General features: G+C 72.4%; 59 protein-coding genes (2 of these 59 only partly in view). 30 read left to right on the forward strand and 29 right to left on the reverse strand.

Annotation, left to right across the window (positions count from 1 at the left end; genetic code table 11):
• Positions 1 to 896 carry the 5' portion of an NtaA/DmoA family FMN-dependent monooxygenase gene (locus tag ACIPYW_RS06205; protein ID WP_400411793.1) on the reverse strand. Its footprint begins 454 nt before the window's first position, so only the first 896 of its 1,350 coding nucleotides appear in the window; its start codon is at positions 894 to 896; its stop codon lies beyond the left edge, outside the window.
• Positions 897 to 1,384: 488 nt separating this feature from the next.
• On the reverse strand, positions 1,385 to 2,077 hold the full coding sequence (locus ACIPYW_RS06210) for a FadR/GntR family transcriptional regulator (RefSeq protein ID WP_400411795.1): 693 nt from the start codon (positions 2,075 to 2,077) through the stop codon (positions 1,385 to 1,387).
• 144 nt (positions 2,078 to 2,221) lie between these two features.
• Between ACIPYW_RS06210 and ACIPYW_RS06215 the strand changes: the two genes are divergently transcribed.
• From ACIPYW_RS06215 to ACIPYW_RS06250, 8 genes are all read left to right on the forward strand, one after another.
• Positions 2,222 to 3,736, forward strand: a complete 1,515-nt coding sequence (locus ACIPYW_RS06215) for a sialate:H+ symport family MFS transporter (RefSeq protein WP_400411797.1) — start codon at positions 2,222 to 2,224, stop codon at positions 3,734 to 3,736.
• A gap of 43 nt (positions 3,737 to 3,779) precedes the next feature.
• Entirely contained in the window at positions 3,780 to 4,715 is a 936-nt protein-coding gene (locus ACIPYW_RS06220; RefSeq protein ID WP_400411800.1) for a dihydrodipicolinate synthase family protein, read from the forward strand.
• An 8-nt stretch (positions 4,716 to 4,723) separates the two neighbouring features.
• On the forward strand, positions 4,724 to 5,446 hold the full coding sequence (locus ACIPYW_RS06225; protein ID WP_400411802.1) for a fumarylacetoacetate hydrolase family protein: 723 nt from the start codon (positions 4,724 to 4,726) through the stop codon (positions 5,444 to 5,446).
• The gene (locus ACIPYW_RS06230; RefSeq protein WP_400411804.1) at positions 5,443 to 6,366 is read left to right on the forward strand and encodes an ROK family protein; all 924 of its coding nucleotides are present in this window, start codon (positions 5,443 to 5,445) and stop codon (positions 6,364 to 6,366) included. The genes ACIPYW_RS06225 and ACIPYW_RS06230 overlap by 4 nt, the downstream gene beginning before the upstream one ends.
• Positions 6,363 to 7,061 (forward strand): N-acetylmannosamine-6-phosphate 2-epimerase, encoded by a 699-nt coding sequence (locus ACIPYW_RS06235; RefSeq protein WP_400411807.1) that lies wholly within the window; start codon positions 6,363 to 6,365, stop codon positions 7,059 to 7,061. Before ACIPYW_RS06230 ends, ACIPYW_RS06235 begins: the two co-directional genes overlap by 4 nt.
• Before the next feature lie 65 nt (positions 7,062 to 7,126).
• On the forward strand, positions 7,127 to 8,473 hold the full coding sequence (locus ACIPYW_RS06240; protein ID WP_400411808.1) for a PQQ-dependent sugar dehydrogenase: 1,347 nt from the start codon (positions 7,127 to 7,129) through the stop codon (positions 8,471 to 8,473).
• Positions 8,474 to 8,627: 154 nt separating this feature from the next.
• A complete protein-coding gene (locus ACIPYW_RS06245; RefSeq protein WP_400411810.1) occupies positions 8,628 to 9,500 on the forward strand; it encodes an alpha/beta hydrolase in 873 nt (290 codons plus the stop codon).
• A gap of 40 nt (positions 9,501 to 9,540) precedes the next feature.
• Positions 9,541 to 10,143: a GNAT family N-acetyltransferase gene (locus ACIPYW_RS06250; protein WP_400411811.1), complete on the forward strand. Its 603-nt coding sequence runs from the start codon at positions 9,541 to 9,543 to the stop codon at positions 10,141 to 10,143.
• On the opposite strand, the gene ACIPYW_RS06255 is transcribed toward ACIPYW_RS06250, so the two are convergent.
• Positions 10,140 to 10,511 (reverse strand): hypothetical protein, encoded by a 372-nt coding sequence (locus tag ACIPYW_RS06255; RefSeq protein WP_400411812.1) that lies wholly within the window; start codon positions 10,509 to 10,511, stop codon positions 10,140 to 10,142. The two genes, ACIPYW_RS06250 and ACIPYW_RS06255, sit on opposite strands and share 4 nt — an antisense overlap.
• A gap of 16 nt (positions 10,512 to 10,527) precedes the next feature.
• The gene (locus tag ACIPYW_RS06260) at positions 10,528 to 11,058 is read right to left on the reverse strand and encodes a hypothetical protein (RefSeq protein ID WP_400411813.1); all 531 of its coding nucleotides are present in this window, start codon (positions 11,056 to 11,058) and stop codon (positions 10,528 to 10,530) included.
• A 90-nt stretch (positions 11,059 to 11,148) separates the two neighbouring features.
• Here ACIPYW_RS06260 and ACIPYW_RS06265 point away from each other — a divergent pair, with 90 nt between their 5' ends.
• Together ACIPYW_RS06265 and ACIPYW_RS06270 are read left to right on the forward strand one after the other, a co-directional pair.
• Positions 11,149 to 11,694 carry a DinB family protein gene (locus tag ACIPYW_RS06265; protein WP_400411815.1) on the forward strand — a complete coding sequence of 182 codons (546 nt, stop codon included), beginning with the start codon at positions 11,149 to 11,151 and terminating at the stop codon, positions 11,692 to 11,694.
• Positions 11,694 to 12,437 carry a 3-keto-5-aminohexanoate cleavage protein gene (locus ACIPYW_RS06270; RefSeq protein ID WP_400411817.1) on the forward strand — a complete coding sequence of 248 codons (744 nt, stop codon included), beginning with the start codon at positions 11,694 to 11,696 and terminating at the stop codon, positions 12,435 to 12,437. Before ACIPYW_RS06265 ends, ACIPYW_RS06270 begins: the two co-directional genes overlap by 1 nt.
• On the opposite strand, the gene ACIPYW_RS06275 is transcribed toward ACIPYW_RS06270, so the two are convergent.
• Complete coding sequence (locus ACIPYW_RS06275; RefSeq protein ID WP_400411819.1) at positions 12,430 to 12,924, reverse strand: GNAT family N-acetyltransferase; 495 nt, start codon at positions 12,922 to 12,924, stop codon at positions 12,430 to 12,432. The two genes, ACIPYW_RS06270 and ACIPYW_RS06275, sit on opposite strands and share 8 nt — an antisense overlap.
• A 25-nt stretch (positions 12,925 to 12,949) precedes the next feature.
• The gene (locus ACIPYW_RS06280) at positions 12,950 to 13,630 is read right to left on the reverse strand and encodes an SDR family NAD(P)-dependent oxidoreductase (protein ID WP_400411821.1); all 681 of its coding nucleotides are present in this window, start codon (positions 13,628 to 13,630) and stop codon (positions 12,950 to 12,952) included.
• A 102-nt stretch (positions 13,631 to 13,732) separates the two neighbouring features.
• Between ACIPYW_RS06280 and ACIPYW_RS06285 the strand changes: the two genes are divergently transcribed.
• Complete coding sequence (locus ACIPYW_RS06285; protein WP_400411823.1) at positions 13,733 to 14,575, forward strand: helix-turn-helix domain-containing protein; 843 nt, start codon at positions 13,733 to 13,735, stop codon at positions 14,573 to 14,575.
• Positions 14,576 to 14,589: 14 nt separating this feature from the next.
• On the opposite strand, the gene ACIPYW_RS06290 is transcribed toward ACIPYW_RS06285, so the two are convergent.
• The gene (locus tag ACIPYW_RS06290; RefSeq protein ID WP_400411825.1) at positions 14,590 to 15,255 is read right to left on the reverse strand and encodes a hypothetical protein; all 666 of its coding nucleotides are present in this window, start codon (positions 15,253 to 15,255) and stop codon (positions 14,590 to 14,592) included.
• Positions 15,256 to 15,423: 168 nt separating this feature from the next.
• On the opposite strand from ACIPYW_RS06290, the gene ACIPYW_RS06295 reads away from it, so the two are divergent.
• The 7 genes from ACIPYW_RS06295 to ACIPYW_RS06325 all read left to right on the forward strand — a co-directional run bounded on the left by ACIPYW_RS06295 (position 15,424) and on the right by ACIPYW_RS06325 (position 21,815).
• Positions 15,424 to 16,368: a type II CAAX prenyl endopeptidase Rce1 family protein gene (locus ACIPYW_RS06295; protein ID WP_400411827.1), complete on the forward strand. Its 945-nt coding sequence runs from the start codon at positions 15,424 to 15,426 to the stop codon at positions 16,366 to 16,368.
• Positions 16,355 to 17,653, forward strand: a complete 1,299-nt coding sequence (locus ACIPYW_RS06300; protein WP_400411830.1) for a sensor histidine kinase — start codon at positions 16,355 to 16,357, stop codon at positions 17,651 to 17,653. The genes ACIPYW_RS06295 and ACIPYW_RS06300 overlap by 14 nt, the downstream gene beginning before the upstream one ends.
• A complete protein-coding gene (locus tag ACIPYW_RS06305) occupies positions 17,650 to 18,318 on the forward strand; it encodes a response regulator (RefSeq protein ID WP_400411833.1) in 669 nt (222 codons plus the stop codon). The genes ACIPYW_RS06300 and ACIPYW_RS06305 overlap by 4 nt, the downstream gene beginning before the upstream one ends.
• Positions 18,319 to 18,422: 104 nt before the next feature.
• Positions 18,423 to 19,472 carry a hypothetical protein gene (locus ACIPYW_RS06310; RefSeq protein ID WP_400411835.1) on the forward strand — a complete coding sequence of 350 codons (1,050 nt, stop codon included), beginning with the start codon at positions 18,423 to 18,425 and terminating at the stop codon, positions 19,470 to 19,472.
• A gap of 74 nt (positions 19,473 to 19,546) precedes the next feature.
• On the forward strand, positions 19,547 to 20,380 hold the full coding sequence (locus ACIPYW_RS06315) for a glycosyltransferase family 2 protein (RefSeq protein ID WP_400411838.1): 834 nt from the start codon (positions 19,547 to 19,549) through the stop codon (positions 20,378 to 20,380).
• Entirely contained in the window at positions 20,377 to 21,189 is an 813-nt protein-coding gene (locus tag ACIPYW_RS06320) for an endonuclease/exonuclease/phosphatase family protein (protein WP_400411840.1), read from the forward strand. The genes ACIPYW_RS06315 and ACIPYW_RS06320 overlap by 4 nt, the downstream gene beginning before the upstream one ends.
• Positions 21,186 to 21,815 carry a hypothetical protein gene (locus ACIPYW_RS06325; RefSeq protein ID WP_400411843.1) on the forward strand — a complete coding sequence of 210 codons (630 nt, stop codon included), beginning with the start codon at positions 21,186 to 21,188 and terminating at the stop codon, positions 21,813 to 21,815. Before ACIPYW_RS06320 ends, ACIPYW_RS06325 begins: the two co-directional genes overlap by 4 nt.
• Before the next feature lie 80 nt (positions 21,816 to 21,895).
• Here ACIPYW_RS06325 and ACIPYW_RS06330 read toward each other — a convergent pair whose 3' ends face one another.
• Together ACIPYW_RS06330 and ACIPYW_RS06335 are read right to left on the reverse strand one after the other, a co-directional pair.
• The gene (locus ACIPYW_RS06330; RefSeq protein ID WP_400411845.1) at positions 21,896 to 22,546 is read right to left on the reverse strand and encodes an NAD(P)H-binding protein; all 651 of its coding nucleotides are present in this window, start codon (positions 22,544 to 22,546) and stop codon (positions 21,896 to 21,898) included.
• A 34-nt stretch (positions 22,547 to 22,580) separates the two neighbouring features.
• Positions 22,581 to 23,027, reverse strand: coding sequence for an SRPBCC family protein (locus tag ACIPYW_RS06335; protein ID WP_400411847.1), 447 nt, complete (start codon positions 23,025 to 23,027; stop codon positions 22,581 to 22,583).
• 130 nt (positions 23,028 to 23,157) lie between these two features.
• On the opposite strand from ACIPYW_RS06335, the gene ACIPYW_RS06340 reads away from it, so the two are divergent.
• Positions 23,158 to 23,646, forward strand: a complete 489-nt coding sequence (locus ACIPYW_RS06340; RefSeq protein ID WP_400411850.1) for a DUF4126 family protein — start codon at positions 23,158 to 23,160, stop codon at positions 23,644 to 23,646.
• An 87-nt stretch (positions 23,647 to 23,733) separates the two neighbouring features.
• Here the strand turns inward: ACIPYW_RS06340 and ACIPYW_RS06345 are convergent, their stop codons facing one another.
• Positions 23,734 to 25,182, reverse strand: a complete 1,449-nt coding sequence (locus ACIPYW_RS06345; protein ID WP_400411853.1) for an MDR family MFS transporter — start codon at positions 25,180 to 25,182, stop codon at positions 23,734 to 23,736.
• Between the two features lie 68 nt (positions 25,183 to 25,250).
• Between ACIPYW_RS06345 and ACIPYW_RS06350 the strand changes: the two genes are divergently transcribed.
• Positions 25,251 to 26,222 (forward strand): NAD-dependent epimerase/dehydratase family protein, encoded by a 972-nt coding sequence (locus ACIPYW_RS06350; protein WP_400411856.1) that lies wholly within the window; start codon positions 25,251 to 25,253, stop codon positions 26,220 to 26,222.
• Positions 26,223 to 26,227: 5 nt separating this feature from the next.
• On the opposite strand, the gene ACIPYW_RS06355 is transcribed toward ACIPYW_RS06350, so the two are convergent.
• From ACIPYW_RS06355 to ACIPYW_RS06370, 4 genes are all read right to left on the reverse strand, one after another.
• Positions 26,228 to 27,424, reverse strand: a complete 1,197-nt coding sequence (locus ACIPYW_RS06355; protein ID WP_400411859.1) for an MFS transporter — start codon at positions 27,422 to 27,424, stop codon at positions 26,228 to 26,230.
• Entirely contained in the window at positions 27,421 to 27,624 is a 204-nt protein-coding gene (locus ACIPYW_RS06360; RefSeq protein WP_290133415.1) for a hypothetical protein, read from the reverse strand. Before ACIPYW_RS06360 ends, ACIPYW_RS06355 begins: the two co-directional genes overlap by 4 nt.
• 103 nt (positions 27,625 to 27,727) lie before the next feature.
• Positions 27,728 to 28,606, reverse strand: coding sequence for a helix-turn-helix transcriptional regulator (locus ACIPYW_RS06365; RefSeq protein WP_400411861.1), 879 nt, complete (start codon positions 28,604 to 28,606; stop codon positions 27,728 to 27,730).
• 56 nt (positions 28,607 to 28,662) lie between these two features.
• Positions 28,663 to 29,799, reverse strand: a complete 1,137-nt coding sequence (locus ACIPYW_RS06370; protein ID WP_400411864.1) for a PQQ-dependent sugar dehydrogenase — start codon at positions 29,797 to 29,799, stop codon at positions 28,663 to 28,665.
• Positions 29,800 to 30,047: 248 nt separating this feature from the next.
• On the opposite strand from ACIPYW_RS06370, the gene ACIPYW_RS06375 reads away from it, so the two are divergent.
• Positions 30,048 to 30,713: an SDR family NAD(P)-dependent oxidoreductase gene (locus ACIPYW_RS06375; RefSeq protein WP_400411867.1), complete on the forward strand. Its 666-nt coding sequence runs from the start codon at positions 30,048 to 30,050 to the stop codon at positions 30,711 to 30,713.
• A 45-nt stretch (positions 30,714 to 30,758) separates the two neighbouring features.
• Positions 30,759 to 31,859 (forward strand): hypothetical protein, encoded by a 1,101-nt coding sequence (locus ACIPYW_RS06380; RefSeq protein WP_400411869.1) that lies wholly within the window; start codon positions 30,759 to 30,761, stop codon positions 31,857 to 31,859.
• 27 nt (positions 31,860 to 31,886) lie between these two features.
• On the opposite strand, the gene ACIPYW_RS06385 is transcribed toward ACIPYW_RS06380, so the two are convergent.
• The 4 genes from ACIPYW_RS06385 to ACIPYW_RS06400 all read right to left on the reverse strand — a co-directional run bounded on the left by ACIPYW_RS06385 (position 31,887) and on the right by ACIPYW_RS06400 (position 36,864).
• The gene (locus ACIPYW_RS06385; RefSeq protein ID WP_400411871.1) at positions 31,887 to 32,657 is read right to left on the reverse strand and encodes an SGNH/GDSL hydrolase family protein; all 771 of its coding nucleotides are present in this window, start codon (positions 32,655 to 32,657) and stop codon (positions 31,887 to 31,889) included.
• Between the two features lie 99 nt (positions 32,658 to 32,756).
• Positions 32,757 to 35,504, reverse strand: coding sequence for an FtsX-like permease family protein (locus tag ACIPYW_RS06390; RefSeq protein WP_400411874.1), 2,748 nt, complete (start codon positions 35,502 to 35,504; stop codon positions 32,757 to 32,759).
• A gap of 35 nt (positions 35,505 to 35,539) precedes the next feature.
• Positions 35,540 to 36,271, reverse strand: a complete 732-nt coding sequence (locus tag ACIPYW_RS06395) for an ABC transporter ATP-binding protein (protein WP_400411876.1) — start codon at positions 36,269 to 36,271, stop codon at positions 35,540 to 35,542.
• The gene (locus ACIPYW_RS06400) at positions 36,268 to 36,864 is read right to left on the reverse strand and encodes a PadR family transcriptional regulator (protein WP_400411878.1); all 597 of its coding nucleotides are present in this window, start codon (positions 36,862 to 36,864) and stop codon (positions 36,268 to 36,270) included. The genes ACIPYW_RS06395 and ACIPYW_RS06400 overlap by 4 nt, the downstream gene beginning before the upstream one ends.
• Positions 36,865 to 37,024: 160 nt before the next feature.
• On the opposite strand from ACIPYW_RS06400, the gene ACIPYW_RS06405 reads away from it, so the two are divergent.
• Positions 37,025 to 37,948 (forward strand): endonuclease/exonuclease/phosphatase family protein, encoded by a 924-nt coding sequence (locus tag ACIPYW_RS06405; RefSeq protein WP_400411881.1) that lies wholly within the window; start codon positions 37,025 to 37,027, stop codon positions 37,946 to 37,948.
• A 2-nt stretch (positions 37,949 to 37,950) separates the two neighbouring features.
• Here the strand turns inward: ACIPYW_RS06405 and ACIPYW_RS06410 are convergent, their stop codons facing one another.
• The 4 genes from ACIPYW_RS06410 to ACIPYW_RS06425 all read right to left on the reverse strand — a co-directional run bounded on the left by ACIPYW_RS06410 (position 37,951) and on the right by ACIPYW_RS06425 (position 41,725).
• Positions 37,951 to 38,829, reverse strand: a complete 879-nt coding sequence (locus ACIPYW_RS06410; RefSeq protein ID WP_400411884.1) for an aldo/keto reductase — start codon at positions 38,827 to 38,829, stop codon at positions 37,951 to 37,953.
• A 60-nt stretch (positions 38,830 to 38,889) separates the two neighbouring features.
• On the reverse strand, positions 38,890 to 39,477 hold the full coding sequence (locus tag ACIPYW_RS06415; RefSeq protein ID WP_400411885.1) for a YdeI family protein: 588 nt from the start codon (positions 39,475 to 39,477) through the stop codon (positions 38,890 to 38,892).
• Between the two features lie 84 nt (positions 39,478 to 39,561).
• Positions 39,562 to 41,139: an FAD-binding oxidoreductase gene (locus ACIPYW_RS06420; RefSeq protein ID WP_400411888.1), complete on the reverse strand. Its 1,578-nt coding sequence runs from the start codon at positions 41,137 to 41,139 to the stop codon at positions 39,562 to 39,564.
• A gap of 43 nt (positions 41,140 to 41,182) precedes the next feature.
• Positions 41,183 to 41,725: an acyl-CoA thioesterase gene (locus ACIPYW_RS06425; RefSeq protein ID WP_400411891.1), complete on the reverse strand. Its 543-nt coding sequence runs from the start codon at positions 41,723 to 41,725 to the stop codon at positions 41,183 to 41,185.
• 128 nt (positions 41,726 to 41,853) lie between these two features.
• Between ACIPYW_RS06425 and ACIPYW_RS06430 the strand changes: the two genes are divergently transcribed.
• Complete coding sequence (locus ACIPYW_RS06430) at positions 41,854 to 42,840, forward strand: aldo/keto reductase (protein ID WP_400411894.1); 987 nt, start codon at positions 41,854 to 41,856, stop codon at positions 42,838 to 42,840.
• Between the two features lie 40 nt (positions 42,841 to 42,880).
• On the opposite strand, the gene ACIPYW_RS06435 is transcribed toward ACIPYW_RS06430, so the two are convergent.
• Together ACIPYW_RS06435 and ACIPYW_RS06440 are read right to left on the reverse strand one after the other, a co-directional pair.
• Positions 42,881 to 43,363, reverse strand: coding sequence for an FBP domain-containing protein (locus tag ACIPYW_RS06435; protein WP_400411896.1), 483 nt, complete (start codon positions 43,361 to 43,363; stop codon positions 42,881 to 42,883).
• Between the two features lie 209 nt (positions 43,364 to 43,572).
• Positions 43,573 to 44,349, reverse strand: a complete 777-nt coding sequence (locus tag ACIPYW_RS06440; RefSeq protein ID WP_400411898.1) for a class I SAM-dependent methyltransferase — start codon at positions 44,347 to 44,349, stop codon at positions 43,573 to 43,575.
• Positions 44,350 to 44,387: 38 nt separating this feature from the next.
• Here ACIPYW_RS06440 and ACIPYW_RS06445 point away from each other — a divergent pair, with 38 nt between their 5' ends.
• Positions 44,388 to 44,618, forward strand: coding sequence for a hypothetical protein (locus ACIPYW_RS06445; protein WP_400411900.1), 231 nt, complete (start codon positions 44,388 to 44,390; stop codon positions 44,616 to 44,618).
• Positions 44,619 to 44,712: 94 nt separating this feature from the next.
• Here ACIPYW_RS06445 and ACIPYW_RS06450 read toward each other — a convergent pair whose 3' ends face one another.
• The 3 genes from ACIPYW_RS06450 to ACIPYW_RS06460 form a co-directional block, all read right to left on the reverse strand.
• Positions 44,713 to 45,591, reverse strand: a complete 879-nt coding sequence (locus ACIPYW_RS06450; protein ID WP_400411903.1) for a helix-turn-helix transcriptional regulator — start codon at positions 45,589 to 45,591, stop codon at positions 44,713 to 44,715.
• A 135-nt stretch (positions 45,592 to 45,726) separates the two neighbouring features.
• Positions 45,727 to 47,004, reverse strand: coding sequence for a hemolysin family protein (locus tag ACIPYW_RS06455; protein WP_400411905.1), 1,278 nt, complete (start codon positions 47,002 to 47,004; stop codon positions 45,727 to 45,729).
• A gap of 142 nt (positions 47,005 to 47,146) precedes the next feature.
• Entirely contained in the window at positions 47,147 to 48,130 is a 984-nt protein-coding gene (locus tag ACIPYW_RS06460; RefSeq protein WP_400411907.1) for a M23 family metallopeptidase, read from the reverse strand.
• Between the two features lie 140 nt (positions 48,131 to 48,270).
• On the opposite strand from ACIPYW_RS06460, the gene ACIPYW_RS06465 reads away from it, so the two are divergent.
• Positions 48,271 to 48,765: a hypothetical protein gene (locus ACIPYW_RS06465; protein ID WP_400411909.1), complete on the forward strand. Its 495-nt coding sequence runs from the start codon at positions 48,271 to 48,273 to the stop codon at positions 48,763 to 48,765.
• 59 nt (positions 48,766 to 48,824) lie between these two features.
• Here the strand turns inward: ACIPYW_RS06465 and ACIPYW_RS06470 are convergent, their stop codons facing one another.
• Positions 48,825 to 49,193 carry a hypothetical protein gene (locus ACIPYW_RS06470; RefSeq protein WP_400411911.1) on the reverse strand — a complete coding sequence of 123 codons (369 nt, stop codon included), beginning with the start codon at positions 49,191 to 49,193 and terminating at the stop codon, positions 48,825 to 48,827.
• A gap of 201 nt (positions 49,194 to 49,394) precedes the next feature.
• Between ACIPYW_RS06470 and ACIPYW_RS06475 the strand changes: the two genes are divergently transcribed.
• Complete coding sequence (locus ACIPYW_RS06475; RefSeq protein ID WP_400411914.1) at positions 49,395 to 51,605, forward strand: NADP-dependent isocitrate dehydrogenase; 2,211 nt, start codon at positions 49,395 to 49,397, stop codon at positions 51,603 to 51,605.
• 229 nt (positions 51,606 to 51,834) lie between these two features.
• Here ACIPYW_RS06475 and ACIPYW_RS06480 read toward each other — a convergent pair whose 3' ends face one another.
• Positions 51,835 to 52,290 carry a DUF3817 domain-containing protein gene (locus tag ACIPYW_RS06480; protein WP_400411916.1) on the reverse strand — a complete coding sequence of 152 codons (456 nt, stop codon included), beginning with the start codon at positions 52,288 to 52,290 and terminating at the stop codon, positions 51,835 to 51,837.
• Positions 52,291 to 52,393: 103 nt separating this feature from the next.
• On the opposite strand from ACIPYW_RS06480, the gene ACIPYW_RS06485 reads away from it, so the two are divergent.
• The 3 genes in view from ACIPYW_RS06485 to ACIPYW_RS06495 are tightly spaced (each overlapping or abutting the next) and all read left to right on the forward strand, a layout consistent with a single transcriptional unit that may run on beyond the window.
• Positions 52,394 to 53,527, forward strand: a complete 1,134-nt coding sequence (locus tag ACIPYW_RS06485) for a Gfo/Idh/MocA family protein (protein ID WP_400411918.1) — start codon at positions 52,394 to 52,396, stop codon at positions 53,525 to 53,527.
• Positions 53,524 to 54,291, forward strand: coding sequence for a ThuA domain-containing protein (locus tag ACIPYW_RS06490; protein WP_400411921.1), 768 nt, complete (start codon positions 53,524 to 53,526; stop codon positions 54,289 to 54,291). The genes ACIPYW_RS06485 and ACIPYW_RS06490 overlap by 4 nt, the downstream gene beginning before the upstream one ends.
• Positions 54,288 to 54,562 carry the 5' portion of a PP2C family protein-serine/threonine phosphatase gene (locus ACIPYW_RS06495; RefSeq protein WP_400411923.1) on the forward strand. Its footprint extends 880 nt past the window's final position, so only the first 275 of its 1,155 coding nucleotides appear in the window; the start codon lies at positions 54,288 to 54,290; its stop codon lies beyond the right edge, outside the window. Before ACIPYW_RS06490 ends, ACIPYW_RS06495 begins: the two co-directional genes overlap by 4 nt.

A 54,562-nucleotide genomic window follows, 5' to 3' on the forward strand; every position in this document is an offset into this window, starting at 1 on the left:
GTCGCTGGGCTGACCTGCGCACGCCGCACGGATCGAGCGTTTTCGTTCGCCTCCTCGTCCGAATCGCCCAGGACGAACGTCGAGGCAGGCAGGATCAGCAACTCATCCTTCGAGCGCCCCCGGCGGTGAAGCCGTCGGGTGATGTCGTCGTAGAACTGCTTCGCAGCATCAAACTCGGCGTACAAGGAGAAGATGACCTCGGCGTGCGCGGCGGCGAACTCCCGGCCGTCCTCCGACTCGCCCGCCTGCACGATTACGGGGTGCCCTTGCGGGCTCGCCGGCACTGGGAAGGTGCCGACGACGTTGAAGTGCGTGCCATGGTGCTCGATGTCGCGAATGTGCGAGCGCTCTGCGAAGATGCCACGAGCCGGGTCGGCGACGACGGCGTCTGCGTCCCAGGACTGCCACAGCTGCTGCGCGACTTCGACGAACTCGGCTGCACGCGTGTACCTGTCGGCGTGATCGAGGAACCCTCCGCGTCGGAAGTTCGCTCCGTGAAACGCGTCAGAACTCGTGACGACGTTCCACCCAACCCGGCCATCGGTGAGGTGATCGAGCGTGGCGAGCTGCTTCGCGAGTTCGACTGGCTCGTTGAAGGTCGTCTGTAAGGTCCCCACGAGACCGATGTGTTCGGTTACGCCCGCCAGCGCTGCCAGCACAGCCAGTGTGTGCGGTCGGCCGACAACATCGAGGTCGTGGATGACGCCCTTCCGCTCGCGTAATCGCAGCCCCTCAGCGAGAAACAGGTAGTCGAACAGCCCGCGCTCGGCGCTCCGGGCGAAGCGCTCAAACGATGAGAACGCGATCTGGCTCTCCGCCCGATCGTCGCTCCAAATCGTGACGTTGTTGACGCCAGGGAAGTGTGCGGCCAAGTGCACTTGCCGTTTTTCGCTCATCGGAACCTCTCGCTTCTCCTTGTGTCGACAGCGGCGCACCCCATCGCTGGGGTTGGTAAACGCAGCCGGAGCTACCGGCGCCAGATGCGACGCAGCGCGAGAGACCTCGACATCATCGCGCGTGGCCCGCACCCAGTTAACGCCACACGTGACGCTAGGACCTGCGCAGGACGAATCGACGACTGTTGCGCCACGTGAAGCGCACGGTCGGCCTGGTCCCATGCCGTCACCCCGCGCCCCGGACCTCACCGAGGGCGAAGTTCAAGAGCTTCGATCACTAGACCTGCCGGTAGATCCCGTGATGTCCACCAAAACCCCTGGTCATGCGCCTAGTCGAGTTTCTGTACGTCCGCGTGGATCTCAAATCTAGCGACCGACGCGGACAGCCCCAGACGACGAAACGACCCAGAAGAGACCGAAGGACTCGCCTGTCACGCAAATTTGCTTGCCTCCGCCACAGGAGCCTTTCGGGCGTCCCTGCGACAGGCTCAGGAAGCGATCTGCTTCTGGGTGCGGCCCCCTGCCTGGGCTGATCGGGCGAGTTCGATGCGCTCGTAGATGCCCTGGAAGTGCACCTGCATGGCTTCCTGAGCTTCCTCGGCGCTGCCGTTCGAGAGGGCGAGGGCGATGCGACGGTGCGCTTCCACCGAGCCCGAGCCGTAGGGCGACGTCTCCGCGAGTTGGTCGTGGGCGTCGTGGTACGCGTCCCAGAACACGTCGACGAGCTGCCCGACGAGCGGGTTGCTGAGATGGCTGTACAGCACCCGGTGGAACTCGCGGTCTGCTTCCGCGCTGCCGTCCGAACGGCCGATCCGCTCGCTCAGGTCGAGGAGCTGGTCGAGATCGTCCGACCCGATCCTGCCCGCGAGCTCCGCGATCGCACTCGTCTCGAGCATCTCCCGCACCTTCGCGAGGTTCTCGAGCGCATCGAGCCCGCTCGGCCCCGCGACGAGGGTTCGGAACACGAGTGACGGCGCCAGCGCCTGGAGCGAGGGAGATGCGACGAAGGTGCCGTGACCGTGACGGATGTCCACGATGCCCCAAGCACGGAGCTCGCGGATCGCCTCACGCACCGTGTTCCGCGAGACGTTCAGGCGCTCGATGAGTTCGAGCTCGGTCGGCATGCTGTCCCCTGAGGTGAGCCGGAGCTCCCTGATGATCTCGACGATCTGCTGCGCCACCGGCTGCCGCTCGCTCCGAGGGACCACTCCTGCTCACACTCCTCCGGACGCCGTTGCGCCCCTCGGGACCCCATGTTAGCTTGTGAGCCAACGTCCAACGTCCAACGTCCTACCAGGGCGTACCACCCCGATCGGAAGCAACCAATGACGACTGCTCCTCCCGCCCGACGTGCTCCCTGGTACCGAGAGGTCTCCCGCAGCCAGTGGCACCAGTTCCTCGCCTCCTGGCTCGGGTACCTCCTCGACGGCTTCGACTTCGTGATCATCACGCTCGTGCTGACCGACATCGCGAAGACGTTCGACCTCAGCGTCGTGCAGAGCGCCTCGCTCATCTCCGCGGCGTTCATCAGCCGGTGGTTCGGCGGGCTCGCACTCGGGGCCCTCGGGGACCGTTTCGGTCGGAAGACCGCCATGATCTCGAGCATCATCCTGTTCTCGCTCGGATCAGCGGTGTGCGCGGTCGCTCCGTCCTACTGGGTCCTGTTCGCGGCACGTCTCGCGATCGGTATGGGCATGGCGGGTGAGTACGGGTCGAGCTCCACCTACGTCATCGAGTCGTGGCCGAAGCACCTGCGCAACAAGGCCAGCGGGTTCCTCATCTCCGGCTACTCGATCGGCACCGTCATCGCCGCGCAGGTCTACCAGTTCGTCGTGCCCGCCTTCGGGTGGCGAGCCATGTTCGCACTCGGTCTGGTCCCCGTCGCCATCACCCTGTGGCTCCGACGTGCGCTCCCCGAGTCGAAGGACTGGGCCGAGGCCCGGAACGCACGTGGCGGCGGGGCCGCTGCTGCCCCGAACGTGTTCGGGGTCCTGTTCGCCGGGAAGTACCGCGTCGTCAACATCATCACCGCGGTGATCGCCATCGGTGTACTCGCCATGATCTTCGGGCAACTCATGCCGAACGGCGTCGCCGTCGCGATCGGTGCCGTCGTCGTCGGCGCCGTCTTCGTCTCCTACATCGTGCAGTTCTCGAAACGACGCTGGCCGGCGGTCCTCGCCGTGACGGTGACCATCTTCGCGGCGTTCCTGTACTCATGGCCGATCCAGGCGCTGCTGCCGACCTACCTCAGTACCGAGTTGCACTACGACCCGTCGCACGTCAGCAACGCCGTGTCCTTCGCCGGGTTCGGCGCTGCGGTCGGGTGCTGGGTCGCGGGGTTCACCGGGGACTGGCTCGGGACGCGCTGGGCCTACGTCGCGAGCCTCGTCCTTTCCGAGATCCTCATCTTCCCCATGTTCGCCGTCGGGGGTTCCTCGCTGCTGCTGCTCGGGGTGTTCCTCTTCGTGCAGCAGACCTTCGGGCAGGGGATCGCCGGCCTGCTCCCGAAGTGGATCGGTGGGTTCTTCCCCACCGAGCAACGGGCCGCTGGTCTCGGCTTCACCTACAACGTCGGTGCCCTCGGCGGTGCCGTCGCCCCCATCCTGGGGGCCGCGCTCGCCGGGACGTTCGCGTCGCTCGGCACCGCGCTGGCGGTGATCTCCTTCTCGCTCACCGCGGTCGTGATCCTGTTCATGGCGGTCAACCTCCCCGCACGGGTCCAGAAGTGGATCCACCCCGATGCGAGCTGGCGCGGCGACTTCGCCCGTGACGGTGGCCTGTCACTCGACGGCGACCCCGTCCTCGAGCCGTCCACACGGAGAGAACCCGCTGCCCAGTAGCGACACGACCCCTCCCATCCGCCCCCGTACACCGAAGGACCCCGTGAACCAGCACGCATCACCGGCACTCGCCGGCATCATCCCCCCGCTGTCGACCCCGCTCACCGCCGACGGTGAGGTCGACATCCGGTCGCTCGAACGGCTGGTGGGACACCTGCTCGACGCCGGCGTGCACGGTCTCTTCGCCCTCGGGTCGACCGGCGAGGTCGCGTTCCTCCGTGACGACCAGCGGACCCAGGTCGTCGAGACCACGGTCCGGACCGCAGCCGGTCAGGTCCCGGTCGTCGCGGGCCTGATCGACATGACGACCCCGCGGGTGATCACGCAGCTCCGGCGTGCAGAAGCCGCCGGTGCGGACGCGGTGGTCGCGACCGCCCCGTTCTACACCCGTACGCACCCCGCCGAGATCGAACGGCACTTCCGGCTCATCGCAGGAGCCGCCGGTGTGCCGGTGATCGCGTACGACCTGCCGGTGTCCGTGCACACCAAGCTCAGCGCCTCGCTCCTGCTCGAACTCGCCGCGGACGGCGTGCTCGCCGGGGTGAAGGACAGCAGCGGTGACGACGCGGGCATGCGCGCCGTGGTCCGTGGAGCACGGGAGCTCGACCGGCCGTTCGCGGTGCTGACCGGGTCGGAACTGACGGCCGACTCCGCGTTGGCATTCGGCGCGTCCGGGGTGGTGCCCGGACTCGGGAACGTCGACCCGCACGGCTACGTCCGACTCTGGGATGCCGCGCAGCGGGGAGACCTCGCTGCGGCGCGCCGGGAACAGGAGCGCCTGTTCGACCTCTTCCGACTCGTCGACGCCGGTGACGGCGGCCGGATGGGACCCGCCTCGTCCGCACTCGGCGCATTCAAGGCCGCCCTGCACCTTCGGGGCGTCATCGACTGCCCGCGGACCTCGGACCCGTACGTCCAGCTGGACGACCACGAGATCGCCGTCGTCCGCGAGCGGCTCGTAGCCGCCGGGCTCGTCTAGGAGTCGCGGTGCGGATCGCTCGGATCGCGACGCCCGGTGGCCCCAGGCACGTCGTCGAGGACGGCGACGAGTGGGTCGAGGTCCGGTCGGCCACCGACCCGACGGGTACGGGTCCACAACACCCCCGTACCGCCGAGCTGCTCGCCCCCGTCGAGGCCGGCGCGATCGTCGGTGTCTCCCACCCGACGACGACCGACGGGACACCGCGGGTGCAAGGGTGGTGGAAGTCCGTCCGCACCCTCGGCGGGCCGGACGCGACGATCGCGCTGAACAGTTGGAGTGACTCGACCATCGCGGAGGGAGAGCTCGCGGTCGTGATCGGCCGGCGTGCGACCGGGCTGACCCGGGCGGATGCGCTGGAGCACGTCCTGGGCTACACCGTCGCGAACGACGTGACCACGGTCTCGCCGTGGGCCGACGACGTGTTCTTCGCGTCGAAGGTCGGCGAGAACGCGACGCCGCTCGGACCGTGGATCGAAACGGAGCTGCATGATCCGGATGACGTCGAGATCGTCGTCCGGATCGACGGCGACGTCGTCCGCACGAGCAGTACCGCGCAGCTCCCACACTCCATCGCGGACATCCTCGTCGCGATCACCGCGCGGGTCGTCCTCGAGCCGGGTGACGTCGTGCTCACGGGCGCACCCGGCACGGCAGCGGAGCTGTTCCCCGGTCAGACCGTCGAGATCACCGTCGCTGGTGTCGGGACCCTCCGGAACGCGGTCTCGTGATCGTCCTCGGCATCGACATCGGCGGGACGAAGACCGCTGCCGGGCTGGTGGCGGACGACGGCTCGCTCCGGGCTCGAGTCGAAGCGCCGACGCCTGCGCAGGCAGGTCCGGCCGCAGTCATCGAGCAGGCGGACCAGCTCGCCCGGACCCTGCTGCGCGGAGCCGACGGGAGCGTGGACGGCATCGGGGTCGGTGCGGCGGGTGTCATCGATCCGGGGTCGGGCAGGGTGACTGCCGCGACGGACCTCATCCGCGGATGGGCGGGAACGGATCTCCGAGGAGCACTTCAGCATCGTCTGCGACTCCCCGTGACCGTCCTCAACGACGTGCACGCGCACGCGGTGGCGGAGGCACACGTCGGAGCCGGTGCGGGAGCGCCCCGGATGCTCCTGCTGGGCCTCGGTACCGGCATCGGTGGCGCCCTCACGCGGGACGGGGAGGTCGAGGTCGGCAGCCACGGGGTCGCCGGGCACCTCGGTCACCTGCCGTCCGCACAAGCGATCGGAGAATCGTGCTCGTGCGGCCAGACCGGACACCTCGAGGCCGTCGCGTCGGGACCCGCGATCCTTCGTCGACATCGTCGTGCCGCCCGTGACCCACGGGTGCCCGACACCCGGGCGGTGTTCGCACGGGCAGCCGCCGGGGACCCGATCGCTGCAGCCGTGACCGGTACGGCGAGCACGGCCATCGGGGAAGCGATCGGCGGACTCGTGAACGCCTGCGACCCGGACCGGGTCGTCCTGAGCGGCGGGCTCGCCTTCGCCAGCACGGCTTGGTTCGGGCAGATCTGTGCCGCAGCGCGCAGCACGCTGCTGCCCCAGCTCGAGGAGTGTCCCGTGGTGCTCTCCCCCCTGCGCGGTGACGCCGCGATCATCGGCGCCGCCCTCCACCACCGACGACGAGGAGCAGACAACCAGTGACGACGACGAGCACCCCACCTGGGACGAACACCACGCTCGACCGGCTGCGCGGTGGTGTCATCGTGTCCTGTCAGGCGTACCCGGGAGAGCCGATGCGCCACCCGGAGACCATGGCGCAGATCGCCCTGTCGGCCGTCTCCGGTGGCGCGACGGGCATCCGTGCCCAGGGCGTTGCGGACGTCGCGCTGATCGTCGACCGCGTCGAGGTACCGGTCATCGGCCTGTGGAAAGTGGGGTCGGACGGCGTCTTCATCACGCCCACGCTCCGGCACGCCCTGGTCATCGCAGGAGCGGGCGCATCGATCGTCGCGGTCGACGGCACCCGCCGCCCGAGACCGGACGGCCGCACACTCGGCGAGACGATCAGTGCGTTCCGGCAGGAGACCGATGCCCTGCTGATGGCCGACGTCGGGAGCGTCGACGACGGCATCGCCGCTGTCGATGCCGGCGCCGACTGCCTCAGCACCACCCTGTGCGGCTACACCGGCGAGCGGGCGAAGTCGATCGGACCCGATCTCGACGTGCTCTCGGTCCTCGCCGACGCGGCTTCGGTCCCGGTCTTCGCGGAAGGGCGCATCCACACTCCGGAGCAAGGGCGCGCGTGCATGGACGCCGGTGCCCACGCGATCGTCGTCGGGACCGCCATTACGCATCCGTCGACCATCACGAGCTGGTTCCGCGACGCGGTCCGGTGATCCACAGAGCGCACGACCGCACCCCGGCCCGCGCGTCGGACCAGGCCGACGCCTAGCCTCACCCTGTGTCGACCTCGACCCGGCGCCTCATGGGCGCAACCACAGCAGCACTGCTCGTCGGCGCCCTGACCGCCTGCACGGGCGCCGGCGGCACCGCGGCGGGCAGCGACGGAGCGAGCGCCACCGGAGCCGGAAGCGGACGCGCCATCACCGGCAATTCGTCCGCCGACCTGCACGCCGTCCGCCTCACGGTCGCCGACGGCACCGACGCCGGCACGGCGCATGGCCGCGAGCTCCGCATCCCGAGCGGTTGGCGAGCCGAGGTCTGGGCCGACGTCCCCGACGCACGCATGGCCGCCTGGCTCCCCGACGGCAGCATGCTCCTCACGACCGGTGACCGCGGTACCCTGCTCCGACTCGACCCGCGGGCCGACGGGAGGGCCCCGGCTGTCGACGAGCTGGCGACGGGACTCGACGACCCGCAGGGCGTCGCCGGGACCGAGCAGGACGGCCGGACCGTCGTCGTCCTCGGTGAGGGAACCCGCATCGTGACGTGGCACTACCGGAACGGCGAGCTGTCGGACCGCTCGGTCCTCGTGGACGACCTGCCGACGGGTGGTCACGGCGGCAAGTTCGTCGCCGTGCACGACGGCGTCGTGGCGTACGACATCGGCTCCGCCTCCAACAGCGACGGCTCGGATCGTCAGGACCACCCGGACCGCGCCGTCATCCGGCAGGTCCGACTCGACGGCAGTGACGACGAGTTGCTCGCGACGGGTGTCCGCAACGGCGAGGGCCTCGGTTTCGCCCCCGACGGAACGCTCTTCGCCGCGGTGAACCAGGCCGACAACCAGCCGTACCCGTTCCGGGACGACACCGGGCAGTACGGCAAGCGCGTCCAGTCCTACGTCGACGAGCACCCGAACGACCAGGTGACGCGCATCGCCCGCGGCACGGAGCTGGGATGGCCGTTCTGCCAGCCGGACTCCCGCGGGAAGGTCGACCTGCTCGACCTCGGGTACGTCGACGACCCCACGAACAACCCGGACGGGAAATCCCTCGACTGTTCGACCGTCTCGCCGACGATGGTCGGCCTGCCGGCGCACAGCGCGCCGATCGGGTTCGTGTTCACCGGCGGCAGCGCGCTCCCCGACGCATTCCGGGACGGCGCGCTCATCACGACGCACGGCTCGTGGAACCGTGAGCCGCCGCGACCGCCGTCCGTCTCGTACAGCGCGTGGGACGACTCCACCAAGACCCTCGGGCAGCCGCACACGATCGTCGAGGGGTTCCAGGACGCCGACGGTTCGCGCTGGGGCCGTTCCGTGGACGCCGTGCCCGGCCCGGACGGTTCGCTGTACGTGACCGACGACGCGGCCGGACTCGTCTACCGACTCATGCCACCCGCATGACCGGCCGCCACGGTCCTGCGACCGAGCCGAGGAGCGGACTGGAGGCCCGTGGCGGCGCCGCCACGCGCCTCCAGTCCGGGTCCTGGTCACGACCAGTGCCGCGCGCGGCCCGTCCGAGCGGAGTGGTCTGCTGATGGGCGGCCAGGGCCGGCCCGTGACCGCTCCGCTCGGGATCACCCTGTCGGTGGCCGCGGGGAACGGCGACTCCACGTGGATACTGCTGCACGGCTCCGACGGTCGCGAGACGGACCTTCTGCCGATCGTCGACCGTGTCCGTCCCGGATGCGGTCGGATCGCGCTGCGTGGGGCCGTGCGGACGGAACTGGGATACGCGTTCTTCGACAGGCGGCCCGACCGCACGTTCGACGACGACGAGGTGGCGGCCCGGGTCGACCCCCTCGCGGAGGCGATCGACCTCGGCCTCCGGATCACCCGCCGGGCGGGGCGCGTCACGATCCTCGGGTTCTCGAACGGTGCGGTCATGGCGGCCGCGCTCCTCGAGCGGCGTCCCGACCTGTTCACCGGCGGCGTGCTGTTGCGACCCCAGCCGCCGTTTCGCACGGAACCTCCACGGTCCGGAGCCGTGCTGCCCGTGCTCGTGGTCGACGGCCGGGCCGACGAGCGCCGGTCCCGCGAGGACGGTGCGCGGACGGCGGAGCGGCTGCGACAGGCCGGCGCCGTCGTCGAGCACCTGACACTCGCGGTCGGGCACAGCATCACCGCTGACGACGAACAGGCGATCAGGGACTGGCTCGACGGGACGTCGGAGCGCACACGCGGCACCTCCCCAGTCCCGCAGCGCAGGATGAACGCCAGCACAGACGACCGCGAAGGAGCAGCCATGTCGGACACCAGCAACAGCAATCCCGAGGACGCCGCCGTCCCCACGAACGACGAGGACGGCACGGCCAAGTCCGGCGGCCTCGGCGACGACGCCACCATCCCGAACCACCCGGACGGCGTGGCTGCCGGGTTCTCCGAGACCGACTCGCACTTCAACCCGGAGGAAGACCCCGAGCACGACTGAGTGGTCCGCGGCGGCGGTAGGTTGCGGGCGGGAGGTACGCATGGCCGACGAGCTCCGCACGACCGCCGCCGCGTTCACGGTGCGCCCCCTCGACGAGTCGACGTGGGATGCCTTCGAGGAACTCTGTTCGTCGAGCGCCGGGTACCCGAGCGGGTGCTGGTGCAACGGCATGCACGCCGAGCGCCTCACCCGTGACGCCGCAGCCAACCGGGAGCGCAAGCGGACGCGGGTCCTCGCGGGCACGACACACGCTGCACTCGTCTTCGAGGGAGCGCTGTGCGTCGGCTGGTGCCAGTACGGCCCCGCGTCCGAGATCGTGCACATCAAGAACCGCCGACGGTACGACCAGACGCAGGACGGCCCCTTGCCGGACTGGCGCATCGGCTGCAACCATGCCCGGGCCGGACACCGGCGTCAGGGCGTCGCGACGACGGCGCTGCAGGGTGCGCTCGACCTCATCGCTGCCGCGGGTGGCGGACGGGTCGAGGGCTACCCGGAGCCCGCCGGCACGGTGCCGGCCGGGTTCCTGTTCCACGGGGCGCTGTCGACGTTCGAGCGGGCCGGGTTCACGCGCGACCGGATGATCGGGAAGCACCGGTGGGTCGTGACGAGGACGGTCGAGCCCGCCGCGCAGCCGGGCTAGGGCCGCTGGGTCCGCTCGTCGACGAGGGCGACGAACCGGCTGCCGATCCCCTCGACCTCGTGGCGGGTGAAGCCGGCCGGGGCCGCGGGAGCCTGGTACGGGGCGTGGTAGTCGCACATGAGGTGGTCCCAGTCCGGCCACCACTTCTTCGGACGTGCCTCCTCGGCGTACCCGCACACGACGCACTCGAGGCGCTGCCAGACCTTCTTCGTCCCGGTGCGGTTCGCGCGCGACTGCACGAGCCAGGCGGGCGGGTCCTGCTCGATCACGGCGAGGTCGTCCTCGCTCATCCGCGCCGGGATGCCGTGGCGGGTCGCCATCTCCAGAGGGATGTCGAGCCGGACGGCGGCCTCACGTCGCGAGAGCATCCGCCAAGGATACGGGTCAGTGCCCGTCGAGGGCGTGGCAGCCGCCGTCGAGCACCCAGCCGGCGGCCGACACCTCCGCAGTGCCGTCGCGCTGGACCGTCCCGACCAGGCACCCGCTCATCTCGACCTGTGTCTCGAACTCGACGCGGTCGTCGTACTCGACGATCCAGGGGTCGGCCGCTCCGACGGTCCGCAGGACCCCGGTGACGTCGGCGAGCGTCACCGGGGTGGGCAGCTCGGCGATCCCGCTGAGGGCTTCGGCACGCACGCCGGCCAGCTCGGCGGCCGCCTGCTCCCCGAGCTCCGTGCGCTCGTGGTGCCGCTTGTTGAGCGAGTACTGCGGCGGACCGTCCGCGCCGGGCCCGGCACCGTCACCCGACGGGGCGTACGTCCCGGCGGCCCCGGTGGGACCCGTGCCCGACGGTGAGGCCGACCCGGCGGCGCGCAACGGGGCCGGTGTCCCGTCGTCCGTCGCCGCGCACCCGGCCAGCAGGCCGAGCGCGAGCAGCGCCCCGATCATCGCCGCCACGGACCGTCGTTCCCCCATGCGGGCAGCCTGACAGGTCCGGACGCCCACGAGCAGGACCGTCACCGCATCGTGACCCGCGCAGACCCGACGGGCCGTAGCTTCGGGGGCATGAGCGAGACGCCGACCGATGAGCACGGCCGCACCGAGCCTCCCGTCGACGGCGACGAGGCCGCGACGCTCCGGGGCTTCCTCCGCTACCAGCGCGACACCTTCGCGTGGAAGACCAGCGGGCTCGACGCCGAGGATCTCGCACGGACCCTCCCACCGACGAGCATGACCCTCGGCGGCATGGTGAAGCACCTCGCCTACGTCGAGGACGACTGGTTCCAGCGGTGGACCCTCGGGCGGGAGCGCCCGGAGCCGTGGGCGTCGGTTGACTGGTCGCAGGATCCGGACTGGGAGTGGCACTCCGCGGCCGACGACGCCCCCGACGCGCTCCGGCAGCTCTGGCGGGACGCCGTGACACGTTCAGACGCCGCCGTGGAGCAGGCGCTCGCCGACGGTGGCCTCGGTCGACCCGCGGACCGTGCGTGGCAGGATGGCAGCCGGGCTTCGCTCCGGTGGGTCCTGGTGCACATGATCGAGGAGTACGCGCGGCACAACGGTCACGCGGACCTCCTCCGCGAGTCCGTCGACGGGCTGGTGGGTGAGTAGTGGCGGCGACGACGCCACCGATCGACCTCCAGGCCGCACCGAACGGCGACGTCGACCACCCCGCGATGCCGAGGACGCCGGACGAGATCGCGCGCGATGCCGCTGCCTGCGTCCGGGCCGGCGCGACGCTCCTGCACCTCCATGCGTTCGACGACGCCGGCGTCGAGTCGCTCGCTCCGGGGCCGGTCGCACGCGTACTGCGGGCTGTTCGTGCCGCCTGTCCCGGAATCCCGGTGAACCTCACGACCTTCGCCGCGATCGTGCCGGACCCAGCGGAGCGTCTCCGGCTCGTGGGCTCCTGGACCGAGTTGCCTGACCTCGTGGCGGCGAACCAGGGAGAAGCGGGCATCGACGACGTCAGCGAGCTGCTCGCCCGTCGTGGCGTCGGCATCGAGGCGTGCGTGTTGAGCGTGGACGACGTGCACACGTTCCTCCGCAGGGGCGGGTGGTCGCGATTCGCCCGACTCGTCGTCGAGCCGCTCGAGCCCGGACCCGCGGACGCCGTGGCCCTCGCGGTGGAGATGGAGGCGGCACTGGTGGCGCGACCTGTCGGGCTGCCGGAGCTCCACCACGGAGTCGGTGCGGCGTCGTGGACGATCATGCGGCGAGCTGCGGCGCGCGGGCACGGCATCCGGACGGGGCTCGAGGACACCACCGCGCTCGAGGACGGCACCCCTGTCACGTCGAACGCCGAACTCGTGGCCGCCGCCGCCGAGATCGCCCGAGCCACCCGCTTCAGCTGACCAGCGGCAGGTGGAAGACGAGCTCGGGTCCGTCGTCCGGGTCCTCGACGACGGCGACCTGCTCGAACCCCAGCCGTCGCACGATCCGCAGGGACGCCGCGTTCGTCGGGGAGACCGAGGCGACGACGGTCCGCACCGCCCCGGAGGCGCGCGCCTCCTCGACGAGCAGTGCCGCCGCGCGCGTCGCCAGCCCCGAGCCACGGTGCGCGGGGACGACCTCGTACGAGATCTCGACCGATCCGTCGGCGGAGGGTGCGGCGTGGAACCCGGCCACCGCGACCGGCTCCTCGACGTCGTCGACGAACACCGGACGAGCGATCCAGTCGAGGTCGTCCGGGTGCTCCCGGACCTGCGGCTCGCGGATCGCCCACAGCCACCGCATCGGCGGCCCGGCCACGTACTCGCCGAGCCGCCGAGCGAGGGCGGGTCCCGGGGTGCCCGCAGCGAGGGACGCGAGCTCCGGCAGGGTCAGGGCCTCGGTGCGCACGCCTGCATCGTAGGGCGGTCCGTCGTCAGTACGCGATCCGCCCGGTCCGGTCGTGGAACTCCCCCGTCGGCCCGTCCGGTCCGAGCAGGGCCAGCGCGACGGTCGCGTCCGTCCCCTCGGTCACGGTCTGGTGGCCGCCGAAGCCGTTGAACTCGGTCGCCGTGTAGCCGGGGTCGCTCGCGTTCACCCGGAACGCCGGCAGGTTCTTCGCGTACTGCACGGTCAACGCGATGAGCGCCGCCTTCGACGCGGCGTACGGCACGGCCGGCACGGGGTACTCGTCGCGTCCTGGGGTGGTCAGCCACCGCGGGAAGCCGACGCCCGAGGCGACGTTCACGATGACCGGGTTCGCGGACGCCCGGAGCTTCGGCAGCGCGGCCTGGGTCACGCGGACGACGCCGGTGACGTTGGTGTCGAGGACGGAGGCCATCGCGGCGGCGTCGAGGTCGTCGACGCCGAACGACGTCCCGAGGACCCCGGCGTTGTTGACGAGGACGTCGAGCTCCGGCAGCTCCGCGACCGCGCGGTCGACGGACGCCTGGTCGGTGACGTCGAGCTGCACGACGCGGGCGCCGAGCGCTCGGGCGTCGTCCCCCCGGGCCGGGTCGCGCATGCCGGCGTACACGGTGTGGCCGGCCTCGACGAGGCGGCGGGTGGTCTCGAGTCCGAGGCTGCGGTTGGCTCCGGTGATGAGTGTCGTGGTCATGCACCCAGCGTGCGCCCGGCACGTGGCGACTCCCAGGCACCGCGCGACGGTGGGACCGCCAGTACCAGGACGGACGGGAGGCGCGGGTCGAGGATGGTGGGCATGAGCGAGTTCGCGAGTGTGCTGCGTTCCTGGCGCGACCGGGTGCGTCCCGAGGAGGTCGGCCTGCCGGCCGGTCCGGGACGGCGGACGCCCGGCCTCCGGCGCGAGGAGCTCGCAGCGCTCGCCGGGGTCAGCGTCGACTACGTCGTGCGGCTGGAACAGGGGCGGGCGACGAACCCCTCCGCGCAGCTCCTCGGCGCGCTCGCGACCGCACTCCGGCTCTCGACGGCCGAGCGCGACCACCTCTTCCGGATCGCCGGGGTCGCACCGCCGTCGCGACAGGTGGTGCCGCGGCACGTCACACCGGGCGTCCAGCGCATGGTCGACCGGCTCGGGGACGTGCCGCTCGCGGTCTTCACGGCCGCGCACGACATCGTGCTGTGGAACGACCTCTGGGCCGCGGTGAACGGCGACCCCGGTCACTGGACGGGTCTCGAGGGCAACCTCGTGTGGCGGCACTTCATGCACGGGCACGACGGCACCGACTGGGACGACGAGCACCAGGAGGAGTTCTCCAGCGACCTCGTGGCCGACCTCCGCGCCGCGACCGGCCGCTACCCGGCCGACCGCGACCTCGCGGCCCTCGTCGCGCGGTTGCGTCGGGAGTCGCAGGAGTTCGAGCGGCGCTGGGACACCGGTCGTGTCGCCGAGCACCGGGCGAGCCGGAAGCGCGTGCACACGCCGGTCGGGTCGATCGAGGTCGACTGCGACGTGCTCACCGTCCCCGGCGGTGACCTCCGCGTCGTCGTCTACACGACCGTCCCGGGTTCCGAGGACGACGCGAAGCTCGACCTGCTGCGTGTCACGGGCCTCCAGGACCTCGCGCCCACGCTCCCCGTCTGACGACGGTCGCTTCGTCAGGTGATGACGACCTGCGCGTTGACGAGGATCTCGTGGAGGTCGTCGCGCAGCACCTCCCGGGACGGTACGTCGATCTGCACGGTCAGGGCGACCCCGGGTCGAGCGAACGCACGGGCGACCGTCGCGGTCCAGGTGCCGTCGGCCTGTCCCGCGATCGACAGGAACTGCGCGGTACCGCCGCCGGCCGTGGGCAGGAGTTGCTCCTCGAGTCCGTCGACCGGGGCGCCGGACGCCCGGAAGAGCTGCTCGGTCGCGGCACGGTCGCCCATCGTCGGATCGAGGCCGGTGACCCGCTGCTGCGTGACCGTCGCCACGGCGCCGTCCGACCGGGTGTACTCGGTCGAGCCGGCGCTCGGTTCGGAGCGGGTGAGCTGCCACTCCTCCAGTGACGACACGGAGACGCCGAACGCGGGCAGGCGGGTCGACGAGAGCTCCGCGCCGTCCTCGAAGGTCAGGTCCTCCGGCTGCGCTCCCGCAGCGGTGCCGCCGACCCCGTCCGAGGCGTCGGCCGTCGGTGTGGGCGTCGACGTCGGGCTCGGTGCGGCCGTGCGCGAGGCCCCCGCAGCGTCGCCCGCGTCGGTGTCGGTGGTGCTGCACCCGGTCAGCGCGAGTGCGCCGACGACGAGCGCGGCGACGGTGGTGGTCGTCCTGGACAGCGTCATGGTGTGTTCCCCCTGTGGTCCCCGCCGGGCGCCCCTCGCCGCAGTGGGTCGTCCACGAGCATACGGACGGTCGGCTGCACGCAGCGGCCTCCACCGAAGGATGCAAGTCCGGGAGGTGCGTCCCTCCGCCGGTCGTCCGGAGCGCGGCGCGTTCCTAGCGTCGGAGGCATGACGAACCACATCCACTCCGGCGCGGACCGGCCGGGCATCCGTGGCACCATCGCCCGGAACCCCCTCCGCGCGTTCTTCGTGCTCGCCCTCGGCCTGAGCTGGGTCGCGTGGGTGCCGTACATCCTGTCGCCGCATGGCCTCGGGGTGTTAGACATCCACTTCCCCGAGTTCCTCGGCACCGCGCAGTTCACGGGCGTCCTGCCCGGGGCACTCCTGGGGCCGCTCGGCAGCGCCTTCCTCGTCACCGCGATCACGGACGGCCGCCCGGGCCTCCGGCGCTGGGTCGGCCGGCTCTGGCGCTGGCGGGTGTCGTGGCGCTGGTACGCCCTGGCGCTCGTCGGGGTCCCGGCGATCATCGTGGTGTCCGGGCTGCCGCTGTCCGGCGGACAGGTGCAGGCACCGAGTGCCGCGGCGCTGCTCATGCTCGTCCCCGGGCTCGTCGTGCAGGTCTTCACGACGGGGCTGTCGGAAGAGCCCGGCTGGCGCGACTTCGCCCTCCCCCGACTGCAGGACCGCTTCGGACCGCTCGGCGCCGCTGGGATCCTCGGACCGCTGTGGGCGCTCTGGCACATGCCGCTGTACCTCAGCGACTGGGGCGGCTGGCCGGACGCGCACTGGACCGAGCCGCTCGTGTTCGCCGCCTTCACGATCACGTTCAACGTGGTGATGATCTGGGCGTTCAACCGCACGGGCGAGAGCCTGCCCCTGGTCCTGCTCCTGCACGTCGGTGTGAACAACACGATCTCGACGCTCTGGGCGGACATGTACCCGGGCATGACCGCCGGGACGATGATGCTCGGGCTCACCGCGATCTCGACCGTGGCCGCCGCGGTGCTGCTCGTCGTGACGCGCGGCCGGCTCGGGTACGTCCGACCGGCAGCGACCGGCCTGCCGACGCCGTCCGCCCGCACCCTCGTAGGATCGAACGATGGCACGCGCTGACGCCCGCACCGACCTCGTCGTCGCGGCCGGGACGGCGCTCGTGTCGGTCGGGCTCCTCAGCGGCCTGCCGAGCCTCGACGCGCTCGACCGGCTCGACGAGACCGGGTCGCTCGGGTCGTCGTCAGCGGTCGCCTCGGGGACACCGCCGGTCGGCAGCGCCGCCTGGGTGAGCCTGTTGATCTCGCTGCTCGTCGCGTCCGCGCTCCTGCTGTTCGCGCGCCGTGCGCCCCGGACGACCGCGCTCGGCACCGCGATCATCGCGGCCGCTGCGGCCTCCACCCCGAGCGGCGCGTACAGCCTCGTCCTGCTGCCCGTCGCGGTCGCGGTCGTCCTCCTCGGCTCCCGTGAGCCCCTCGCCCGCACCTGGCCGGCCCTCGTCGGCACGGCGGCGCTGGTCGCGGCGGGGACGGCGGTCAACGACCTCGTCCTGTCCGGCGGCACACGCTCGCAGCCGGCCGAGCACCTCGTCACCTCCCTCGGCGCCGGTGCCCTGCAGGCCGTCGGTGCCGTCGGACTCCCGCTCCTGGTGGCCCTGCTCGTCCGCTCCCAGCGCGACGTCCGTGCAGCCCGCACGGCCGAGGCGTCCGCCGTGGACCGGGAGCAGGACGCCCGCGTCGAGGCCGCGATCGGCCGGGAGCGCGCCGCGATGGCCCGGGAGCTCCACGACATCGCCGCACACCACCTGTCCGGCATCGCCCTCATGTCGGCGGCGATCGACCGGCAGATCGACACCGACCCGGACCGCGCCCACGAGGGTGTCCGCCAGGTCCGCGAGCAGAGCACCGCCGTCCTCGAGGACCTCCGCCGCCTCGTCGGACTCCTCCGCGAGGACGGTCCCGCCGAACGCGCGGTCGAGACGATCGCGGGCATCGTCGACCTGGTCGAACGGTCCCGCGTGCGGATGCCGGTCGAGCTCGAGGTCCTCCCGTCCGACGCGCACCCGCTCGCGGACGGTGTCGGGCCCCTCGCGCAGCTCGCCGCCTACCGCGCCGTGCAGGAGTCGCTCGCGAACGCGGTGCTGCACGCTCCGGGAGCACCGTGCACGGTGACGATCGACGACCGTGCTGCGGAGCAGCTCGTCGTCCGCGTCGCGAACGACGCCCCGACCCTGTCGACCGGTGGCGGGTCCGCCGCCGGCGGCAACGGACTCCGCGGCATGCGCGAGCGGGCAGACCTGGTCGGGGCGCGCCTCCAGGCCGGTCCGCAGGACGGAGGCGGGTGGCTCGTGGAGTTGACGCTCGGCCGGGAGGCACCGCTCGCGTCCGCCACGGAGGTGCAGTCGTGATCCGGGTCCTGGTGGCGGACGACCAGCCGCTCGTGCGGGCGGGCGTCTCGGCGCTGCTCGACGCGGAACCCGACATCGAGGTGGTCGCGGTCGCCGCCGACGGCGGCGAGGCGCTCGACCTCGCTCGGCGGACCCGTCCGGACGTCGCGTGCCTCGACATCCGGATGCCGGTGCGGAACGGCATCGAGGTCGCACGGGAACTCTGCGCTCCCGGCGCCGACCCGGAGGTGGCGGTGCTCATGCTCACGACCTTCGACCTCGACGACCACGTGTTCGGTGCGCTCGAGGCCGGCGCGTCCGGGTTCCTCCTCAAGGACGCCGAACCCGACGTCATCACCGGGGCGGTCCGACAGGTGGCGGCGGGGAACGGCACGCTCGACCAGGCGCTCACCCGCCGGGTGCTCCGCGAGTTCGTCTCACGCCGGAGCCTGCAGCCGGTGACGGGCGACCGAGCGGACGGGCTGCTCACCGCTCGCGAGCGGGACGTGCTGCTCCTCCTCGCACAGGGGATGTCGAACGAGGACATCGCGGCCGCCCTCGTCGTCGAGGTCTCGACGGTGAAGTCGCACCTGGCACGGATGCTCCCGAAGCTCGGGGTGCAGTCGCGGTTGCAGGCCGTGGTCTGGGCGTACCAGAACCGCATCGTGTCCGTGCGCGAGCCGTAGCGCGCAGGTCCCGAACGAGGGCCTGCCCTGCACGGCCGTCCGTGCCTACCATGGGCGCGATCAGGACGGCGGGGGACAGGGCCTCCGCCCGGGGAGGAACCACCATGTCCGTCCGGACGACGCCGCGGGCCGGCGCATCCGTCGCCGTCGTCGGGCTCGTCGCCGTCGCTGCGCTGGCCGGGACCGCCGCGCCCGCGGACGCCGCGCCTGCGAGCGCCGCGCCCGCGAGCGCTTCCGGGACCTCGTGTCCGTCCGGCACGCTGAGCGTCTCGACGCTCCGGTCCGGCTGCACGACGTCGGACGGGACCGTCCGGTTGTCCGACGGGCGCACCTTCGCGATCCCGGCCCGCGGTGCGTCGGTCGTCGCGCTGAGCGTCGCCGCCGCGGGAGCCACCGAGCCGTCCGAGGTCGTCGTCGCGAACACCGGCCGAGCAGGGGTCGCGGTCCGGGTCGGCGACGCCTGGCAGGGTGCACCCGCCGCCGTCCGGCAGCAGCGGAGCGCCATCAGCGCCGTGACGGGCAGCACCGGGGCGCACACCGTCGGGACGGGGAGCGCCGCGACGACGGGGACGAGGGCCGCCGCCTCGACGAAGTGCACGAGCACCGCGAACGTGCAGACCCGGTACCGCTGGTCGAGCGCGGTCCGGTGGTACTACAACGCGACGGGGTCGAAGGGCACCTACGCCCAGTCCGCCCTGCAGAAGGCCGCGAACGCCTGGACGGGGAAGATCTCGTCGTGCGGGAAGACCGTGACGTCGACGGCGGGGAACACCTTCGTGCGGACCGTGACGCAGGTCCCCGACGTGACCGCCACGGGTGGCTGCTCGGCGAGCAGCGGGTCCAGCGTCACGGGCTGGGGAGCGCTGCCGGCGAGGACCCTCGGCGTCACGTGCGTCTGGTACGACCAGAACGGCGTCGTCAAGGAGGCCGACCAGCGGTACTCGACGAAGTACGCGTGGTCGTCCACGGCGTCGTGCTCCGGGAGCCGGTACGACGTGCAGGCCGTCGCGACGCACGAGTGGGGGCACCTGTACGGCCTCGGCCACGTGGCGAGCGGCACCGGTCAGGTCATGGAGAAGTCGGAGGGACCCTGCGCGCTCGGGTCGCGGACGCTCGGGCTCGGGGACATGACGGGCATCGCGGCGAAGTACTGAACCAGCGGCGTGCGTCGCCGCGCTCGCCGGCCGCGCGCCGGGACCGCCCAGTCGTGGCCTGGTTGGTTGGGAGCATGGCAGTGCCCCCGTCCGTCACGGTCGTCGTCCCCGTGCTCGACGACGCCGAGCACCTCCGTGCCTGCCTCGCCGCCGTCGCCGGGCAGACCCGACCGGCCGACGAGGTCGTGGTCGTCGACAACGGCAGCACCGACGACAGCGTCCGGGTCGCGCTCGACGCCGGCGCCCGGGTGGTGCACGAACCCCTGCGCGGCATCGCCTCGGCCGCGAGCGCCGGGTACGACGCCGCCACCGGGGACGTCGTCGCCCGGATCGACGCGGACACGATCGTGCCGGACGACTGGCTCGAGCGGGCGCTCCCGTGGTTCGATGACCCGCTCGTCACCGCGGTCACCGGCCCCGGTGCGTTCCGCGACCTCGGGCCGATCGCCTCGGCGTTCTGGCGGACGATGTACATGCGCGCCTACTTCGTGACGATGACCGCCGCGCTCGGCCGGCCGCCGCTGTACGGCTCGAACGCGCTGTTCCGCCGATCGGCCTGGCGGGCCGTGCGCCACCGCGTGCACCGCACCGACCCCAGGGTGCACGACGACGTCGACCTGTCGCTGCAGTTCGACCCGCGATGGCGGACCGTGCTCGACCGGACGCTCGTCGTCACCGTGTCGGGCAGCCCCGTGCAGGACCCCCGGGGCCTGCTCCGGCGGACGCTCAAGGCCGAGCACACCTTCACGGTCTCGGGACTCCGCGCGGTGCCGCCCGGTCGACTGCTGCGACGCTTCCGGTACGAGACCCGCCCGGTGCCGACCGGTCCCGTGCCGGCGGACCCCGGCACGTCCGGTCCCGACGCCGCGCCGCGGGACGCCCCTGCACACGAGTCGGTCTCCGCGTGACCGACGCCCCCGACCTGCGCTGCACGACCCTCAACGTGCGGCGACCGGTCCCGCACCTCCGCCGCGACCACCCGGACGCCTGGGGCAACCGCCGTGGTGCGCTCGCGGCCTTCCTCGACGCCGAACGACCGACGGTACTGGCCGTCCAGGAGGCCGTCCCGACCCAGCTCGACACCGTCCGAGCAGCGCTCGGGACCCGCTGGGGAGCCGTCGTCGCGCCCCGCAGCCGAGCCAGTGCTGCTGAACACGTCGGACTCTTCGTCGACGCCGAGCGGCTGCGCGTGGTGGAGCACCACACCACCGCCCTGTCGCGCCGGCCGGACCGGATCGGTTCCCGGTCCTGGGGCAGCCTCTTCCCGCGCATCGCCGTCAGGGCGGTCCTCGACGACCTCGCCACCGGCGTGCGCTTCACGGCGATCGCCACCCACCTCGACCCGTTCTCGCCGCTCGCGCTCCGGAACGGCGCCCGGCTCGTCGGTGCCTCGGCGCGGCATGCCGGGACCCCCGTCGTGGCCATGGCGGACTGGAACGCGTCGGAGCGATCAGGGGTCGCCCGGGAGCTCGGCACGGCCGGGCTCCTCGACACGTGGGACCTCGCGGAGACGCACGACTCGCCCGCGGTGGGCACGTACACGAACCACCGGCCGCCGAGACCCGGCGGCGCACGTCTCGACCGCGTCTTGGTCCGGCCGGGTGACGGCATCCGCGCGCGGGTCCGGTCGGCCGTGATCACCACGGGAGCACCGGGCAGCCAGGCGTTCTCCGACCACGCCGCCGTCTCCGCCGTCCTCCGCTGGGAGGCCGTGTGAGCACCCGCGCCCTGCTCCGGACCCTCGGTCCGACCTTCCTCCGGCCGCCACGCGGAGCGGAGTGGGCGGCCGACGTCGTCCGGGTGCTCGTGGCGCTGAGCGTGCCGGTCGCGGGCATCGGCTGGGGCGCCATCGATCTCGCCGTCGCGATGCTCGCGCTCCTCGGAGCCGTCGTCCCGCGGATGCTCGGGCTCCGACCCGCGTTCGACATCGCGGTCGGGGTGCTCTCGTCCGTCGCCGCGTGGAGCAGCACGCTCGACTGGTACACGACCGTGTCCGGGTGGGACAAGGCCGTGCACGTCGTGCTCGTCGGCCTGCTCGGGGTGCTGTTGTGCGTCATCGCGTCCGACCTGGGCGTGCTGCAGGACGTCAGGACGCTGTCGATCGCCGCACTCGTCGTGGTGTGCGGGGCCGCGGGCCTGGCGATCGGGTCCGTGTGGGAGATGGGCGAGTGGGTGGGGCACACGTACCTCGACGCGACGATCTTCGTCGGGTACGACGACACGATCGGCGACCTGGCGGCCGACTTCGTCGGCGCGCTCGCCGGTGGCGCGCTCCTCCGCTGGGCGGCGTCCGACCGCCGTGTCGTCGCGGCGCGGTCCGACCGCGCGACCGGCACGCGGTGACCACCGGGCGGACGGGAGGCGCGTGACGGACCCGCCCCGCGCCTCCCGTCCGTCCTGCGGTCACCGCACGGACCGCTCGCTCACTCCGTGGGCGCGCCCAGGAACGTCGCGACCGCCGTGGACCCGCCGTTGAAGCGGAACGTGTGCCCGGCGGTGGAGGGGTCCTCGACGACGTCGGCGACCACGTGCGCGACGTCACCGCGCGGCACCCGCGACGACGAGCCGTCCCAGTCGACGCTGCCGGTCGGCTCGTCGTCGGTGAGGGTGCTCGGCGCGACGACCGTCCACGCGAGGCCGGAGTCGCGGAGCACCGCGTCGGCGACGTACTTCGACTGCGCGTACGCGAAGAAGTCGTCGTCCTGGGGCACCCCGTGGTCGAGCACCGAGCCGGACCACGACACCATCACGTAGCGCTCGACACCGGCACGGGCGGCCGCCTGGACGGTCAGCACCGCGGCGTCACGGTCGATCGCGTAGGTCCGGTCGGCGGACCCCCCACCGGCGCCCGCCGACCACACGACGGCGTCGTGCCCGCGCACGAGGTCCGTGAACGACTCGAGGGTCTGCTCCTGGATGTCCGCGACGCGGGGCTCGCCCCCGTGCGCCCGGACCTCGTCGGACTGGTCGGCGTCGCGGATGACGGACGTGACGGCGTGGCCGCGGTCGGTGAGGATCTTCGTCGCGAGGAGCGCGACCTTCCCGTGACCGCCGAAGAGGATGACGTTGCTCATCACCCGGACGGTACCCGGCGGGCCTCCGTGCGACTCAGCCGCGCTCCACGACGGCGCGGAGCTGGCGCAGTCCCTTCTCGAAGTCCGGCCCGACGAGCTTGTCGAGCGGGAACACCCTGGTCATGAACGTCCGCGGACTCTCCATCCGCCACGTGACGTCCGTGCCGCCGCCCGACGGGACGAGCACGAACCGGGAGACGCTGCTCGACCGGAACGGCTTCGTGAACTCCAGCGCGACGACGACCCCGTCGGGCGTGACCTCGGTGACCCGCATGCTGCCCGCCCCGGCCTTCCGGTTGCCGGACCACGCGTACGTCGCGCCGACGCTGCCCGGCTCGCCCGCGTACTCGCGGTGCAGATCGGGGTCGGCGCCCTCCCACGGCGACCACCCCTGCCACCGGGTGAGGTCCGCGAGGTGCGGCAGGACGGCGGCGGGCGGGGCGCCGACGTGCTCATGCCGTTCGACGGTGATCGTGCTCATGCGCCGATGGTAGGAGCACGAGGGCACCCGCGGTAGGGGCGTGCGTCGGCTGTGGAGGAACGACCGCTCCCAGCACGGGGTGCGTAGCGTCACGTGCGGACCACGACGCGTCAGCCAGGAGGAGACAACGATGAGCACCGACCACGAACAGCGAACCCTCGTCCGGACCCTCGCACTCGGCGTCCTGAGCGGCGGCCGCAGCGCCACGCCCCTCGCCGTGCTCGCCCTGAACCACGACAACAAGAAGCTCTCCGGTGCGTGGCAGGACTGGAAGGTCTTCGCGACGCCGCTCGGACGCGGACTGCTCGTCGCGGGTGCGGTCGGCGAGCTCATCGGCGACAAGCTCCCGGCGACGCCGAGCCGCATCGGCTTCCCGGCGATCCTCGGCCGGGTCGCATCGGGTGCGCTCGCGGGTGCGGCGCTCGGTACGACGGGTCGCCGCAACCTCGCGGTCGAGGGCGCGATCCTCGGCGGCGTCGGTGCGATCGTCGGCAGCTTCGTCGGCTGGGCGGCGCGGAAGGCCGTCGGTGGTGTGACGCACCTGCCGGACCCCGTGGTGGCGCTCGCCGAGGACGCCGCGGTGATCGCCGGCTCCGTGAAGGCCGTCACCGCCGACTGACGCGCCGCGCGCGCCGCGACCACCGGTCGGCCGGGAGGCACGGGGCGGGCCCGCACCGCGCCTCCCGGCCGGTGGGTGGTGACCGCCTCAGGCGGTTGCGGGCTCCGCGGGAGCGGTCGCCTCCGCGCGCAGGCGGTGCCCCGGCATGAACGACACCGCCACGAGCAGCACCAGCGCGATGACCGCGATCGACACGAACACGACGTGCATCGCCGTCATGAGCCCGGGTCCCTCGGGAGCACCTGCCGCGTCCAGCCGCACATGGGCGTTCACGACCGCGCCGAACACCGCGACGCCGATCGCCGACCCCATCGACCGCGCGAACATGTTCGTCCCCGTCACCGCTCCGCGCTCGTCGTGGGCTGCCGAGGACTGCGCCGCGATCAGGGTCGGGACCGCCGTGAGGCCCATGCCGGCGCCGACGACGAAGCAGGACACCGCGACGAGCCACACCGACGAGGACGACCCCAGCGCGATCGTGGCCGCAGCGCCGAGCAGCACCAGCGACGACCCGATGAGCGCCGTCACACGGAAGCCCCACCGCAGGTAGAACCGCCCGGCCTGCGAGGCGGAGATCGGCCACCCGAGGGTCAGGGCAGCGAGGGCGAACCCGGCGATCAGCGCCGACGTGCCGAGGACGTCCTGCGCGTAGATCGGGACGTAGGTCGAGAGCCCCATCACGATCACACCGATGACGAGGGACGCGATCGTCGAGGCCGCCACGACCCGACGCTGCAGGAGTGCGAGCGAGAAGATCGGGTGCGCGGTCCGGAGCTCCACGACGATGAACACCGTAAGGAAGACGACCGCGGCGGCGAAGATGCCGATGGAGGCACCCGAGTCCCACGCCCATGCCGTCCCGCCCTCGAGCAGCCCGAGCAACAGGGCGGTCGTCCCGAGCGTCAGCAGCACGGCACCCGGGTAGTCGATGCGCTGGCGGGGCCCGTCGGTGGAGCGCTGCTCGGTGTATGCCCGGACGAGCATGAACCCCGCGACGACCGCCAGCGGGACGTTGATCCAGAAGATGTACCGCCAGGCCCCGAGCTCGCTGAACACCCCGCCGAGCGTCGGGCCGACCACGGACGAGATGCCCCACACCGACGCGAGGTACCCCTGGGTCTTCGCCCGCTCCTCGAGCGTGTAGATGTCGCTCGTGATGGTCATCGAGACCGGCAGCACGGCACCGGCGCCGAGGCCCTGCACGACGCGACCGGCGATGAGCGCCGGCATCGACCAGGCGGCGCCGCACAGCACCGACCCGAGCAGGAACAGCCCGATCCCGACGAGGAGCAGACGCTTCCGGCCCAGGACGTCCGCGAGCCTGCCGTAGATCGGCACCGACACCGCCTGCGCGAGCAGGTACACCGAGAACAGCCACGGGAGCTGCTGGAAGTGCCCGAGGTCCCGGGCGATCGACGTCGACGCGGTGGCGATGATCGTCGAGTCGAGGGCGACCAGCGCGGTCGCGAGCATGAGGGAGAGCAGGATCGGTCCGCGCTCGGAGCGCAGGCCCACACCACCGGATCGTGCAGCCATGCGGGCAGCAAGTCCGTTCCGCGCCGGAACATTCCGGTCCGCAGGACACCAGGCCTAGCGTGGCCGGCATGCGCATCGTCGTCATCGGGGCCACCGGCCACATCGGCACCTTCCTCGTCCCGCGTCTCGTCCGGTCCGGCCACGAGGTGGTGATCGTCACCCGCGGGACCCGTTCCGCCTACGTCGACGCCCCGGAGTGGGAGCAGGTCGAGCGGGTCACCGCCGACCGTGAGCAGGAGGACCGCGACGGTACCTTCGGCTCCCGCATCGCCGCACTGCACGCCGACGCGGTGATCGACCTCGTCTGCTTCACCGTCGACAGCGCCCGGGCGATGCTCGACGCCCTCCGCGGGACGGACACGCACCTCGTGCACTGCGGCTCGATCTGGCGGGCGGGCGTCTCGCACGTGCTGCCCATCACCGAGCAGAACGCGACGCCGCCGTTCGGCGAGTACGGCGAGCAGAAGGACGCGATCGCCCGACTGTACAAGGAGGAAACCGTGTCAGGCGGTGTCGCGACGACGACGCTGCACCCGGGCCACATCAGCGGGCCGGGCTGGGTGCCGATCGGTCCGCTGGGCAACCTCGACACCTCGGTCATCACACGCCTCTCCGCGGGCGAGCCGGTGGAGGTCCCCGGCCTCGGTGCCGAGTCGATGGCGCACGTCCACGCGGACGACGTCGCGCAGGCGTTCCAGCTCGCCGTCGAGCACCGGCACACCGCCGTCGGCGAGGCCTGCTTCGTGACGGCTCCGACGGCGCTCACCGTCCGTGGGTACGCCCACCTCGTCGCGTCGTGGTTCGGCCAGGAGGCGCGGCTCGAGTCCGTCTCGTGGGACCGGTTCCGGGAGACCACGGCTCCCGACGACGCCGACGCCAGCTGGCAGCACCTGTCACGGTCGCAGGTCTTCAGCCTCGACGAGACCCGGCGGGTGCTCGGGTACGAGCCGGCGTACACGGCCGAGGCGACCGTGCTCGACGCGGTGCGGTGGCTCGTCGACAACGGCGAGGTCGAGGTGGCGCGGCCGCTCGTCGTGTGACCGGGTCAGTGACCGGCGGTGACGACGAGTCCGCGGCGCCGGTGCACCGCCCACACGGTGAGTGCGAAGCCGAGCAGCACCGCGCCACCGACCGTCACCGCCGTCCACCCGCCGACGTTCCACAGCACCGAGGCCACCGTCGAACCGATTGCACCGCCGACGAAGTTCCCGGTCACGAACGCCGTGTTGAGTCGGCTCCTCGCGGCCGGGTCGATCGCGAACAGCCGCGTCTGGTTGAGCACGTTCGCCGCCTGCACCCCGACGTCGAGCAGCACGACCGCGACGAGCACGACGACGATCGACCGCGCGCCGAGCCCGGCGACCACGAGTGACAGGAGCACGAGGACGAGCGCTCCACCGGTGACCGGGACGGAGAGGCCCCGGTCGTGGAGTCGTCCGACGCGCTGGGCCGCCACGGCACCGGCGAGTCCGGCCAGCCCGACGAGGCCGATCGCCGAGGTCGAGTACCCGTAGGGCTCGCCGCTCAGCAGGAACGTCAGGGCCGTCCAGAACATCGTGAACACCGCGAACACCGTCGCGCTGATCACGAGCGTGACGCGGACGGAGCGGTGTGCGGCGACGGCCCGGAAGACCGAGACGATGAGCGTCGGGTACGGCACCCGCTCGCGGCGGTCGAGCTGGGGGACCGCACGGCGCAGCAGCACGGCGAAGACGAGCGCGGCGGCCGCGGCGACGACGTAGATCGCGCGCCACCCGAAGGCCTCCGCGACGAGTCCGCTCACCGTGCGGGACACGAGGATGCCCGTGAGCACACCCGAGGCGATCGTGCCGACGACCCGGCCCCGCGACGCCGGATCGGCGAGGTCGCCGGCGAGCGGGATGAGCAGCTGCCCGGCGACCGTCGTGAGCCCCACGAGTGCGAGGGCGACGAGCAGGACCGCGAACGAGGGGGCCACGGCGGCGAACAGGAGCGCGGCGGCCGAGGCGATCAGCACACCGGGGATCAGCCGCTTGCGGTCGAGGACGTCGCCGAGCGGCACCACGAGCAGGATGCCGAGGGCGTACCCGACCTGGGTGAGGGTGACGAGCAGTCCGGCCAGCGCGGCGGACGTGCCGAGCGACGACGCGATGTCGTCGAGCAGGGGCTGCGCCCAGTAGAGGTTGCCGACGGCCGCGCCGCCCGCGACGGCGAGCAGCAGCGTGCGGCCCGGCGTCATCCCGGCTCGGCCGTGGTCGGTCACCGGCGGAAGAGCTCGGCGAAGGCGGCCGCGCTCGGAGCGAGCCGGACGGCAGCCTCGGCGCGCACCCGGTCCTCCCGGGCACGGTCGCGGGTCAGCTCGTGGAGCTCCTGCTCGGCCTGCCAGCGGAACCGCAGCCGTCCCCAGGACGACGTCGTGCCGGAGGCCGCGGCGGGGGTCTCGATGGACGAGGTGTCGGTCATCGTGCGTCCTTCCGGATCGGGTTCGGTCCCTCCACGCTAGGACCGACGCGACGGCCGAGACAGGGGCTGCCGACACCCCTCACGGCAGGGCCTCCGTCACACGTCAGACGAGCGCGCGGGCCCGCTCCCCGATGTGCTCCGTCGCGGCCCACGAGGCGAGCACCCGGAGGGCGTCGGCGGTGGGGCTGCCCGGGGTCGCCGGGTAGATCGTCAGGGACAGCCCCGGGTCCTCGGCGAGCTCCAGCGTCTGGAAGTGCAGCTCGAGGGGGCCGACGACCGGGTGCCGGAAGGACTTCACGCCCGCGTAGTGCCGGCGGACGTCGTGCGAGGCCCAGAGTTCGCGGAACCCGTCGCTCCGCATCGACAGCTCCCCGATGAGCGCCGCGAGGTCCCTGTCGTGCGGGTTCCGTCCGGCCTCACGGCGGAGGATCGCGACGTTCGTGTGCGCGGCCCGTTGCCAGTCCGGGTAGAACTCCCGGGCGACGGGGTGCAGGAAGATGAAGCGCGAGAAGTTCATCGGCCGGTCCGGGGAGTCGACCTGGACGGAGTGCATCGCGTACCCGAGGTCGTTCGCCGCGACGATGTCCTGCCGGTTGTTGAGGATCATCGCCGGCGCGTCTGTGATGACGTCGAGCAGGTACTGCAGTTCCGGGCGCACCGCGGCGACCCGGGTGGTCCGCCCGGCCCGCCTCGGGGAGTCGTTCTGGTGCTTCGCGAGGTCCCGGAGGTGTTCGTGCTCGGCCCCGTCGAGCTGCAGTGCCCCGGCGATCGCGTCGAGCACGCTGTCCGAGACGCCCTGCAGGTTCCCCCGCTCGAGTCGGGTGTAGTAGTCGATGCTCACGCCCGCGAGCCGTGCGACCTCTTCCCGCCGGAGCCCCGACACGCGCCGGCGCCCGCCGAAGGTCTCGACGCCGGCCTGCTCGGGGGTGATCCGGGCGCGGCGGCTCGAGAGGAAGTCGCGGGCTTCGTCACGGTGCTCCATGCCGTCACCGTACTTCCGCTGCCCCGCGACGTGCGAGGTGCTGCCGGAACCCCTGTTCAGCCCCGGGACAGCGGGACGGAGACGATGCGGTCGTCGTCGTCCTGGGGGTCACCCCGTCCGTCGGTGTTGTTCGTCACGAACCAGAGCACACCCTCGGGGCCCTCGAGCACGGTGCGGACCCGCCCGAAGTCGCCGCCGAACCACTCGGTCGACTGTGACGGGTCGGACACGGGGACCGCCCGGACCGACTCGCCCTGCAGGTTCGCCACGAAGACCGTGTCGCCGATCACCGCGAGACCGCTCGGGGACGCGTCGCTCGTGGCCCACTGCTGGACGGGGTCGACGAACCCCTCGTCCGTCCCGCCCTTCCCCTCGAACTCCGGCCAGCCGTGGTTCGAGCCCTTCTCGACGACGTTGAGCTCGTCCCAGGTGTTCTGCCCGAACTCGGCGGCGAACATCGTGCCGTCCTCGGCCCAGCCCATGCCCTGCACGTTGCGGTGCCCGAGGCTCCACACGTACGAGTCCGGGAACGGGTTCGCCGCCGGGACGTCCCCGTCAGCCGTCATCCGCAGGATCTTCCCCGCGAGGGAGTCGCGGTCCTGCGCATCGGGCCCGTTGCCGGCGTCCCCCACGCTCGCGTAGAGCATGCCGTCCGGACCGAACGCGATGCGTCCACCGTTGTGGATGGCGCTCGACGGCAACCCGTCGAGGATCGTGGTGGCGTCGCCGAGGCGGTACGAGCCCGCGTCGCCGGTGAGCGCGAAGCGTTGGATGCGGTTGCCGTCCTCGGCGGTCGAGTACACGTACAGGTCGCCGTCGTGGAGCGCGAGCCCGAGCAGTCCGCCCTCGCCGCCGGACCGGACGCCGGGGACCGTGCCGACCTCCCGCGTGCTGCCGTCCGCCGCGAGTTCGAGCACCTTCGCCGAGTCGCGTTCGCTGACGAGTGCCTCGGGACCGTCGCCGGTCCGGACGACCGACCACGGTGCGTCGAGGCCGGTCACGACGTCGGCGGGCTCCCCGTCCGGCACGAGTGACGCGACGGTCGCCGTCGACGAGGGCGCCGGACTCGCCGGACTCGACGTGACGGTGTCCGGTGCCGTCCGTGCACCGCCGCCGGTGCAGGCCGACAGGACGAGGGTCGTGGCGGCGGCCGCGCCGATGGCGCTCCAGGTGCGGCGGGTGGTCGTGTGCACGGTGTGCCTCCCGGGGTCGTGCCCCGATTGCACACGCTTCGGTCGTGAGGAGCCTGTACGGGCACTCAGTGCCGCTTCGTGTCGGCCGGGAGGCGCGTGGCGGCGCCGCCCCGCGCCTCCCGTCCGAGAGGGGGTACGACAGGACCCGCCTCTCGCGGGGGCGCGCTGGTTCAGTGGGTCCCGGCGGGACCGGACGGTCCCGCCGACGGGCCGCAGCCCGGACACCGCCGTCCCGGAAGGACCACACCATGACCACCATCGCCATCGTCGGCGCCGGCAAGGGCCTCGGCGTCGAGACCGCCGCCCGGTTCGCCCGCGAGGGGTTCTCGGTCGCGCTGATCTCGCGCAACCAGGACCGACTCGACTCCCTCGCCGCACAGCTCCGCGAGCAGGGCCACACGGCCGCCGGCTTCGCCGCGAACGTCCGCGACGGGGACTCCCTCCGTGCCGCCCTCGAGCGGGCCACCGAGCAGCTCGGACCGATCGAGGTGCTGCAGTACAGCCCGCTGCCCGCGAAGGAGTACATGCGGCCGGTGCTCGAGACGACCGCCGAGGACCTCGTCGGACCGATCGAGTTCTCCGTCTACGGCTCGGTGAACGCCGTGCGCCAGGTGCTCCCCGGTATGCGGGCGCTCGGGAAGGGCACGATCCTCTTCGTGAACGGCGGCAGCGCGGTCCGGCCCGGTGCTCGGGTGACCGGGACGTCGGTGGCGTTCGCCGGCGAGAGCGCCTACGCACAACTGCTGCACGACGCCGTCGCCGAGGAGAACGTGCACGTCGCGCAGCTCATCATCCCCTTCGGGATCGACGACGGGCAGGAGGACCACTCGGGCGCAGCGGTCGCCGAGCGCCTGTGGACGATGCACACCGAGCGCGGGGAGTTCCGCACCTACGCGGAGCCGCTGCCCGAGTGACGGCCCTCCCAGGTCGTCGGGCGCCGGTGCCCCTAGCCTGACCGCGTGGAGCTGGGGGCGTTCGACACGGCGGTGGGGGCCGCGCTGCTGTTCGGCATGCCCTCGGCGGTGCTCTTCGTCGCGGCCGCGCTCCGTCGACTGGGGGTGCCACGGTGGGTGTGGGGCGTGTTCGCGCTCGCGATCGTCGGGGTCCTGGTCCTGCTCGACGGGGCGGGTCAGGTCCGCTACCCGGTCCCCGACGAGACGCCCTTCGACGACTTCGGCCAGTCCGTCGGGCTCGGGCTGGGTCGCATCGGCGTCGCCGTGAACGGCGCGGTCTGCGCGGTGCGGGGCGGGTTCCGCAGACCGGCTCGCCCCTCCCTGCAGGTCTCCGGCCGGGAGGCACGGGTCCTCTCCGGCTCGTACGTCGCCCTGGCAGCGGCGCTCGTGGTGCCGGTGCTCTGGTGGTCGTCCGGCCTCGGCTTGCCCGCTCCGTTCCTGACGGTGCCACTCGCCGTCATCGGGGTCGCACTCTTCGTGTTCGCGCTCGTCCTGCGGTTGCGGCGGCTGGGCACACTCCCCGAGGACGACAGGCCCTCGGTGGTCTCGCTCTGGCCCGCTGACGCGGTCGTCGGCGTCATGCTGACCGCGCTGCTGGTGGGCGCGGTCGGCTCGCTCGGCGGTGGCGTGCCCGACCGGGTGCGGACCGTGCCGGACGCGGAGGACCGACCCAGTGCGTCGGCGAAGCCTGACCCGGACTGGCCGGGCCCGGTCCCGACCGAGCACACGACGCTCGACGCCGCCGCGGTCGAGTCCGGCACGCGACGGGCGCTCGCCGACTCGGTGCGGTGGGCAGGACCGCTCGACGATCTCTCGTCGCCGACACCCGCGCGTGCGACCGCTCCGCCGATCGCACTCACCGAGGAACGATGCAACGGCGGGGTCCGGTGGACGGGTTCGCTCGTGCTGCCGTCGGTGGCGCCGCAGGACGTCGCCGACGCGGTGCAGCGCGGGTGGGAACGGTCCGGCTACGCCGTCGTGGACCGAGCGATGGGTACGGACTTCCTTATGCCGGTGGAGGACGCGCTCCCGGTGCACCGCATGGCCCTCGGCGGCGGGCAGGACGGCGTGCACGTCGACGTGGAGTCGTTCTGCGTCCCGCGCTGAGGCCGCTCGGTCCGCGCGGGTCCCGGGTCAGCGCGCGGCGGCCTCGATCGCGTCCGCCATGTCCTGGGCGACCCGGACGTTCGCCGCGGCCGTCGGGTGGATGCCGTCCGGAGTCGTGCCCGGCTCGTACGCACCGTCGGCAGTGCGGATCGCCGTGAACGGGTCGACGTAGGACCACCCGTGCTCCTGCGCGTCGGCGCGGAGTTCCCGACTGAGCACGAGCTGGCCGGCCCGTCGGTCGGCGCCCCAGAGACTCGTCGTGCGGTCCGACGGCGGCCCGGCGACGATCAGCACGTGGTGCGCGTCGACCTTGCGGACCAGGGCGTCCACGTTCGCGGTGATCCGGCCGACGGGGACGGCCTGGTTGACGTCGTTGGTGCCGAGCTCGACGACGAGGACGTCGGCGTCCGGCACCGGTCCGATCTCGTGGAGGACCTGGTCGGAGCGGTACCCGCTGTGCGCGTAGCCGCCCACCGCGTGGAGGTCGGGGTCGCCCTCGAGCTGGTGCAGCCACGAGTCGGGCCGCGCCGTGATCGAGTCGCCGGCGTACGCGAAGGTGACGGCGTCCGTGGCGTGGGCCGTGTCGAGCGCGCCCCGGACGACCTGGTCCGGGGTCCGTCGGAGCGCGGCGTCCTGTCGGAGGACGGCGTCCTTCCGGATGATCGTCTCCTGGTGGACGGCGACGGCTCCGTCGGCTGCCGCGGTGTGCGCGGTGGCGATGACGACGGCGCCGGTGCCGACGAGGGCGGCGGAGGCGATGATGCTCATGAGGACCACGAGGTGGCTGGTGCGGGACACGACTACAGGTATCTCGCGGAACGGCTCGGAACACCAGGCCCCAGACCTGGGGAATCGTCGCGGTGACTGTGGCTTCTCGCACTCGTTCGAGGGAGCGACTCAGTGAGCACGTCGCACCGCCAGGCGTCGACCGCGCCCTGCGGTGAGCCACGTCCCGGCCGTCACGAGCACGGGGAGCCCGATCGCGAGCAGCGCCAGCACGGGCCAGTCCGCGACGAACGGCATGTGGCTCACTCCGACCGGTGTCTCCCCGAAGCGCAGGGTCAGTGCCCGGATCGGGAGGAGTCCGAGCGCGGTGCCGATCACCGCGCCGACCGTGGTGAGGATGGCGGCCTGCCAGGCGGTGGTGCGCCGGCGCAGGCGTGGTGCGGCACCGATCGCGTCGAGCACCTCGTCGTCACGGCGGCCGTCTGCCCGGGCCAGACCGATCGCGACCGCGGTGGCGCCGATGGTCACGGCCGCCGCGAGGGCGAGCGCCAGTGCCCGGACCGGGGCACTCGCGTCGACCGGGCCGGCCTCGTAGAAGAAGGTCGGCGCCGAGGCCTGCGCGCGCGCCGAGCCGCCGTAGCTCTGCCACGCCGACGCGAGCTCGCCGAACTGCTCGGGTGAGACCTCGCCGTCGAGCCGGGTCACGAGGATGCCGTCCACGGCGGGTACCCGGTAGCGCTCGGCGGTCGCCTTCGTCATGAACACCCCGATCTGGATCGGCGGGTCCTGCTCGTCGAGGACCGCGGGGATCGTCGTCGTCGCGTCGGGGTGGTCCGGGTCGGGCGACGTCGCGTCCTTCCAGCTGCGGTCGCGGAAGGTGTCGAGCTGGACCGCTCCGTCGTGGACGTACTCGGGCCACAGTGACACTGCCCTGCCGTCGGCGAGTGCGTCGCGGACCGATGCGGACGGCCGGTGTCCGGTGAGCACGGCGTAGTCGTCGACCGTCCCGGTCAGGACGTGCGAGCTCCCGCCGGGCTCGAGCCACGACCCGCAGAACTCGTCCGCGCAGCCGGCCGGGCGCTCCCAGAGGTGCAACTGGGTCAGGGTGCTCGGTTCCTCGGTCGGCTGCTCGTCCACGGTGCCGAGCACGCGGACGCGGTCGTGGTCGAACACGCGCGCGCTGACCTCGGCCGCCCGCGCCGTCACCGCCGCGTCGTGTCCCTGCGGGAACGAACGGCTGTCGACCCGATGGATGTCCGCGGTGGCCACCCCGACGGCGGAGCTGTACTCGTAGTCGCGGACGTACTGTGCGTGCTGCGACGCGTTCCACGTGATCACCACGGAGGCGACGAACACGACGCTCATCACGCTCGCGAGCACCGGCACCGTGCGAACGGGATTGCGGCGGGCGTCACGGCCGGCCATCCGAGCCGCGAGCCCGAACCGGCTCGACACGCGGGCGACGAGGGCGAGCACCCACGGCGAGCAGATCGCGACGCCGAGCTGGACCAGGCACGGCCCGATCGCGACGCCGGCGCCGACGACCCACGCCCAGTGGTCCCGCTGCCCGCTCTGCTCCGGCCGGTCGTTCAGGACCAGGACACCGATGCCGCACGCGAGGGTCATGACGGCACCGACGACGATGAGGAGCGGTCCCCAGGTACGACGCCGGCGGGTCGCCGCCCGGCTCGGTGTCTCCGGGCGGAGCGACCCGCGGAGACCGGCCAGCACGTTCACCCGGGTGGCGGCACGGGCTGCGGCGAGGGAGGACAGGACACCGGCGAGGACCCCAGCGACCGCGATGCAGAGGAGCATCACCGCGGGGACGTGCAGCCCGGGGAAGGAGTTCACGTTGCCGTTGTCGAGCAGGTGGAACGCGAGCGCGCCGATCCCCACGCCGATCGCCGTCCCGAGGACCGCCCCGGCCGTCCCGAGCACGAGTCCGGACCCGGCGACGACCGATCGCACGACTCCCCGCTCCGCGCCGACGCTCGTCAGGATCGCGTACGAGCGGGCGTCGGCGCGGGTGCCGACGAGGAACGCTGCACCGGCGAGCAGGCCGACCTCGAACAGGGCGAACACCCCGACGAGCCCAAGCCCGGCGATGTACCACCCGAGGCTCTGCGGGCCCGAGAAGCCGTCGACGCGTTCGTCCGGCGGGTCGAGCACGACCGGACGCGACTGCACGACGATGCCGTGGTCGTTCAGTCGCTTGATCTCCGACCACGTCGGGGCCTCGGTCGGCAGGTAGACCGTGACCGCGCCCGCCTCGGACCGGCCCGTCGAGATCGGGGCGGCGTCCGCGGCGATGCTCCCCCACGGCAGGTAGACCGCCGTCTCGTCCGGGTCCTGCCCGAGGTCGCGCATCGTCCCGGTGATCGTGAACCGCTTCGTCACCGGGTCGGTCACGTCGACCGTGTCACCGATGTGGAGCCCGGTCTTCGCGAGCATCGCCGGCGTCATCATCGCCTGGTCGCGTGCCGTCGGAGCCGTGCCGTCGAGGACGTGCCAGTGCCCGTCGAGCACCGGGTCCCACGTGTCACCGAGGGTCGCCGTGGTGCCGACCGGGCCGTGCGCACCGCGCAGCACGACGTCGGTGGTCGTCACCGGGATCGCGAGCGCACCCTTCGGCACGTACTCCGTGACGTCCGCGAAGGGGGTGTCGTCGTCGGCCTTCGCCGCGGGGCTGTTCGTCTCGGTGTCGGTGGCGGTCCACTGCACGGGGTCCTGCCGCATGCCGCGGGCGTCGGGCTGCTGGGTCGTCATCTGCGCCTGGGCGTGCCCGAGGTCGTACCGGAGCTGCTCGGCGGTCGTGGGCTGCGTCGAGGCGAACAGCACCGAGACCCCCGCGAAGCCCAACGTCGGCAGACCGATCAGCGCGACGATCAGCGCCGCGCGTCCGGGCTTCGCGAACGCCATCCGTCTGCCCAGCCGGAGCGCCGGCCGGAGCCGGATCACGAGCGGGTCCGGTCCGCGAGCGCCATCTCGACGCCGGAGTACACCGTCTCGTCGACGACCCGGCCGTCACGCAGGAACACGATGCGGTCTGCCCAGGCGGCGTGCCGGGCATCGTGGGTGACGAGGAGTGCTCCGGCCCCGGCGTCGACGTGCCGACGGAGCATGCGGAGCACGACCTCGCCGGTCTGCGAGTCGAGGGCACCGGTCGGCTCGTCGGCGAGCACGAGCCGTCGTTCGCCGACGACCCCGCGTGCGATCGCCACGCGCTGCTGCTGCCCGCCCGACAGGTCATCCGGGAAGGCATCGGCGCGGTGCCCGAGTTCGACGTTGTCGAGCGCCAACTGCGCCGCCCGACGTGCCCGGCTGCTCTTCCAGCCGTCGAGCTCGAGGGGGAGCGCGACGTTCTCGATCGCGGTCAGGGACGGGATGAGGTTGAAGTCCTGGAACACGAAGCCGACGAGACGTCGACGCAGGGCGGCGAGCTCCTTCGCCGGACGGTCCGCGACCCACTCGCCGTCGATCCGGACCTCGCCGCTCGTCGGGGGCAGCAGCGTGCCGGCGCACGCCAGGAGCGTCGACTTCCCGGAGCCGGAGGTCCCCATGACGGCGACCATCTCCCCACGCCGGATGGTCAGGTCGACACCGGCCAGGGCGGTCACGGCCTTGGCACCGGAGCCGTACTGCACGCTCACCGCGTCGAGCTCCAGCAGCGGAGCAGCGCCGTTCACCGGGCGCTCCGGACGGTCTCGTCGGCGGACGCGGACGCGGACTCGGACACGGACGTGGACGCGGCCGTGCGGTGGTCGCTCGGTCGGTACCGGGAGACGCTCGACTCGACGTGGTCGAGCCACCGGACCTCGGCCTCGGCCTGGAAGACCATCGACTCGAGGACGAGCGACCACGCGAGGTCCGCGGCCGGGTCGGCCGTGCGCTTCAGCCGGGTCAGGTCCTGGAGGTTCCGGACGGCCGCGCCGCGCTGGACCTGCACGAGCCGCTCGACGTCGACACCCGCCACCGTGACGGCGAGCGCGAACTTGATCGCGAGTTCGTCGCGACCGCGCTTCGCCGGGACCGGCTCGCTGAACCACCGCACCACGGCGTCCCGGCCGGCCGCGGTGGCGGTGTACACGACGTGACCGTCCTCGTCGGCGTCGCCTCGCTCGACGAGCCCGTCGCGCTCGAGCCGGTCGAGGGTCGTGTAGACCTGGCCGATGTTCACCGGCCAGCTCCCGCCGGTGCGGTGCTCGAACTCCCCCCGGAGCTGGTACCCGTACCCGGGTCCGTCCACCAGCAGCGCGAGTACGCCCATCCGTACGCTCATGACACTCCCCCTCGTCCGGCCCGTCATCGGGCATACCGAGTATGCCCATACCCGGTATGCATCCGCAAGAGCACAACGCTCCGGATTCCCCCGGGGGCCACGGACCGAACGTGCACGGGACGCCCCGGCCGCTGTCAGACCGGCTCCCTACCCTCGGAGCGTGCCCCTCCGTTCCCGCAGCCGGAACCCCGGTCGCACGGTCGTCGTCGCCGTCGTCGGTGCCGCGCTCGTCGTCGGGGTCGTCGTCCTGCTCGCCCCGCGCGTGCTCGACGTGCTCGGGACGCCGGGGTCCGCCATCGGGTCACTGCTGCCGTGGATGGGCGTCCTGCTCGTCCCCGTCGCCGGACTCGCACTCGGGACCCGGTCGAAGCGGCTCGCCGTCCTCTCCGTCGCCTACGCTGCCGCCTGGTCGGTCGCGGTGCTCCCCGGGGTGCTCACCCCTGCGGCGACCGGCGAGCCCCAGCTCACGGTCGTCACGCAGAACGTCGAGGCCACCAACGAGGACCCGGCCGCGACCGCGGAGGCGATCGCCGCACGGCACCCCGACGTCATCGCGCTCGAGGAACTCACCGGCGACTCCGGCGAGGCCGTGCAGTCGGCACTCGCCGATGCCTACCCGCACCACTACCGCGTCGGCTCCGTCGGGGTGTGGAGCCGGACGACGCTCAGCGACGGGCAACCCCTGACGCTCGGGCTCGGGTGGGCGCGGTCACTCCGGGTGACGGTCGACACCGCGATCGGCGACGTGCGGCTCTACGTGGTGCACGTGGACTCGTTGCGTCTGGAGACGGAGGACGCGCGGCCGACGATGCTCCGGTCCCTCACCTCGGAGGTCCGCGACGACCCCGCCGAGCGGCTCGTCGTCGCCGGCGACTTCAACGGCGGCGCATCGGACCCGCTCATGGCGCCGCTGCGGGCCGAGCTGTCCGAGGGCGGCGGGTTCGGGTTCACCTGGCCGGCGCAGATGCCGGTCGTGCGGCTCGACCACGTGTTCGTCCGCGGACTCGGCACGGTGGCCACCAGCGTCCTGCCGTCGAACGGCAGCGACCACCGGGCCGTGCTCGCGGAACTGCGTGCGCGCTGAGCTCAGCGGCCGAGGCCGGAGAGCTCCTCGAACTCCTCGTCGGTGAGTTCGAGGACGGCGCCCTGCAGGTTGTCCTCGAGGTGGTCGACGCTCGACGTGCCGGGGATCGGGAGCATCACGGGCGAGCGCTTCAGGAGCCACGCCAGGGCGAGCTGCGCCGGCGTCGCACCCTTCCGCTCGGCGATCGCGGTGAGCGGCGAGTCCTCGCCGGTGAGTCCACCGGTCGCGAGCGGGAACCACGGGATGAAGCCGATGCCCTGCTCCTCGGACCAGTCGAGGAGCTCCTCGGCGTCCCGCTTCTGCAGGTTGTAGAGGTTCTGGACGGTGACGATCGTGGCGTGCTCCTGGGCCGCCTTGACGTCGTCGACCGAGACCTCGGACAGCCCGATGTGACGGATCTTGCCCTCGTCCTGGAGCTTCTTCAGCTCCCCGACCTGGTCCTCGAGCGGCACCTTCGGGTCGATGCGGTGCAGCTGGAACAGGTCGATGCGCTCGAGGCCGAGACGGCGCAGGCTCATCTCGCACTCCTGGCGCAGGTACTCCGGGCGGCCGACGGGCGGCCACTCGTTCGGACCGGTGCGGGTGAGCCCGGCCTTGGTCGCGATGACGACGTCGTCGCCGTAGGGGTGCAGGGCCTCGCGGAGCAGGTCCTCGGCGACGTACGGGCCGTACGAGTCGGCGGTGTCGAAGAAGTCGACGCCGAGTTCGACCGCGCGCTTGAGGACGCGGACGGCCTCGTCGTGGTCCTTCGGCGGTCCCCAGACGCCGGGGCCGGTGAGCTGCATCGTGCCGTAGCCGAGGCGGTGGACCTCGAGGTCGCCACCGATGCGGAAGGTGCCGGAGGACGCTGCGGGACGGGTGGTGTCGGTACCAGTGGTCATGCACGCCGTTGTACGCCGCTGGCGTGTCCTGACCCTGAGCGGGCGTCCCCCGTCCGCCGGTCAGCCCGCGGACTTCCGCGGGTACGGGGTCTCGCCGCGCTCGAGTCCGCCGACCAGCTTCGCGATCCGGTTCGCGCGCGCCGTCGCACTCGGGGCCGTCGTCACCCGGTGCAGGACCGCGTACCGGTTCGTGCCGTCGAGTCCGGCGAACAGTGCGGCGGCGGCCGGTGCGGCGTCGAGCGCTGCCCGGAGGTCGTCCGGCACCGTCGCGGTCGCAGCCCCGGCGTACGCACGGTCCCACCGACCGTCCCCCTTCGCCCGGTCGATCTCTGCCTGTCCCCGTTCCCGCATCCGGCCGTCGGCGACGAGCGAAGCGACGAGGCCGAGGTTCCGCTGTGACCAGAGGGACGCCCGGCGTCGGGGCGTGAAGCGCTGCCGGAACGTGGCGGCGTCACGCCCGCGCTTCTGCCCGTCGATCCAGCCGGAGCACAGGGCCTCGTCGAGGGCCTGGTCGTAGGTCAGGGACGTCGGCTCGGTCGTGCCCTTCTTGGCGAGGACGAGCCACACGCCGTCGGGGTCGTCCTCGTGCGCGTCGAGCCAGGCGCGCCAGGCCGCGGCGTCGGGGAGCACCAGGTCCTCGGGGTCCATGCCGCCGATGCTAGGCCGCACCGCCGACGAGGCGACGACCGTGGCGGACCTGCACCGTGCCTCCAGGTGGCTCAGATCCACGGCTCACACCCAGTGCGGCTGCGACAGCAGCCCGTCCGGGTCGACCTGTTCGGCGATCCGGTGCAGCCGCGAGGTGTTCACGCCGAAGTAGGCCGACGGGTCCGTGATCGCCGCGTCGCAGTAGTTCGCGTACGCAGCGCTCCCCCACGCCGGCGTCATCGCCTTCCGGAACGACCGCACGTACGCGTCGAACGGCGCCGGGTCCGTCCCGTCCGCGAAGACCGCCGTGTACTGCACCGTCATCAGTGCCGACCGCCACGGGAACGCCGAGTCCGTCCGCCCGACCCGCGCGACCGCCCCGCCGAGGGCGTCGAGCGAGACACCGCCCTCGAGGTTCCCGGACACGTCCCCGGCGGCCTCTGCGTGCTGCACGAGGACGTCGATCTGCGCGTTCGTGAGCTTCGTCTCGCCGATCGACGACGTCGCCGCCTCGGACACGCGCTGCGGTCTGCCGGCCAGCGCGGACATCGCGGCGCCGTACGACAGCTGCTCGGCCGTGTGACGTGTGGGCTTCGCGCCGGTCGCCGCGATGAAGCCGTCGACGGACGCGTCGGCGCCGGTCTTCGAGCCGGTCCACACGCCGGTCACGGTGACCGACAGCGAGGAGTGCCGCGAGCCGCCGAGGAGCTTGAGCGTCGACCAGAGCTCGTCGTCGGCGGTCGGGGCCCAGTCCTGCCACGCGCGCACGACGTCGGCTGCGGCCGACGCCGGGAACGCGAGCTCGAAGAGCAGGACGCCAGGCGCGGCGCGGGTCCGGAAGGTCAGGGCGGTCACGACGCCCACGGTCCCGCCCCCGCCGCCGCGGCACGCCCAGAAGAGGTCGGCCTCCGCCTGCTCCGACACGTCGTGCACGGCGCCGTCGGGCGTGACGAGCCGGACGGCCGTGAGCTGGTCGCAGGTCAGACCGAAGGAGCGGGTGAGCACGCCGACACCGCCTCCGAGCGTCAGGCCGCCGGTGCCGACCGTCGGGCACGAACCGGCGCCGATCGCGCGGCCCTGGGCAGCCAGCGTCGCGTACACGTTCGCGAGCTGCGCGCCCGGGCCGATCGTCGCGGTGCCGTCGGCGTGCACCTCGATGCCGTCGAGCTCCTTCGTGCTGATGACGAGCGAACGCGGGACATCGGTGCCGGGGGCGCCGCCGGCCGACCACCCCGTGTACGAGTGGCCGCCGGCGCGCAGGGCGACCGGCGTGTGCGTGTTCCGTGCGAAGGCGAGGCCGGCCTGCACGTCCGCCTCGCTCGTGGCGAGCAGGATGCCCTGCGGGTCGGCGTCGTCGTACCGCGGGTTCTCGAGCACCCGGGCGTCGTCCCAACCCTGCGAGCCGGAGCGCAGGAGCCGTCCCGACACCGCTGCGGCGAGGGCTTCCCACGAGTCGGGGCCGCCCGGAGTCGGGGACGCGGTCGGCGTCCGGTCCGGCGCTGCACCCGTCGCGGAGGCCGGGCCCGACGGCGACCGGCCCGGCTCCGGCGCCGATCTGGAGCACGCCGCGAGGAGCCCTGCGAGCCCGATGCCCACGCCGCCCCCGATCAGCGCGCGGCGGCTCGTCCGGTGGAACGCGCGGTCGGTGGAGTCGGGGTGCATCGCTCCTGTCTACGCCATGCTCGACCGCTCGACGAGGCCGGAGTCAGCGGGCGGTGCTGCTGATCCGCACAGCGTCGGCCCACTCCTGCACCCACGCGGGCACCGTGAGGTCCCGCGGCGCGGGTCCGGTGACCGCGAGCAGCTCGGTGGGAGACACGTGCCCGCCGTCCCGGTGCAGGAACCGGGCCTGCACGACCGCCCGGGCGATGACCGCGTCCCGCCGCACGAAGGTCTGCTCCATGTACACCGAGCGCTCGTCCATCCCGAGCACCCGCGTGCGCAGGACGAAACGCTGCCCGAGCGTCAGCGACCGCTTGTACGTGATCGTCTGCGCGGCGACGACGGCGTACCACCCACGCTCGGACGCCGCCTGCCAGAAGCCGGAGCGGGTGAGCAGGTCGTACCGGCCGAGGTCGAGCAGCGAGAGGAACTTGCCGTTGTTCACGTGCTGCAGCGGGTCGAGGTCGGTGAGCGTGACCCGGAACGGTGTGCTCGTCTCGTCCCACAGCGAGGTGCCGCTGCCTCGACGCGTCGCGGTCAGTCGGGTGCGCAGGGTCAGGAGGAGCAGCCGGAAGTACAGGTTCACAATTAGATCACACCAGTTGCACTGTGCACCCGGCGAGCGCGTTGGAGGAACCGCACGATCGCATTCCCACCTGGGCGGGCACCGTCAGAGCCTCCCTCCAATCGCGGATCGGCGAGTAGACCGGACCCATGCAGACACGCAAGCTCGCAGACCTCGAGGTCGGTCCGGTCGGCCTCGGCACCATGGGCATGAGCGCCTTCTACTCCGGCGCCGGCTCCGACGACGACGAGTCGATCCGCACGATCCACCGCGCGATCGACCTGGGCGTCACCCTGTTCGACACCGCCGAGGCGTACGGCCCGTACACGAACGAGGAGCTCCTCCGCCGCGCCCTCGCCGACCGCCGCGACGACGTCGTCATCGCCACGAAGTTCGGCTTGATCACGCACACCGCGGGCGAGGCGACCCCGGCGACCGAGCGTGGCATCAGCTCCGCCCCCGAGTCCGTCCGCGAGGCGCTCGAGGGCTCCCTCCGCCGACTCGGCACCGACCACATCGACCTCTACTACCAGCACCGCGTCGACCCGGCGGTCCCGATCGAGGACGTCGTCGGGCAGCTCGCCGGGTTCGTCCAGGAGGGCAAGATCCGCCACATCGGACTCTCCGAGGCGTCGGCGGCGACGATCCGCAAGGCCCACGCCGTGCACCCGATCACCGCCCTGCAGAGCGAGTACTCGCTGTGGACGCGCGACCCCGAGGGCGAGGTCCTCGACACCCTCCGCGAGCTCGGCATCGGCCTCGTGCCGTACTCCCCGCTCGGCCGCGGTTTCCTGACGGGTGCCATCACGAGCCCGTCCGACCTGGACGACGACGACTTCCGCCGTGCGAACCCGCGCTTCGCCGAGGAGGCCTTCGCGCAGAACATGCGCATCGTCGACTCGGTCAGGGAGATCGCCGACGAGGTCGGCGGCACCCCGGCCCAGGTCGCGCTGGCCTGGCTCCTCGCGCAGGGCGACGACGTCGTGCCGATCCCGGGGACGAAACGGGTCAGCCGGCTCGAGGAGAACGTCGGTGCGACGTCGATCACGCTCTCGGCGGACCAGCTCACGCGGCTCTCGTCGCTGCCCGTGCCCACGGGTGACCGCTACCCCGACATGTCCTCGATCGGTCGCTGACGCGAGCGACGCGCGTCCCTGACGCGACGTCGCGCTGGGACTAGACCTCCGCGGCGAACGCGGCCGCGCGGAGCTGCAGGTCCTCGATGCGCTGCAGCCGCGCGGCCTCGACGTCGTAGCCCTCGTAGGCGGGCGGCGGCAGCTTCCGGACGTTCCGCGAGCACTGGAAGTCCTGGCAGACGAGCGTGCCCACGGTGTTGCCGTTCCGACCGGCCTTCCCGGACCGCTTGGCGCTGTAGAACACGACGTCGTTCGGCAGCTTCACGTCCTGGCACCACGAGCACTGCGCCCGGCTGCGGGGCGAGGCCTCGGCCTGCCGGAACAGGATCCCGACGAGGTCGCCCTCGAGTGTGGGGACGACGGCGTAGGCACGGCGACCGATCTTCGGGTCACGCCAGCCGAGGTAGTCGAGCACGTCCCAGTCGATCGCCTCGAAGGCGTCGGGGAGGGTGATGTCGGCCGTCTCCTTGCGGGAGGCGTTGACGAAGGTCGTGCGGATGGTCTTCTCGCTGATGGGCAGCATGGTGTGTCGCTCTCGACGGGGGCCCGGGGCACGCGGAGGCGCGCCGCACCGGGCGGAGGTGGTCAGGGGTCGGTGACGGCGGCCGCACCGCACGGTGCGACCGGGGGCGTCACGCCCTGATGCCGGCGCTCTGCGCGCCGACCACCTCCTGGAAGCTCACCCGACCAGCCTACGACGACGTGTCAAGCCGGGCGTGTCGCGGTCGTCGGTCAGGCCGGCGTCGCCCGCAGCAGCACGAGGGACCCGTCGAACGACGGCCGCACCCGGAGCGAGCCGTGGCGGCGGTCCCACTCGCCGGAGTCGAGCGCGTCCCGGAGCGCCGCGACCGAGCGCCGGGCCGTGACCTCGTCCACGAACGACCACGCCGAGTTCGCCAGTCGTGCCCCGGGGTCGAGGAGCCGCTCGGGTCGGGCGTAGTACGCCTCCGAGAAGCCGTCGACGCACGTGAAGGGGATCGGCAGGCGGGTGGTCTCGACCTCGCCGCCGAGTGCTGCGGCGACCCGGTCGAGGGCGGGGTACCGACGGGCCTCGGTCGCCATCACCTCGGGGGCGTACTCGGCCAGCCAGTAGTCCTGCACGCGGTCGGGGTCGCACGTCAGGACGACGACGGGCCCGCGGGTGACCCGTCGCACCTCGGCCAGCCCGCGCTCGAGGTCGCCCCACTGGTGCACCGAGAACGTCGTCATCGCGGCGTCGAAGGTGTCGTCGGCGAACGGCAGGTCCTCCGCGGTCGCGTCGATCGCGGGCGGCAGCGTGTCGGGTCGCTGTGCGCGCATGGCGGCGGAGGGCTCGACGGCGGTGACCTCGCGGTCGGTCGGCTCGTACGAGCCCGCTCCCGCACCGACGTTGAGCACCGTCCGGGCGTCGCCCAGGGCCGTGACGATCGCCCGGGCGAAGGCCGGTTCGGGGCGGCGCCAGCGGCGGTACTCGTGGCCGATCACGGCGTGGTCGGCGTCGCCGGCGGATCCGTCCGAGGTCCTCGTCACGGGTCCAGCCTACGGACCGCCGCTGCTACGCTCGCCGGATGTTCTCCGGGGGATTCGCCGTCGTGTCCATCGTCTACCTGCTCGTCGTGCTCGCCGCACTCGTGCTGGGTGTCGCGCTCATCGTGCTCGTGTTCGCGGGGATCCGGGTGCTGCGGCTCTCGGCGCAGGAGCGTGCGCTGCGCATCGAGTGGCTGCGGCTCCGGAACGCTGGCATCCTCGACGACCTCGACGCTCTCGACGACGACGAGCCGGGCCCGTCCGCCGCGTAGCCGGTTCGGGGCCGGTGTCGGTGTCGGCGTCGGGGTCGGGGTCCACGAAACGCGCGCGCTTCGTCGCCGAAGCCCCGCAGCCCCCCGCCGCGGGCTACACCGCGGCGGATCGCTCCGAACGCTCCGTCGCCGCCCAGGTCCCGAGCAGCGCCAGGTTCCGCTCCGACTCGCTGCCGGGCTCGGCCCCGTACGTGAACATCGTCAGGCCGGGGTCCGCGACGAGGTCGAGCGCCTCGTAGGTCAGCTCGAGCCGCCCGACCACCGGGTGCTCGATGCGCTTCCGGCCGGTTCGGTGCGACCGGACGTCGTGCGCCGCCCACCACGTGCGGAACTCCTCGCTGCGGGTCGAGAGCTCCCCGACGAGGGTCACGAGTCCGGGTTCGCACGGGTTCGCGACGGCCGCGGCACGGAGGATGGCCACGGCGTCCCGCGCGGTCTGGGCCCAGTCGGGGAAGAACTCGCGGGCGGCCGGGTCGAGGAACGTGAACCGTGCCGTGTTCACCGGACGACCGGGTCCCGCGAACATCGGCGAGTAGAGCGTCCGACCGAGCTCGTTCGTCGCCACGACGTCGCCGCGCTCGTTCCGAACCCACGCGGGCGCTCCGGTGATCGCGTCGAGGAGCTGCTGCACCCCCGGTCGTACCCGGGTCGGGACGTTGCGGTGCATGGTCTTCACGCCGGCGTTCGCCAGCCGCGCGAGGTCCCACAGGTGCGTGCGCTCGTCCTCGTCGAGCCGGAGCGCCGCCGAGAGGCCGTCGAGCACGCTGTCCGAGACGCCCTTGAGGGTGCCCCGCTCGAGCCGTGTGTAGTAGTCGACGCTCACCCCGGCGAGCATCGCCACCTCGTGCCGGCGGAGACCCGGGACCCGTCGGACTCCCCCGCCGAAGGTCGGCATACCGACTTGGTCCGGGGTGAGCCGTGCCCGTCTCGAGGACAGGAAGTCCTGGATCTCCTTGCGCACGTCGATACCCATGTCGGCAAGGCTACGTCGCGAGACCGGTACCGGGACAGGTACCGGGAGGGCCTGCCTCGGTACCGGGTCCACGCGGATCGGACGGGAGGCCCGTGGCGGCGCCGCCGCGGGCCTCCCGTCCGCTGGTGGTCGCCGCTACAGCGCGCGTTCCCGCGCGACCAGGCGCACCCGCGCCACGCGGTGTCCGTCCATCTCGGTGACCTCGAGCGACCAGTCGTCGAGCTCGACCACGTCGCCGACGACGGGGATGCGGTCGAGGTGCACCTGCACGAGCCCGCCGACGGTCTCGTAGTCGCCGTCGGGCAGGACCGGGCCGCCGTCGGCCGCGAGGTCCTCGAGCACGAGCGATCCGTCGACCCCGTCGGCGGCGGCGGACGCGGTGTCGGACTCGGCGGTGTCCCACTCGTCCTTGATGCGCCCGACGAGGTCCTCGAGCAGGGCCTCGAGCGTCACCATGCCTGCACTGCCGCCGTACTCGTCCACGACGAGCGCGATCTGGTGGCCGTCCGTGCGCATCTGGGCGATCGCGCTCGAGAGCGACTTCGTCTCCGGCATCGCGAGGACCGGCCGGACGAGGGTCGCGAGCGGCGCCTCCGGATCGACGGGGCGGAGGAGGTCGCGGAGGTGCACGAAGCCCGTCACGGCGTCCCGGGAGCCCGAGGTCACCAGGTAGCGCGAGTGTCCGGCGTCGAGCGCGTGGTCGGTGGCCTGGCGGATGGTGAGGTCGGCGTCCATCGTGGACACGTCGTACCAGGGGCGCATCGACTCGCGGAGGGTGCGGTCACCGGCGTCGAGGGCGCTCCGGGCGATCTGCCGGCCCTGGGCGTCGATGGCGTCGTGCTCGGCCACGAGGTCGCGGAGCTCCTCGGTGCTCATCGACTCGCTGCGGGCGTTCGGGTCACCGCCGAGCAACCGCACGATCGCGTTCGTCGTGGTGGACAGCACCCAGATGACCGGACGCATGAGCGTCGCGAACCGGTCGAGCGGCGGGGCCACGAGCATCGAGAAGCCCTCGGCGCGTTGGAGGGCGAGGCGCTTCGGGACGAGCTCGCCGAACACGAGCGACAGGTAGGCGATGACGAGGGTGAGCAGCACGAGGGCGACGGCCTCGGCGGCGCCGCGGTCGAGGCCGAGGCCCTGCAGCAGCGGCGCGATGTCGGGTGCGATCGACGAGGCGCCGTACGCGGCCGAGAAGAACCCGGCGACCGTGACGCCGATCTGCACCGCGGAGAGGAAGCGGTTCGGGTCACGGCTGAGCTGAGCGACCCGTGCGCCGCGCGGCCCCTTGCGTTCGAGCTGCTGCAGCTGCGACTCGCGGAGGGAGACGAGGGCGATCTCGGCGGCGGCGAACACGCCACCGACGAGCACGAAGAGGATAACGAGCCCGAAGGCGATCCAGGTGTCGGCGCCCATCAGCGGGTGGTCCCCTCAGGTCGGGGCGGAACCGGTCGCGTTCGGGCGCTGGGCCTGTGACAGTCGTCCATGCCTGTGAGCCTGCACAGGGGTTCTGGGAAGGCGCCCCGCAGTGACTGCGGGGGTGCTGTGGATCGGCTGCCTAGGCGGTGATCGGACGTCCGGTGCGAGCTTCGAGCCACGCGGCGGGGTCGATCGGGGTGACCCCGTCGAGCAGGACCTCGAGGTGCAGGTGTGCGCCCGTCGAGACACCCGAGTTGCCCACCTGGCCGATGAACTCGCCCGCCTCGACGGTGTCGCCGACCTTCAGGGGCGTGGAGCCGGGGATCATGTGGCCGTACAGCGTGGCGACCTTGCGACCGTCGATCACGTGGTCGATCACCACGGCCGTGCCGTAGTTGAAGTACGTGCCGGCGACGCGGACCGTGCCCTTCGCGATCGCGCCGATCGGGGTGCCGAGCCCCGGGGTGAAGTCGAGGCCCTCGTGCAGCGACGAGCACGCCCCGCACGGTGCCGAGCGGTACCCGAAGCCGGAGCTCATCTGCACCGGGCCCGGGAACGGCGAGCGGACCTCGCCCCCGAAGGAGACGGAACCGCTCGCGGTGGCCTGTTCCTTCGTGGTCGAGCCGCCGCCGATCGTGAAGCCGTCGCGCGCGGGGTCGGCGAGGGCGGCGAGCTGCGTGACCGAGTAGTCCTGACCGGCGACGCTCGGGGCGAGGGTCGCCGTGGCGATCGCGCCGCCGGACGAGGCGTGCGCGGGGGTCGCGGAGGCGGCGAAGAGCACGAAGGCGGCGAGGGCGCTGGTGAGCGTCACGCGGCTGGCGCGGTTCGCCGGGCGCAGCGGGTTGACCCGGGTACGCAGCGGGCGTCGTCCCTGCGGCGACGTTGCGACGGCGGCCGGGCGGGCGGTGGTCGGCCCGGTCACGTCGCGGTCGACGCGGCGGATGCGGGTCTCGGTGTGCGCGGCGCTGGCGTGCTCCGTCGTGGCCCGCGCGGTGGCGGCCGTGCGACCGGTCCGGCGGGGTTGCTTGCGGGACGCGGCGCGCTCGGCCTCGAGGGCTGCACGGCGCGACAGGTGCACGACCGGGGTCTCCGGGTGCTGGTCTAGGTGGGGTGCAGTCGTCATGGCCGCCCACCATTCTGCACGACTCTGTTCGTTTGTACAGACCCCGATGTGATCATTCCGTTACCGGACGCGCCCCGACGGCACGGTCCTCCGTGTCGATCGGTACTGTCCGAGGAGAGCGACCGGAAGGACCGAAGCCCATGGCCCGAACGCCGCGCGAGCGTCACGAACCCGTCGACCTGCGCTCCGCCGAGGTCGTCCTCGCCGGCACCCAGGAACTCCTGCCCGTGCTGCGTGCCGCCGCGGTCCGGGCCGGGGTCGACGCCACGAGGATGCGGGTCGTCGGCGTCGACGACCTCCCGGACCCGAGCGAGACGGGGGACGCCGAACTCGCCGTGATCGCGATCCGCCGGCCCGGCGACGACCCCGCGTTCCACCGGGCGCACGAGGCCGCTGAGCTCATCGACCCCCTGCTCGCGCCGAACGCGGTGCGCATCGTCGTGACGGTGTCGGGCGTGACCCGCCTCGCGCCGAAGATCGAGCGCACGCTGACGTCCGAGGTGCTCCACCAGATCGGTGCCGCGGCCGCACCGACGGGACGGGACCGCCCGTTCCGGAACCTCCGGATGCGTCTCGGTCTCGCGGCGCTGAAGACCTCCGGTGTCCGGGTGTTCCGGATCACCGTCGGGCACTAGGACGCGCAACACGCCGCGCCGCGCCGTACCGCTCCGCGGCCCGACCCGCTCCCGGCTCGTCAGCCCTCGTCCACGTCCGTGCTGTGGACGGCGGAGGCGTCCACCCGGTGCTGTGCAGGGACGGTGTGCGCGACGGCCGCTACGCTCCCCACGGCGAGCACGAGCGCGAGCGCCCCGGCGGCACACGCCGTCCCGATCCGGCGCAGTCGCGAGCCGGTCCCGCGCTGCCGGGGTGCGAACCGGGCGATCCCCCGCGCTGGTTCCGGTCCGACGAGCCACGGGCCAGAGCCGTCGCCGTCGTACGAGAAGGGGCCCGATCCGTCCGGGGCGTACCGGTACGGACCGCTGCCGTCCACGGCGTAGGCGGAGCGGAGGTCCTCGGCCGCCCACCCGAAGTCCTCGGGTGTCCGTCGTCGTGTCGTCGTCACGGTGTGCTCCTCCCACCGCGGCGTGGGAGCCGCGGGAGACCAGTCCACGCGTGGTCCCCATGTGTCGGCCATGTGCCTCCCGGGCGTCCGGCGGGAGTTCGCTGGGAGGTGACCCGACCAGGTATCTTGACATCGAGACATCCCGCGCCTGCGAGTAGCGTGGGGCGTACCGACGGCATGAACAAGGGAGTACCCGCCAGCATGGCCAAGATCATCTACACGCTCACGGACGAGGCGCCGTTCCTGGCGACCCACTCCTTCCTCCCGATCATCCAGGCCTTCGCCGGCACCGCCGGTGTCGACGTGGAGACCCGCGACATCTCGCTCTCCGGCCGGATCATCGCGCAGTTCCCGGAGCGGCTCACCGACGAGCAGCGCCTGGACGACGCCCTCACCGAGCTCGGGGAGCTCGCGGGGACCCCGGAAGCGAACATCATCAAGCTGCCGAACATCTCGGCGTCGATCCCGCAGCTCAAGGCGGCGATCAAGGAACTGCAGTCGCAGGGCTACGACCTCCCGGCGTACCCGGACGAGCCCACCACGGACGAGGAGCGCGACGTCCGCGCCCGCTACGACCGCGTCAAGGGCAGCGCCGTGAACCCGGTGCTGCGCGAGGGCAACTCCGACCGCCGCGCGCCGCTCTCGGTGAAGAACTACGCCAAGAAGCACCCGCACCGCATGGGTGCCTGGAGCCACGACTCGAAGACGAACGTCGTGACCATGGGCAAGGACGACTTCCGCTCGAACGAGCAGTCCTGGATCGCCCCGGCCGACGACACCCTGACCATCGAGTTCGTGGGCGCGGACGGCGAGAGCACCGTGCTCAAGCAGTCGATCCCGGTCCTCGCCGGCGAGGTCGTCGACGGCACCGTCCTGCACGTCCGTGCGCTCGAGGCCTTCCTGCGGGACCAGATCGCCGCCGCGCAGGAGCAGGGCGTGCTGTTCTCCGTGCACCTCAAGGCCACGATGATGAAGGTCTCCGACCCGATCATCTTCGGCCACGTCATCCGCGCGTTCTTCCCGACCGTGTTCGAGCGCTTCGGCGCCGACCTCGCGGCCGCCGGCCTGAACCCGAACGACGGCCTCGGTTCGATCCTCGCAGGGCTCGACGCCGTCCCGAACGGCGCGGCGATCAAGCAGGCGTTCGACGAGGGGCTCGACGTCGGCCCCGAGCTCGCGATGGTCGACTCGGACAAGGGCATCACGAACCTGCACGTCCCGAGCGACGTCATCGTCGACGCCTCGATGCCCGCGATGATCCGCACGTCCGGCCACATGTGGGGCCCGGACGGCGACGAGCACGACACCCTCGCGGTCATCCCGGACTCGAGCTACGCCGGCATCTACCAGACCGTCATCGAGGACTGCCGCGCGAACGGTGCCTTCGACCCGGCGACGATGGGCTCCGTGCCGAACGTCGGCCTCATGGCGCAGAAGGCCGAGGAGTACGGCTCGCACGACAAGACCTTCGAGGTCCCGGCGGCCGGTCGTGTGCGTGTCGTGACGAGCGGCGGCGAGACCGTCATCGAGCACGAGGTCGAGGCCGGGGACATCTGGCGTGCCTGCCAGACCAAGGACGTGGCGATCCGCGACTGGGTGAAGCTCGCCGTGACGCGCGCCCGGGCCTCGGCGACCCCGGCCGTGTTCTGGCTCGACGAGACCCGCGCGCACGACGCGAACCTCATCGGCCTCGTGGAGACCTACCTCGCCGAGCACGACACCGACGGCCTGCAGATCGAGATCATGTCGCCCGAGGACGCCATGGCCTTCTCGCTCGAGCGCATCCGTCGCGGCGAGGACACCATCTCGGTCACGGGCAACGTGCTCCGCGACTACCTCACCGACCTGTTCCCGATCATGGAGCTCGGCACCTCGGCGAAGATGCTCTCCGTCGTCCCGCTCCTCGGCGGCGGCGGCCTGTTCGAGACCGGTGCCGGTGGCTCCGCGCCGAAGCACGTGCAGCAGCTCGTCGAGCAGAACTACCTGCGGTGGGACTCCCTCGGCGAGTTCCTCGCGCTCGCGGTGTCGTTCGAGCACCTCGCGGGCGTGACCGGTAACCAGCGCGCGAAGGTCCTCGGCGAGACGCTCGACCGTGCCACCGGGACCTTCCTCGACGAGAACAAGTCGCCGGGTCGCAAGCTCGGCTCGATCGACAACCGGGGCAGCCACTACTACCTCGCGAAGTACTGGGCGGAGGAGCTCGCGGTACAAACCGACGACGCGGAACTCGCGGCGGCGTTCGCGGACGTGGCGAAGTCGCTCGGGGCGGACGAGCAGACGATCGTCGACGAGCTGAACGGCGTGCAGGGACACCCGGCGGACATCGGCGGGTACTACCGTCCCGACGACGCCAAGACCGGTGCGGTGATGCGCCCGTCCGCGACGCTCAACGGGATCCTGGCCGCGCTGTAGGCGCGACCCCCTGACGGACGGGAGGCCCGGTGCCGGCTGGCACCGGGCCTCCCGTCCGTCTCCGGGCGCGGCGGCGCCGGGGGCGCGCGGTGATCTGCCGAGACGGTCCGGTGGTCGCAAGGTGTCGCAACGGGCGCCGATGGACGACGTTCCGTGCCCGTTCGACGATCCTGGGCGGGGTGTCGTGACCACTCGGCTCGGCGACGAGCGCGCGCACGCGCCCCGGCCGTCAGCTGCGCGCGGGCACCGGCGGGCCGACCACGAGCAGGCCCGAGAACACGAGCGCCACCGCCACGACACCGATCGCGACCGAGAGCACCGGACGCCGCACCACGAAGAACAGCAGGCGGTCCCAGAAGCCAGACCGCCCCTCAGCCGACCGCCGCCACGGGCCGTCGAGCATCCCGCGCCGGGCCACCGCGACCTCGAACGGCACCGTCGCGTACGGCACGACGGCGCTCGCCCACCCGAGCACGAGCGCGCCGAACGACCAGCGCTGGTTCACGGCGACGACCGTCGTGACGACGAGGTAGGCGAGGAAGACGAAGCCGTGCACCCCGCCGCCGATGCGCACGCCCCAGTCGCCGGCGTCGAAGCCGTACTTCAGCGCCATCCCGGCGATGAGCAGGGTCCAGGTCACGAGTTCGGCGACCGCGGCCGCACGGAACAGGGATCGGGGAGTCATGCGGACATCGTCGCGTACCCCTCCCGACAGAACCCCGACACCGACAGCCCGACACGCCGCTGGTCGTATCGATTCGACCCGCGCCCCGACTAGCGTTGTCGTCATGTCGACGAGGACAACGACCGCCACGACGGACACCGCCCCACCCCTGCGCGTGGGGGTGATCGGACTCGGCTTCGCCGGCACCACGCACCTCGACGCCTACACCGCGGTCCCCGGGGCCGAGGTGGTCGCCCTCGCCGGCCAGGAGACCGACCGGCTGCACGAGCTCGCCGACTCCCGAGGCGTGCCGCACCGGTACGAGGACTGGCAGGACCTCGTCGCCCGCGAAGACCTCGACATCGTGTCGATCGGCGTCCCCAACGCCCTGCACCACCCCATCGCCGTGGCGGCGCTCGAGTCCGGCAAGCACGTGTTCTGCGAGAAGCCGCTCGCGACGACCGGCGACCAGGCGCAGGAGATGGTCGACGCCGCCGTGCGGAACGACCGCGTGCTCGAGGTCGCCTACAACCACCGCCGGCGTGCCGACGTGCAGTTCCTCAGCGGCCACCTCGCGCAGCGCGACGCCGACGGCGACGGGCCGCTCGGACACGTCTACCACGCACGCGCCTCCTGGTTGCGGCGAGCGGGGATCCCGGGCATCAGGAGCTGGTTCGCGAACAAGGAGACCGCGGGTGGTGGTCCGCTCATCGACCTCGGCTCGCACGTGCTCGACATCGCCCTGCACCTGCTCGGCGAACCGCGCGTCGTGACCGCGAGCGCGGTGGCGTACAACGAGCTCGGCAGTGCCGGTCGGGGCGGCAGCGACCGGGACCCGGTGTCCGCGGCCACGGGTCGGCCGTTCGACGTCGAGGACTTCGCGAGCGCCCTGCTCCGGTTCGAGGACGGGTCGAGCCTGCAGCTCCAGGCGAGCTGGGCCAGCTACTCGAAGGACGTCGAGGACATCGAGGTCGAGCTGCTCGGCTCGACCGGCGGCGCCCGGCTGTTCGTCCGCGACTACGCCACCGAGGGCACCGTGACGCTGTACTCCGACGAGCAGGGTGTGCCGACGGTCACCCGACCGGGCGTGCGCGTCCCGTCGGGGCACCACCAGCGCGTCATCGAGGAGTTCCTCGACACGATCCGCTCCGGGGCCCACGAGGGGCACCACGGGGAGTTCGCACTGCACCGCAGCCGTGTCGTCGACGCGATCTACGCGTCCGCTGCTGCGGGTCGAGAGATGGAGGTCGCCGCATGAGCAAGGACGCACCCAGGATCGTCGTCTGGAACGAGAACGTGCACGAGAGCCGCGGCGACGCCACGGTCATCGGGCACTACCCCGACGGCATGCACGCCGTGATCGCTGCCGCGCTCCGCGAGCTCGTCCCGGGCGCCGACGTGTTCACCGCGACGCTCCAGGAGCCCGAGCACGGCCTCACCGCCGAACGCCTGGCGCAGACGGACGTGCTGTTCTGGTGGGGCCACGCCGCCCACGACGAGGTCTCGGACGAGGTCGTCCAGCGCGTGGTCGACGCCGTGCACGCCGGCATGGGCCTCGTGGTGCTGCACTCCGGCCACTACTCGAAGCCGTTCAAGCGCCTGATGGGCACCACGTGCTCGCTGAAATGGCGCAACGACGGGCAGGACCGCGAGCTCGTCTGGACGATCGCCCCGGACCACCCCATCGCCGAGGGCGTCCCGCACCCGATCGTCATCGACCAGCAGGAGATGTACGGCGAGTTCTTCGACATCCCGCGCCCGGATGAAGAGGTGTTCCTCTCCACGTTCTCCGGCGGCGAGGTGTTCCGTTCGGGCGTCGCGTACCGTCGTGGCCTCGGTCGGGTCTTCTACTTCTCCCCCGGCGACCAGGAGTACCCGGTGTACCACCACCCGGACGTGCAGCGGGTCCTCGCGAACGCCGCGCGCTGGGCCGCGCCGGTGTCCGAGCGCCGCGAGCTGACGGCTGACCCCCACCCTCGGGACTGGTTCACCGCGGAGGGTGCGGGTAGACAGGGCGTGTGACGCAGTCCTCCACCGCCCTCCCGCTCGACCCCGCGGCACGGCGCACCGCCGTCGTCGAGGCCCTCGGCGTGCTCGGCAGCGGTCCCGAGGAGCGCTTCGACCGGATCACCCGGATGACGCAGGAGGCCTTCGGGGTCCCGCTGACGTTCCTCAACCTCGTGCACCACGACGTCGTCACCACGCAGTCGACCTTCGGGTGGCAGCAGGGCTCGAGCGTGCCCGCGTCGGAGCAGTTCTGCGCGACGACGGTCCTGACGCCCGAGCCGATGGT

The sequence above is a fragment of the Curtobacterium sp. NPDC089689 genome (assembly GCF_044749145.1).
Classification (GTDB): Bacteria; Actinomycetota; Actinomycetes; order Actinomycetales; family Microbacteriaceae; genus Curtobacterium.

Bases quoted from the DNA above. Each gene is read 5' to 3' on its own strand.
- ACIPYW_RS06280 (WP_400411821.1), bottom strand. From the start codon at position 13,630: ATGACCACGACACTCATCACCGGAGCCAACCGCAGCCTCGGACTCGAG.
- ACIPYW_RS06285 (WP_400411823.1), top strand. From the start codon at position 13,733: ATGAGCGAGTTCGCGAGTGTGCTGCGTTCCTGGCGCGACCGGGTGCGT.
- ACIPYW_RS06350 (WP_400411856.1), top strand. From the start codon at position 25,251: ATGCGCATCGTCGTCATCGGGGCCACCGGCCACATCGGCACCTTCCTC.
- ACIPYW_RS06310 (WP_400411835.1), top strand. From the start codon at position 18,423: ATGTCCGTCCGGACGACGCCGCGGGCCGGCGCATCCGTCGCCGTCGTC.
- ACIPYW_RS06290 (WP_400411825.1), bottom strand. From the start codon at position 15,255: ATGACGCTGTCCAGGACGACCACCACCGTCGCCGCGCTCGTCGTCGGC.
- ACIPYW_RS06475 (WP_400411914.1), top strand. From the start codon at position 49,395: ATGGCCAAGATCATCTACACGCTCACGGACGAGGCGCCGTTCCTGGCG.
- ACIPYW_RS06490 (WP_400411921.1), top strand. From the start codon at position 53,524: ATGAGCAAGGACGCACCCAGGATCGTCGTCTGGAACGAGAACGTGCAC.
- ACIPYW_RS06340 (WP_400411850.1), top strand. From the start codon at position 23,158: ATGAGCACCGACCACGAACAGCGAACCCTCGTCCGGACCCTCGCACTC.
- ACIPYW_RS06450 (WP_400411903.1), bottom strand. From the start codon at position 45,591: ATGGGTATCGACGTGCGCAAGGAGATCCAGGACTTCCTGTCCTCGAGA.
- ACIPYW_RS06365 (WP_400411861.1), bottom strand. From the start codon at position 28,606: ATGGAGCACCGTGACGAAGCCCGCGACTTCCTCTCGAGCCGCCGCGCC.
- ACIPYW_RS06420 (WP_400411888.1), bottom strand. From the start codon at position 41,139: ATGCACCCCGACTCCACCGACCGCGCGTTCCACCGGACGAGCCGCCGC.
- ACIPYW_RS06260 (WP_400411813.1), bottom strand. From the start codon at position 11,058: ATGGGGGAACGACGGTCCGTGGCGGCGATGATCGGGGCGCTGCTCGCG.
- ACIPYW_RS06215 (WP_400411797.1), top strand. From the start codon at position 2,222: ATGACGACTGCTCCTCCCGCCCGACGTGCTCCCTGGTACCGAGAGGTC.
- ACIPYW_RS06295 (WP_400411827.1), top strand. From the start codon at position 15,424: ATGACGAACCACATCCACTCCGGCGCGGACCGGCCGGGCATCCGTGGC.
- ACIPYW_RS06485 (WP_400411918.1), top strand. From the start codon at position 52,394: ATGTCGACGAGGACAACGACCGCCACGACGGACACCGCCCCACCCCTG.
- ACIPYW_RS06445 (WP_400411900.1), top strand. From the start codon at position 44,388: ATGTTCTCCGGGGGATTCGCCGTCGTGTCCATCGTCTACCTGCTCGTC.
- ACIPYW_RS06435 (WP_400411896.1), bottom strand. From the start codon at position 43,363: ATGCTGCCCATCAGCGAGAAGACCATCCGCACGACCTTCGTCAACGCC.
- ACIPYW_RS06335 (WP_400411847.1), bottom strand. From the start codon at position 23,027: ATGAGCACGATCACCGTCGAACGGCATGAGCACGTCGGCGCCCCGCCC.
- ACIPYW_RS06375 (WP_400411867.1), top strand. From the start codon at position 30,048: ATGACCACCATCGCCATCGTCGGCGCCGGCAAGGGCCTCGGCGTCGAG.
- ACIPYW_RS06345 (WP_400411853.1), bottom strand. From the start codon at position 25,182: ATGGCTGCACGATCCGGTGGTGTGGGCCTGCGCTCCGAGCGCGGACCG.
- ACIPYW_RS06455 (WP_400411905.1), bottom strand. From the start codon at position 47,004: ATGGGCGCCGACACCTGGATCGCCTTCGGGCTCGTTATCCTCTTCGTG.
- ACIPYW_RS06315 (WP_400411838.1), top strand. From the start codon at position 19,547: ATGGCAGTGCCCCCGTCCGTCACGGTCGTCGTCCCCGTGCTCGACGAC.
- ACIPYW_RS06415 (WP_400411885.1), bottom strand. From the start codon at position 39,477: ATGGACCCCGAGGACCTGGTGCTCCCCGACGCCGCGGCCTGGCGCGCC.
- ACIPYW_RS06265 (WP_400411815.1), top strand. From the start codon at position 11,149: ATGAGCGAGACGCCGACCGATGAGCACGGCCGCACCGAGCCTCCCGTC.
- ACIPYW_RS06250 (WP_400411811.1), top strand. From the start codon at position 9,541: ATGGCCGACGAGCTCCGCACGACCGCCGCCGCGTTCACGGTGCGCCCC.
- ACIPYW_RS06410 (WP_400411884.1), bottom strand. From the start codon at position 38,829: ATGACCACTGGTACCGACACCACCCGTCCCGCAGCGTCCTCCGGCACC.
- ACIPYW_RS06360 (WP_290133415.1), bottom strand. From the start codon at position 27,624: ATGACCGACACCTCGTCCATCGAGACCCCCGCCGCGGCCTCCGGCACG.
- ACIPYW_RS06400 (WP_400411878.1), bottom strand. From the start codon at position 36,864: ATGAGCGTACGGATGGGCGTACTCGCGCTGCTGGTGGACGGACCCGGG.
- ACIPYW_RS06330 (WP_400411845.1), bottom strand. From the start codon at position 22,546: ATGAGCAACGTCATCCTCTTCGGCGGTCACGGGAAGGTCGCGCTCCTC.
- ACIPYW_RS06255 (WP_400411812.1), bottom strand. From the start codon at position 10,511: ATGCTCTCGCGACGTGAGGCCGCCGTCCGGCTCGACATCCCTCTGGAG.
- ACIPYW_RS06300 (WP_400411830.1), top strand. From the start codon at position 16,355: ATGGCACGCGCTGACGCCCGCACCGACCTCGTCGTCGCGGCCGGGACG.
- ACIPYW_RS06480 (WP_400411916.1), bottom strand. From the start codon at position 52,290: ATGACTCCCCGATCCCTGTTCCGTGCGGCCGCGGTCGCCGAACTCGTG.
- ACIPYW_RS06465 (WP_400411909.1), top strand. From the start codon at position 48,271: ATGGCCCGAACGCCGCGCGAGCGTCACGAACCCGTCGACCTGCGCTCC.
- ACIPYW_RS06390 (WP_400411874.1), bottom strand. From the start codon at position 35,504: ATGGCGTTCGCGAAGCCCGGACGCGCGGCGCTGATCGTCGCGCTGATC.
- ACIPYW_RS06460 (WP_400411907.1), bottom strand. From the start codon at position 48,130: ATGACGACTGCACCCCACCTAGACCAGCACCCGGAGACCCCGGTCGTG.
- ACIPYW_RS06430 (WP_400411894.1), top strand. From the start codon at position 41,854: ATGCAGACACGCAAGCTCGCAGACCTCGAGGTCGGTCCGGTCGGCCTC.